Raw genomic sequence first — 51,724 nt, 5'->3', positions numbered from 1 at the left:
ATCGCACCAATCGCAATGGACGAAGGTCTACGTTTCGCGATCCGTGAAGGTGGCCGTACAGTAGGTGCTGGTGTTGTAGCTAAGATCTTCGACTAATTCATAACGAATTAAACGAAATCTTGCACTGTTCTTCTTTTTGAAGAAAGCGCATCGAAAAGGGAAGCTTAGGCTTCCCTTTTTCATTTCTAGATTACATTTAGTTATAAGTGTTGAAATAAAAGACGTCACTTTTTCGATTTAAAAACAGAGTTTTACCGAATTTATTTCTTAACGCTTTTACTCACCCCTCTTAACCCTTTGATCTTTTCCTGCTGCGGTAAAATCGTTATAACCAAATATTCTGAGCGGACACCATAATGCGACTGGTAACAAGAACTATTCTTGTTTATATTGTTTGTCACAGATTAGTTTTATAGGTTTTTTGAGTATGTACGTTTGTCTTTGCCATGGTGTCTCCGACAAAAAAATTAGGAAGTTGGCGATAGATGAAGGCGTAACAGATATTAAAGGAATCAAAAAGTGCACGGCATTGGGCAGCCAATGTGGTAAGTGCATCAGACAGGCCAAGGAAATTTTAGCGGAAACTAGTTACACGGAATTTAAACAAGCCAGCTAATTGCTGTAAGTATGCAGTAATTATTTGCCTTACATTTTGACACCTTCTCATTTGCTTCTACATTTAAATGAAGCCAAAGAGGAGGGTTTTGTCATGAAAGGCGATCCAATCATCATTCAACATCTCAATAAAGTGCTCGGTAACGAGCTCGTCGCTATTAATCAGTATTTTCTTCACGCCCGAATGTATAAAGACTGGGGCTTAAAGCACCTAGCAGACAAGGAATATCACGAATCTATCGATGAGATGAAGCATGCCGATCATCTAATTGAGCGTATTTTGTTCCTTGAAGGCCTACCGAACCTACAAGATTTAGGTAAGTTGATGATTGGTGAAGATACCAAGGAAATGCTCGAGTGTGACTTAAAGCTTGAAATGGCGGCTATTCCAGATTTAAAAGATGCGATTGCCTACGCTGAAGACATTCGAGATTATGTGTCTCGAGATCTCTTCCAAGATATTCTTGAAGATGAAGAAGAACATGTTGATTGGCTAGAGACGCAACTTGGCTTGATTGAAATGTCTGGTATTGAGAATTATCTCCAAGCGCAATACGTGGACGAAGAGTAACGATACTTTCTGAGTTTGCATACTCCAATAATAGTAAGAAGAAAGAGCACCTGACTCGAAAATCAGGTGCTTAACCCCGTTATCTGGTCTAATCTCTTTTATTATCGGCTTTTTAAGGATATTGCTCGCAATCTTGCCTATGAAGTTTGATTTCTATCCGATAGAATTTATGCCCCCTTACCTAAAAATAAAAAAGAGAAACGTCCATGTCTGAAGACAACCACCAAGCAGCCACTCCAGAAGAAGAACATCGCCAAAAAGCATTGGATTACCATGCTTATCCAACTCCAGGAAAGATTGCTGTCGAACTGACAAAGCCTGCGGAAACGGCGGGTGATCTTGCCCTTGCTTACAGCCCTGGTGTTGCAGAGCCAGTGCGTGAAATCGCACAAAACCCGGATAACGTGTACAAGTACACTGCAAAAGGGAACATGGTTGCTGTTATTTCTAACGGTACCGCTATTCTAGGTCTAGGTAACCTAGGTCCACTTGCATCTAAGCCAGTGATGGAAGGTAAAGCGTTACTGTTTAAGCGTTTTGCAGGTCTTGATTCTATTGATATTGAAGTTAAGCACCGCACGATCGATGAATTTGTTGATACTGTTGCGAGCATTGCAGACACTTTTGGCGGTATCAACCTTGAAGATATTAAAGCACCAGACTGTTTTGAGATTGAAAAGCGTCTGATTGAACGTTGTGATGTACCAGTATTCCACGATGATCAACATGGTACTGCTATTGTAACGGCAGCGGGTATGCTGAATGCAATCGAACTTCAAGGTAAGAAACTTGAAGATTCAACAATTGTTTGTCTTGGCGCTGGCGCTGCCGCTGTAGCGTGTATGGAGCTTCTGATCAAATGCGGCGCAATGCGCGAAAAAATCTACATGCTAGATCGCAAAGGTGTGATTCACACTCGTCGTGATGATCTTAATGAATATAAGCAGCTATTTGCGAACAATACAGATAAGCGCACACTAGAAGACGTGATTGAAGGTGCAGATCTGTTCCTAGGTGTATCTGGTCCAAACCTATTGCCAGCGGAAGCGTTGAAGTTGATGGCAGATAAGCCAATCGTATTCGCATGTTCTAACCCGGATCCTGAAATCAAGCCGGAACTTGCTCACGCAGTTCGTGATGACTTGATCATGGGTACTGGCCGTAGTGATTATCCTAACCAAGTTAACAACGTATTGTGTTTCCCATTCATTTTCCGCGGTGCTCTTGATGTGCGTGCAAGTGAAATCAATGATGAAATGAAACTTGCAGCCGTTGAGGCGATTCGTGAGCTAGCAAAAGAGCCTGTACCTGAAGCCGTATTGAAGGCTGCAGGTGTTGATAAGCTAGAGTTTGGTGCGGACTATATTATTCCAAAACCAATGGATTCACGTTTGCTACCACGTGTTGCAAAAGCGGTTGCTCAGGCGGCGGTTAATTCAGGTGTAGCTCGTATCGAGATGCCTGAAAACTACATGGCAGAGTAATATATCTTTCAGATGTGATACATAAAAAATGGGACGCTATTGCGTCCCATTTTTTATGTCATTCATTTGGCTCGAGGCAAGAGTTATTACCTGAAACCTCTTATCAGGCTTTTTTATTCTTCGTCGAATGACTCAAATTCGATGCCCATTTCCGTCATCAGCGCTTTTACTTCTGTTGGAATATCATCAGGACGGTCTTTACGAAGGTCTTCATCTGTCGGAAGTGGCTGACCTGTGTACGCGTGCAAAAATGCCTCGCATAGCAATTCGCTATTGGTTGCATGGCGTAAGTTATTGATCTGACGGCGAGTACGCTCATCAGTTAGCACCTTTAAAACTTTTAGCGGGATAGAGACGGTAATTTTTTTTACTTGTTCGCTTTTTTTGCCGTGCTCTGCATATGGGCTAATGTATTCGCCATTCCAGTCAGCCATTGCACACCTTCATTTATGTAATCGGTTAAAAATAATTTAGGTGCTGATTTTAGCTGCATTTACCGCCATAAGCAAAGACATATAGACGTCTAGAAGTGTTGACGTCTCATTTTTTGACGAGTAAAGTGAACATAACAGCAAAGGAAGCGTGTTGATCACTTTATGTTACTCATTAGATATAGCGCATTCCTATTTAGAAGTCATTACCCGTGAAAGGATACACCCATGAGCACTCGCAAACCTGCGACCATTGCAGTACGCACTGGTATTGAATCAGACAGCCAATATCATGCTGTCGTTCCACCTATTTATCTTTCCACTAACTATGGTTTTCCTGCTTTTGGTGAAGTGCCCAAGTATGATTACACACGATCTGGTAATCCAAACCGCGGACTGTTGGAAAGTGCGCTATCTGAACTTGAGTCTGGAAAAGGAGCGGTTGTTACTAACTGCGGTACGTCGGCATTAAATTTATGGGTTTCCGCTTTTCTCGGCCCAGATGATCTCATTATTGCTCCTCACGATTGTTATGGCGGCACCTATCGTCTTTTTAATACCCGAGCTAGCAAAGGCGATTTTAAGGTTCAGTTTGTCGATCAATCAGACGAACAGGCTTTAGATGCTGCATTGGCACAAAAACCAAAACTCATTTTGCTAGAAACTCCGTCAAACCCTCTGGTTCGCGTAGTGGATATTGCAGCTACCTGTGAAAAAGCGAAACAAGTCGGCGCGTTAGTTGCGGTGGACAATACCTTTTTGACACCCGTGTACCAAAAACCTTTAGAGCTAGGTGCGGATTTTGTTATCCACTCCACAACAAAGTACATCAACGGTCATTCGGACGTAATTGGTGGGGTAATCATCACCAACACAGAAGCGCATGCAGAAGAGCTTGCATGGTGGGGCAATTGTATTGGTGCAACGGGCACACCTTTCGATAGTTACATGACACTGCGAGGTATTCGTACGCTTGGTGCTCGTATGAAAGTTCATGAAGAGAGCTCACAGCAGGTACTGGCTTACCTACAGAAACAAGCGTTAGTTAAAACTATCTATCATCCAAGCCTGCCGGAACATCCAGGTCATGACATCGCTAAAAAGCAGCAAACGGGCTTTGGCTCTATGTTGAGTTTTGAGTTTGCTGGTTCGTTTGAGCAGTTAAAGGTGTTTGTGAAAGAGCTCCAACTGTTTTCATTAGCTGAATCATTAGGTGGTGTAGAAAGTTTGATTTGCCACCCGGCATCCATGACGCACCGTGCAATGGGTGAGGAGGCGCTGGCGGAGGCTGGGGTCTCTCATCAACTATTGCGTTTGTCTGTCGGTTTGGAAGATGCACAAGACCTCATCACAGATTTAGAACAAGCGTTCGCTAAAGCTACCCAGTAATAGGAGACGATAACAATGACTGTACAACGTCAGCTGCATAAGTTTGGTGGCAGTAGCTTAGCAAACCCAGAATGCTACTTACGCGTTGTGGGTATTCTCAAGGAGTATTCGACAGAAAATGATCTTGTGGTCGTATCTGCTGCAGGAAAAACCACTAACCGCTTGATTGAGTTTTTGGAAGGGTTAAGTAAAGATGGCCGAATTGCGCATGAAGCGCTTCAAAGCTTGAGACAGTTCCAAACTGAGCTAATAGAAAGCTTGTTGGAGAGTGAAGCAAAAGAAGAGCTGTTAGCTTTATTACATGATGAGTTCAGTACTCTCTCGGAGCTAACTGCACCACTCACTAATGCGCAAAAAGCTGCGGTACTGGGACACGGAGAAGTATGGTCTGCTCGCCTATTGGCCGCGTTATTATCTCAACGTTCTATCCCTGCGGTTGCACAAGATGCACGAGCGTTTTTACGTGCAGAAGCGGGAACTCAACCAGAGGTTGATCGCGCTCGTTCATACCCTTTAATTAAAGAGATCCTCGCGCAGCATAACCATAAACGTGTGGTAATTACTGGCTTTATGGCTCAGAACGAGGCAGGAGAAACCATCCTACTTGGTCGTAACGGCTCTGACTATTCTGCAACGGTCATAGGCGCGCTTGCTGAAGTCAGTACTGTCACGATTTGGAGTGATGTTGCTGGTGTCTATAGTGCCGATCCACGTTTGGTGTCTGACGCTTGTTTATTACCGTTACTTCGATTGGATGAAGCCAGTGAACTTGCTCGCTTAGCTGCCCCAGTGCTACACAGTCGTACGCTTCAGCCTGTGGCGCAAAGTACCATGGACCTTAATCTCAAGTGTAGCTATCTGCCAGAGTCGGGTTCTACTCGTATTGAGCGTGTATTGGCATCTGGTCGTGGCGCTAAAATTATTACTTCACTGGATGATGTTTTATTGGTGCAGTTGTCTTTCATGCATGGGCACGACTTCGAAAAAACACAGAGTGATGTATTACAAGCGTTGCAGCGCGCGCAATTAGAGCCATTGGCATTTGAAGCTCAATCCGATCAGCATACGCTACGCTTGGCTTACACCGCAGAAATCGCCGGTGGTGCATTGAAACACTTGCAAGAGCTTGCGGTAGAGGCAGAAATTAAGCTAAAAGAAGGTTACTCGCTCTTAGCTGCGGTAGGTGCAGGCGTTACGAAAAACGCCAATCATTGCTTTGGCTTTTATCAGAAGCTAAAGCACTCTCCGGTAGAATTTATCTCTGAAACAGACTCAGGGCTGAGCCTAGTCGCTGTTTTGCGCCGTACTGATACCGAGGCGTTGGTTCAAACGATTCATAGCCAGTTGTTCCAAGCGCAAAAACGCGTGGCAGTGGCTTTATGTGGCAAGGGTAATATTGGTTCTAGTTGGTTAAATTTATTTGCGACGCAAAAAAGTGAGCTCGAAAAACGTCATGGTATGAGCTTTGATCTTGTCGCGGTTGTGGATAGCCAAACCTATTGGTTCGATGAGCAAGGTATTGAGGCGGTGAGTGTTGCTGAACGATTTGATGATGAAAGCATAGCAAACAATGGGGATTGGCTGGCACGTTTGGGAGCGCTTAAAAGCTACGATGAAGCCGTCGTGCTTGATGTTACCGCGAGTAAAGATTTGGCTCAGCGCTACGTAGAAATCGCACAGCAAGGCATTCATTTGATTTCCGCCAACAAAGTGGCCGGTTCCGCAGATAGTCAGTACTACCATCAGGTTCAAGATGCATTCGCTAAAATTGGTCGTCATTGGCTATACAACGCAACGGTTGGTGCTGGGTTACCGATAAACCATACCGTGCGAGATCTTCGTGAAAGTGGGGATGAAATCGTCGCTCTATCGGGTATTTTCTCGGGGACGCTATCATGGCTGTTCCAACAGTTTGATGGTTCTGTGCCATTTAATGATTTAGTCGATCTTGCTTGGCAGCAAGGGTTAACCGAACCTGACCCTCGTTCTGATTTAGATGGCTCCGATGTAATGCGTAAGTTAGTCATCTTGGCTCGAGAATCGGGCCTAGATATAGAACCAGACAGCGTTAAAGTTGAGTCTTTGGTGCCAGAAGAATTAAGAGAACTGAGCTTAGATGATTTCTTCGATAATGGAGCGTTGTTGAGTGAAATACTTCAAGAGCGTCTGACAAAAGCACAGAGAAACGATCAAGTGCTTCGCTATGTGGCGCGTTTAGAAAAAAATGGTAAAGCAACGGTGGGAGTCGAAGCGTTATCTCGTGAGCACGCGCTCGCCAACTTATTGCCATGCGATAACATTTTTGCCATAGAGAGCAAGTGGTACAAAGATAACCCTCTGGTCATTCGAGGACCAGGCGCAGGCAGAGAAGTGACAGCCGGCGCTATTCAATCCGACCTCAACCGATTGGCTGGTTTATTTTAAAGTTGCGATTGACCTAAAAACCCTGGAATTAATCCAGGGTTTTTTATTCCCCTATCAGTGCCATACTGAAGTCATAACCCGTGCAAAATGGCGAGATGATGCTCAAGTAGAAACTTGAACTATCTTCATTATTAACTTGAGAAAAATTCATAATTACAAGGTTGACATTAAATCGTATTCAATACATTCTGTAGACATATAGACGTCTAAACGTCGATTTTAAGGATTTGTTTTCGTGGCGGAGTGCCGCAGGGAGAGTAAGATGGGATATACGCACGCAGGCCATATCGACGCCTTGAACCAGAATATTGCTGAGTTATCAGATAACATCAATGTATCGTTTGAGTTTTTTCCGCCAAGCAGCGCTAAGATGGAAGAAACACTTTGGAATTCAGTGCACCGTCTTAAAACGCTTCAACCTAAATTTGTTTCTGTGACTTACGGTGCGAACTCCGGCGAGCGTGACAGAACACACTCCATCATTAAAGAAATTAAAGCAACAACCGGATTGGTTGCCGCTCCCCATCTCACTTGTATTGATGCGACTCGTGAAGAGTTGATTAATATTGCCGATGATTATTGGAACAATGGTATTGAAAATATCGTCGCTCTGCGTGGTGATATTCCTCCAGGTGGCGGTGCGCCTGATATGTATGCCTCGGATTTGGTTGAGCTGCTGAAATCACGCCACGATTTCGATATCTCCGTTGCAGCATTCCCTGAGGTTCACCCTGAAGCTAAAAGCGCACAGTCTGACTTATTGAACCTAAAACGTAAGGTAGATGCAGGTGCAAACCGTGCTATTACTCAGTTCTTTTTTGACGTTGAGTCTTACCTGCGATTCCGTGACCGTTGTGTAGCGGCAGGAATTGACGTAGAAATTGTGCCAGGAATTTTGCCTGTATCGAACTTTAAGCAAGCGTCTCGCTTTGCGGCACAGAACAACGTGAAAGTACCAGGATGGATGAGCAAACAATTCGATGGCTTGGATGATGATCCGGTGACTCGCCAGCTTGTAGGAGCTAGCCAAGCTATTGATATGGTGCGTGTACTGAGTCGTGAAGGAGTTAAGGATTTTCACTTCTACACACTAAACCGTGCAGAGATGACTTACGCGTTATGCCATACGTTGGGTGTTCGTCCTCGCGCAGTAGTCGGTGCGTAAATCTGGTTTCAAAAAGATAAAAGGCTTGCCAAGTGGCAAGCCTTTTTCGTTTTATCAAAGCAAAAGGAGTTTAACCAATCACTTCAAGTTCAGTTAGAACTTCTTCTGCCCAAGTGATCCAAGTTTCACGTAACAGAAGGTTACGGCGAAGCGTTAGACGTTCTAGGCGAGCTTGTTTATCTAAAGTTGACGGCGTTGCGTAGTAAGCCGCTTCAATTTCTTTGTAGTGAGAAACCAGTTTGCGAGACTCTTCAACTAGCTCGGCGAGTTGGTCACGGAATGGAGCCGCAGGTTGAACGGCACATGCCATCAATTTCGCTGAAAACTCATCACGAACTGTTGGGTGTGCAGTTGGTTGATCAAACCACTCTCCTAAAGCGCTGCGACCAGCGTCTGTAATGGAGTAAACCTTGCGGTCTGGTTTGCCTTCTTGGGGTTCTAATACGCAAGTAACCAGTTCTTTCTCAGCCATTTTGTTGAGTTCACGGTACACCTGTTGGTGGCTTGCTTTCCAGAAGTAACCGATGCTAGCAGAGAATTCTTTAGTGATATCGTAACCGGTTGCGTCGCGAGTGCTAAGAACAGTTAAGATTACGTGTGGTAATGACATGTCTTCAATCCAAATGGTCAATAAACTTGTAAACAAGCTACTTATACTTTCAGCTGCGCTCTTACTGGCACTTGAGTTTTTTAATGTATAAGTAGCACCAACAATGTTGGTCCTGTCACCTTAAAGCCGTTTATCACCTAGAGAGATGGGGAGTCCCATCAAGGCTGGAGCAGGTATGATTGGATTTATGAGCTCTCAGCAGGCAAGTAGTATATAAATAATAAGCATGAAGTGGAATAGTAGGACAAAATTACCCTAAAAAACTAACATAATAATCAATAGTGTTAACTTGTGGTTTTTTGTTCTTTTATTTTGGTATTTTTTGGGTCTATTATGGTTTATTTGACTGCTTTTGTTTTGGTGAGATTATCCTGTGATAAAAAAAAGCTGAGCATTTGCCCAGCTTTTTATTAAAAATGAAATGATTAGCCTGTGTTACGCATACCAGCAGCAATACCAGCAATCGTCACCATCAACGCTTCTTCCAAGTTTGCAGAAGCTTCTTCGGTTTGACGCGTGCGGTATAGTAGCTCTGCTTGTAGCATATTCAATGGCTCAACGTAGATATTGCGTAAGCGAATCGACTCGAGTCCCCAAGGGTCATGCTGCATCAAGTTTTCGTTGTTCTCTACATTCAGTACCGCTTTGATGTCTTCTTGAAGCTGAGCACGAAGTTTTTCACCGAGTGGACGGAGCGACTCATCCACCAATCGCTCATCGTAGTAGCGAGAGATATCAATATTACACTTCGAGTACACCATCTCTAGCATGCCGAGACGAGTAGAGAAAAACGGCCATTCGCGGCACATCTCTTCGAGCAATGCTTGGTGGCCTTTATCGATCGAGTATTGAATCGCTTCACCTGCGCCTAGCCATGCAGGAAGTACCAAACGGTTTTGACTCCATGAGAAGATCCACGGGATTGCACGTAAGCTCTCTACTCCGCCCTTAGGGTTTCGTTTTGCAGGACGAGAACCAAGTGGCAACTTGCCGAGTTCGAGTTCTGGTGTTGCTTGGCGGAAGTAAGGCACGAAATCTGGCTCGCCACGAACCACATTTCGGTAAGACTCACAGCTTACTTCTGATAGCACTTCCATCAAGTCGCGCCATTCTTGTTTTGGCTCTGGTGGCGGTAACAAGTTGGCTTCCAGAATCGCACTTGCATATAGGTTAAAGCTGTTTACTGCGACATCTGGGAGTCCCAGTTTAAAGCGGATCATCTCGCCTTGCTCTGTTACACGTAAACCGCCTTTCAAGCTTTTTGGTGGTTGCGACAAAAGCGCAGCATGCGCAGGCGCACCACCGCGACCGACTGTGCCCCCACGACCATGGAATAGAGTTAGCTCAACGCCTTCTTCTTCAGCCACTTTAACTAACGATTCCATCGCATGATACTGAGCCCAACCAGCAGACATAACACCTGCATCTTTCGCTGAGTCAGAGTAACCAATCATGACCATCTGGTGGTTTTGGATAAAACCACGGTAAAGGTCAATCCCCATAAGCTGCTTAATGACCGATTCTGCGTTGTTCAAATCGTCTAGCGTTTCGAACAGAGGACACACATCCATGCGGTAAGGGCAACCTGCTTCTTGTAGCAGTAGATGAACGGCTAGTACGTCAGAGGCGGTACGTGCCATTGAAATAACGTAAGCGCCAAACGCTTCACGCGGTTGTGCTGCAACAATCTTGCAGGTATCCAAAACCTCTTTGACGGGTTCAGACGGTTCCCAATCACGAGGGAGAAGCGGACGTTTAGATGCCAGCTCGTTAGTTAGAAAAGCAATCTTATCTTGCTCACTCCATTGTTCGTAATCACCAATACCTAAGTAGCGAGTTAGTTCAGACAAGACGTCTGAGTGACGCGTGCTCTCTTGGCGGATATCAAGACGTACAAGATGGATACCAAATGCTTTTACGCGGCGTAGTGTATCCAGTAGTGAGCCGTTGGCTATTACACCCATGCCACATTCGTTTAGTGACTGGTAGCAGGCATACAGCGGTTCCCAAAGTTGCTCGACTTTTTGCAGTGGGGCTTTAACGGCCAGTTTTTGACCGTGGATCTTAGCATCGAGAATATCTTTGGTTTCATTGAGCAGAGTGCGTAATTGCTTCAGGATCGCACGGTATGGTTCGTGCTGATCTTCGCCAGCAAGTTCACGGACTTGATCGTTTGAAACTGTCATAGACAGCTCGCTGATCAACTCGTTGATGTCATTGAGATAAAGATCGGCGGCTTTCCAACGAGACAATAGTAAGACTTCACGCGTAACGTTGTGAGTAACAAACGGGTTACCGTCACGGTCACCGCCCATCCAAGAGGAGAAGTGCACTGGGCGAGCATCAATGGGTAAACCTTCTCCAAGGTAAGATTTTAGACGGTCATTCATCTCACGTAGGAAGTCCGGTACTGCTTCCCATAGAGAGTTTTCAACGACCGCAAAGCCCCACTTTGCTTCATCCAACGGAGTAGGGCGTTGTTGTCGAATCACGTCTGAATGCCAGCCTTGGGCAATCAGTTGCTCTAGGCGGCGTTCGGTTTTTCTGCGCTCTTTAGAAGAAAGATCGCTTAGCTCCAACTTTGATAAGCACTCGTTTATCTTGACCAGTTTGTTGATCATCGTACGGCGCGTAATTTCTGTTGGGTGAGCCGTCAATACCAATTCAATATTCAGATCACGAACCGCTTGAGCAGTGTCCAGTTTGCTCACATCGTTTTGTACCAGTTTAGAAAACAGCGAGTTAATCGCGTCTGGTTCGCAAATGTGCTCTTCACAATGGCGTGAAATCGTGTGGTATTGCTCAGCGATATTGGTGAGGTTTAGAAATTGGTTAAACGCGCGAGTAACGGGCGTTAGCTGCTCATCAGGTAGATGTTTGATTTCTTCGATCAAGCTGTCCCTGTCTGCTTGATTCCCTGCTTGAGCTGATTTGGATAATTTACGAATGGTTTCCACTTTCTCGAAGATTTCTTCGCCATGGGCATCGCGAATGGTGTTACCCAATAAGTGGCCTAACATGCGCACATTACTTTTGAGTGCGGCGTATTTCTCGTTCATTGTCGTCCTGCCTCGTAAAAAAACTACATCCATTGTCCTTGTTAAGACTCCAATCTAGCGAAAAGCACCAGTTATAGTCAAATAAAGCAGACTAAGTTTGCAATTATTCCGCTGTCTCCTGATTTAGAGCAAATTTACGGCAGCCATAGAGTAAGAAGTGAAAATTAATTACAAAATAACAAGTTAAATAAGTGTTAAGACTAGCGCTAAATTGTGAAGATAAAAAGATGCAGCTCAATCGAGCTGCACAGACTTTCGAGCTTAAACGCGTATTAACAGCAGTACTTGACCATCGCCTTTGAAAGCACATCAATTGTGGGGTCGATAAAGTCGAAGGATAGAAACTCATCCGGTTGATGGGCTTGGTCGATTGACCCAGGGCCGAGCACCAAGGTTGGACACAACTGCTGTAGAAATGGTGCTTCAGTACAGTAGTTCACGGTTTCTGAACTAGTTTGGCAAATCTCTTCAACACCACCAATAAATGGGTGGTCATGCTGGCATTCGTAACCCGGAATAGGCTCATGCAATGGAATAATCTCCAGTCTCCCAGGCCATTTCGCTTCGACTTCTTTTAATGCTCCGCGCAACATGTTCTCTAAACCATCAAGGCTAATGCCGGGAAGAGGACGCACGTCGTAATGCAGCTCACAGCAACCACAAATACGGTTAGCGCTGTCACCACCGTGAATGTGTCCAAGATTTAGGGTAGGGCTTGGAATGGCAAAACCCGGATGGTGATATTCTTTAATCAATTTGTCACGCAGTTGCATCATGGCGAACATGACTTCATGCATGATCTCAATAGCGTTAACGCCAAGCGCTGGGTCCGATGAGTGACCGGACTTGCCTGTTACGCGAATGGCATTTGCCACATGCCCTTTATGACCTCGAATTGGTACAAGGCTGGTGGGTTCACCAATGATGCAGTAATCCGGCTTAAATGGGGCGTTTGCTGTGAAATGTCGCGCGCCCAACATGGTGGTCTCTTCGTCACAAGTGGCTAATACGTAGAGTGGTTTGCTCTGCTTGCTCCAATCGACTTTCTTCACTGCTTCATAAATAAAGGCGAAAAAGCCTTTCATGTCTGCTGTGCCTAAACCGTAGAAGCGGTTGTCTTTTTCCGTCAGTTTATGCGGATCGAAATTCCATCGCCCTTGATCGAATGGCACGGTATCACTATGGCCAGCAAGTAAAAGGCCACCTTCACCCTCACCCATACGTGCGATCATATTGTGCTTGCCTGGCTCGACTTCGATCACTTCAACGCTAAAACCCAGATCTTTAAACCAAGATGCGAGTTTTTCGATGACTTTTGCATTGCCCTGATCCCAGCTCGGATCCGTGGAGCTGATAGAAGAGGTGCTGATGAGTCCTTCATAGACCTCTAGAAAAGTTGGTAATTGCATGGATTCTTCAAATCTCCTGTTGACAGACAGACCACAAAAATGTAAAACACATATTAAATCATATTTAATGAATAAAAAATCAAAATAAAGCAAAAATTAAATATGAATAGTCATTTGAGCCTTTAAGTATATGGATGTTACACAATGCTAAAAACCACGATTATTGGAGCCAGCGGTTACACCGGCGCAGAGTTAGCGTTAATGGTTAATAAACACCCACAACTCACGCTATCAGGTTTATACGTTTCCGCCAACAGTGTTGATGCGGGAAAGAGCATCGCGCAGCTGCACGGTAAGCTAGCGGGCATCATTGATATGCCAGTTTTACCACTAACGGATCCACTGCAAATCGCTCAAGAATCGGACGTGGTGTTTTTGGCAACGGCTCACGAAGTCAGCCATGATTTAGCCCCAACTTTCTTGGAGGCAGGCTGTCAGGTATTCGATTTATCGGGTGCATTCCGTGTGAAAAGTGAAGGCTTTTACGACACTTTTTATGGCTTCGAACATCAACATAACAACTGGCTAGATAAAGCAGCATACGGCTTAGCAGAGTGGAACCAAGAATCAATAAAAACCACTCCTTTGATTGCAGTAGCAGGTTGCTACCCAACCGCTTCACAGCTTGCAATCAAACCTTTATTAGAACATGCGTTGCTCGATACCAACCAATGGCCAGTGATCAACGCAACCAGTGGTGTATCAGGTGCAGGGCGTAAAGCCTCCATGGTTAACAGCTTCTGTGAAGTGAGCTTGCAACCTTATGGTGTATTTAACCATCGTCACCAGCCAGAGATTGCTCAGCACTTGGGTTGCGATGTGATTTTTACTCCGCACCTCGGCAACTTTAAACGCGGCATTCTTGCCACTATCACCATGAAGCTTGCGCAAGGTGTGACAGAAGCACAAGTGGCACAGGCGTTTGAACAAGCTTATCAAGGCAAGCCTGCGGTGCGTCTTAAAGGCGACGGTATTCCACGTATTCAGGATGTCGAAAATACCCATTTCTGTGATATCGGCTGGAAGGTACAAGGCGAACACATCATTGTGATTTCAGCTATCGACAACCTACTTAAAGGTGCATCGAGTCAAGCGATGCAATGTCTCAATATTCATTACGGTTACCCAGAACTGACAGCGTTGCTGTAGTCGTTGAAAGAGGGAAATGCGATGACGCAAACCAATCAAGCTCCTTTAGTCATTAAGCTAGGTGGTGCAGCTCTATCATGCACTCAAACCTTAAGCCAACTTTTTGGTGCCATTGCGGCTTACCAAAAATCGGCACAGCGACAAATCGCCATCGTTCATGGCGGTGGCTACCTAGTTGATGAGTTGATGGCAAAGCTTCAGCTTGAAACCGTAAAGAAAAACGGTTTACGCGTAACGCCTTACGATCAAATTCCTGTGATTGCAGGCGCGCTTGCAGGCACTGCGAATAAGTTACTTCAAGGTCAAGCGATTGCGGACGGTCTTAACGCTGTGGGCCTTAGCCTTGCGGATGGTGGTTTGTGTCTTGTTGAAGAACTTGACCCAGAACTCGGCGCGGTAGGCAAAGCATCACCGGGTGACTCAGCACTATTACAAGCGGTGCTAAACACAGGTGCACTGCCGATCATCAGTTCAATTGGTTTAACTAAAGATGGCCAGATGATGAATGTGAATGCTGATCAAGCAGCAGTCGCGGTTGCGGGCGCATTAGATGCGGAGTTAGTCCTGTTATCAGACGTGAGTGGTGTACTAGATGGAAAAGGCCATTTGATCAAAACCCTGTCAGAGCAGCAAGCTAACTCGTTGATCGATGGACATGTGATCACCGATGGCATGATCGTCAAAGTTAAAGCCGCTTTGGAGGCCGCCAATGATCTTGGCCGTCCAATTGAAGTCGCGACCTGGCGTTACCCAGAAAAATTAGCACAGTTATTCGCTGGTGAAAGTATTGGTACTCAATTCTTGCCTCAATAAGCATCAGCAAAAGAATTCAATATTAGGAAGTCGTAGTTGGCACTGACCGCCGAGCGCAGCGCCAGTTAAGTTTGGAGAAAAAACATGAGCAAAGTGAACGTAAATAAAGTGGTAGTCGCATACTCAGGCGGTCTAGATACTTCAGTAATTATCCCGTGGCTAAAAGAGAACTACGACTGTGAAGTAGTGGCTTTCGTTGCCGATGTTGGTCAAGGTGCCGAAGAGCTAGAAGGCATTGAAGCGAAAGCAAAAGCCTCTGGTGCTTCTGAGTGCTACATCGCTGACTTGAAAGAAGAAATGGTCGCAGACTACATTTACCCAACGCTAAAAACTGGCGCGTACTACGAAGGTAAGTACCTGCTAGGTACATCAATGGCGCGTCCAATCATTGCCAAAGCGCAGGTTGAAGTGGCACGTAAAGTGGGCGCGGACGCTCTGTGTCATGGCTGTACAGGTAAAGGTAACGACCAAGTACGTTTCGAAGGCGCATTCGCAGCACTAGCACCGGACTTACAAGTGATTGCACCTTGGCGTGAGTGGGACCTAGTGAGTCGTGAAGAGTGTTTGGATTACCTCGCTGAGCGTAATATTCCTTGCTCTGCGTCTCTTACTAAGATCTATTCACGTGATGCAAACGCATGGCACATTTCGACGGAAGGCGGCGTTTTAGAAGATACGTGGAACGCACCAAACGAAGACTGCTGGGTGTGGACTGTCGACCCAGAGCAAGCGCCAAATGAAGCGGAATACGTCACGCTGAAAGTAGAAAAAGGTGAAGTGGTCGAAGTTGATGGTGAAGCGATGACACCATACAACGCACTGGTTTACCTAAACGAGAAGGGCGCTAAGCACGGTGTTGGCCGTATCGATATCGTGGAAAACCGTCTTGTTGGGATGAAGTCTCGTGGTTGTTATGAAACACCGGGAGGCACCATCATGATGGAAGCGCTGCGTGCTGTAGAGCAGCTTGTGCTAGACAAATCATCATTCGAATTCCGTGAGGAGCTAGGTCTAAAAGCGTCTCACCTTGTATACGATGGCCGTTGGTTTACGCCACTATGTAAATCGATCCTTGCCGCTTCAGAAGAGCTAGCGCAAGACGTTAACGGTGAAGTGGTTGTTAAGCTCTACAAAGGTCAAGCGACAGTGACGCAAAAACGTTCTGACAACAGCTTGTATTCAGAAGAGTTCGCGACTTTTGGTGAAGATGAAGTTTACGACCAAAGCCATGCAGGTGGGTTCATCCGTCTTTACTCGCTATCAAGCCGTATTCGTGCATTGAACAGCCAGAAGAAATAATCCCTTAACATCCATTTTGGATTGAATAAAGACCCGCCATTTATAGGCGGGTCTTTTGGTTTCTAAAAGCGGGTACCTAAATTTGTCTTGAATATATATGTAAAAATATTGAATTTATACTTTATTTTTTATCGAAATTGCCGTAACGTTGACCCATAAGAAAAAGTGAGCAAATGACCATCAAATTGGTTACTACTCATTCGAGAACGTTAGAGTAAGCAATAGTCATCAGGAGAGACGCAATGGCATTATGGGGCGGAAGATTTACCCAAGCGGCAGACACCAGATTTAAAGAGTTCAATGATTCGTTGCGTTTTGACTACCGATTGGCTGAGCAAGACATCGTAGGTTCAATCGCATGGTCTAAAGCTCTGCTTTCTGTTGATGTGCTATCGGCAGAAGAACAGCAAAAACTGGAACTTGCTTTAAATGAGCTGAAGTTAGAAGTGATGGAAGACCCTCACCAAATTCTTCGCTCTGATGCAGAAGATATCCACTCTTGGGTTGAGCAGCAGCTAATCAGTAAAGTGGGAGATTTAGGTAAAAAACTCCACACTGGGCGTTCTCGTAATGACCAAGTCGCCACAGACTTGAAACTTTGGTGTCGTCAGCAAGGTCAGCAATTATTGATTGCTTTAGATCGCCTACAAGCACAAATGGTCCATGTTGCTAAACAGCACCAAGGCACCGTATTGCCAGGCTATACTCATCTTCAGCGTGCTCAACCTGTAACCTTTGCTCACTGGTGCTTGGCTTATGTTGAAATGTTCGAGCGTGACTACTCTCGTCTGAATGATGCCTTACAGCGTCTCGACACTTGTCCACTTGGCTCGGGTGCGTTAGCGGGAACGGCTTATCCGATTGATCGCGAACAATTAGCACATAATCTCGGTTTCCACCGTGCTACGCGTAATTCACTCGATTCGGTTTCAGATCGTGATCATGTGATGGAACTGATGTCGGTGGCGTCGATTTCTATGCTTCACCTTTCTCGTCTTGCAGAAGATATGATCTTCTACAATTCAGGCGAGTCAAACTTCATTGAGTTAGCGGATACGGTGACATCTGGTTCGTCATTAATGCCACAGAAGAAAAACCCAGATGCACTTGAGTTGATCCGTGGTAAGACAGGGCGTGTCTATGGCGCATTATCGAGCATGATGATGACAGTTAAAGCCTTGCCATTGGCGTACAACAAAGACATGCAGGAAGATAAAGAAGGGTTGTTTGACGCTTTAGATACATGGAACGACTGCATGGAAATGGCAGCTCTGTGTTTTGACGGTATTAAAGTGAATGGCGAGCGCACACTAGAAGCGGCGAAACAAGGTTACGCAAACTCGACTGAGTTGGCTGATTACCTAGTGGCGAAAGGCATCCCATTCCGTGAAGCTCACCACATCGTCGGTGTCGCGGTCGTTGGTGCTATTGCTAAAGGCTGTGCGCTGGAAGAATTGTCTCTGCAAGAGCTAAAAGCCTTCTCTGAGGTGATTGAAGATGATGTGTATGACATTCTGACTATCGATTCGTGTTTGGAAAAGCGTTGTGCTTTGGGGGGTGTTTCGCCTCACCAGGTCGCTTACGCGGTAGAACAAGCGGATAAGCGCCTGAGCCAGCGTGACAGCTCGGCGGTGAAAGTGCGTCCTGCACGTTTGACGGACATTGAAACGTTGGAAGGTATGGTTGCTTACTGGGCGAACCTTGGTGAGAATCTTCCGCGCTCTCGTAATGAGCTCGTGAGAGATATTGGCTCTTTCGCGGTGGCTGAGCATCATGGTGAAGTGACGGGTTGCGCTTCTCTATATGTGTATGACTCAGGGTTGGCTGAAATACGCTCTCTTGGTATCGAAGCGGGCTGGCAAGGCCAAGGGCAGGGCAGTGCGATTGTGAACTATTTGGTTGAGAAAGCGCGCCAGATGGCGATCAAGAAAGTCTTTGTTCTAACGCGAACGCCTGAGTTCTTTATGAAGCAAAGCTTTTTACCGACATCGAAGTCATTACTGCCGGAGAAAGTTCTGAAAGATTGCGATCAGTGCCCACGTCAACATGCATGTGATGAGGTAGCGCTTGAGATCAATTTAATGGAGCAAGTGATCCAAAAAACGCATGTGGCATGAACTGAAGTTGTGGAGTGATTTTATTAGCATTCAATGACATAGTCATTTTCCTGTTTACTTACATCAGTATTCGCTAAAAAAATCGAAAAAATTTGGAACCTTTGAGAGGAAGCCCGGTCTATTAAAGTACCACTGCTTTTTCTTAGAAGAATCTAAGAGAGCCCCAGAACTGACATTGGTTTTGGGGCTTTTTTCTATCTGTCACTTTTCTCTTTTTTATTCGCCTTTTTTTGTCCCCGTCGACGCTGCCAAGGCAAGATGACAAAACGCATCCATAAGTGTAAAAACAACAAAACGTTGAAAGCGAAGCCGGCAAAGATCAAAGCGATCGACTCGATGCTTTGTGGATCATCTTTGAGCGTAAACCACCATACAATCCAACACAGTACAGAAAGTACCGTCAATTGATCCAAGCATCGTTGGCAACGTCCAAGTTTTTTCCAAAACCAATGTTCTTCGCAGCGGCGACAAGTCATAGTGTTTTCCAAACCATTAGTGTTGCTTCAGATTATATATCTAACTAAATGGTGGAAAGCGTTTCTTACACGGGCTTAGATCGCCATGACACAACCAAAAATGGAAAGTTAGCTTTGTAAAAGCTTTGTGGCACGTAATTGATGTATGGTGCGCTGTCAGTCTTTAACAGGAAATATAATGATGTCGACAGAGTTGAAACTTGCGCTGAGTATCGCTGGTGGGTTCTTTATGATCGGTGTTGTCGCGATTTGTATGGTCAGCCGCTATGCAATGATGGCAGCGTAAGAGAGATTTCATTGCGCCGAAGTAGTAAAGCAAAGCCTCGTTGATGACGAGGCTTTGCTTTATATTTAGATAGAAGCCTGAAAGCGTTAGCAGCCAGGGCCGCAGTCAAGACAATGTTTCACCATTTCTGGCCCTAAGTGTAGTTTTGCATTCAAATCACGTAGAGCGGTGCGGACGCCTTCTTCAATCACTGGGTGATAGAAGGGCATATCTAACATCTCAGAAATCGTCATCCTATTTTGGTGCGCCCATGCTAAAAGGTGAGCAAGATGCTCTGCATTCGGGCCCATCATTTCTGCACCTAAAAAACGTCCAGTGCCTTGCTCTCCGTAGACATGCAGAATGCCTTTATTACGAAGCATGACGCGCGAACGTCCTTGATTTTCAAACGAGACTTCACCGGTTGCGAAACATCCACATGTGCCTAGACGTGTTTCTAGTTGTTTATATGTTTCGCCAACCATAGCAATTTGAGGGTCGGAGAACACGGCTGAAATTGGTGAGCGACGCAGACCCGCACGAATATCTGGGAAACGGCCTGCGTTGTCTCCAGCAATACGGCCTTGGTCAGCGGCTTCGTGCAGCAGTGGAATTTGGTTACTTGCATCACCTGCGATGAAGATGCTCTCTACCGAAGTTTGCAATGTATAGTGATCCGCCGTTGGTACGCCACGTTCATCGAGCGCCACATTGGTGTTCTCGATCGTCAGCTTATCTACGTTTGGACGACGACCCGTTGCAGCCAATACGTAATCGACAACGAAAGTTTCTAATTCGCCATCATGGTTGATGAATTGGATTTCGACCTTGTCTTCGCCGTCATTGTCTGACGAAGCAATGCGTTTCATGCTTTCGACTTTTACATCTGCATCAAGGTAGAACTCTTCCTTAAAGGCTTTATCTGCATACGCCATCACCTCTGGGTCTGTCAGTGGGCCCACTTGTCCTCCAATGCCAAAGAGCTTCACGTTTACTCCTAGGCGGTGTAAAGCCTGACCCAATTCAAGGCCGATGACTCCTGGGCCAAATACTGCCACGGACTCTGGTAAGTCATCCCAGTCAAATACATCATCGTTAATCACTAGGCGATCACCCAGTTCATTCCAAGCTGCCGGATATGCTGGACGAGATCCTGTCGCAATAACAATGCGCTGTGCGGTGACCTGAGTATGATCATCTATGATGAGAGTGTGGTCATCGGCAAACTTCGCGTAGCCCGATAGTTTGTCTTCAGCGGGAATATCATCGACACTTTCAAGCACAAAGCCAACAAAACGATCGCGTTCGCGCTTTACACGATCCATAACTTCTCGTCCGTTAATTCGTACTTCACCTTGCGGGTGTATCCCAAATCCAGGTGCTTTTTCGATTTGATGAACACTTTCTGCTGCCGCAATTAACAGCTTAGACGGCATGCATCCGACACGAGCACAGGTTGTTCCGTAGGGACCGCCCTCAATCATTACCACGCTGTTGGTATGAGCTTTTGCTGCTCGATAAGCACCAAGACCAGCCGTCCCGCCACCAATAACCGCTACGTCGACATTAACTTGTTTCATCGTGAACTCTCGCTTTTGTTTTAAGCCAAGCTAGCTACATTGAGCTTGGAGAGTGAATTGGATAGTTGAATCTGGATAAGTAGTCACCTTATTGGTAGATGACTACTTATCTAGACTAGTAGAAGAAGTGGTTTAGGGTTGGCCTCCGAGCCAAAAGGCACCGGAGACCGAGGGTGTAGGCTATGGACAGCTTAGCCTAGATACGCTTCTAGCTCTTCGCTACCGCCGATGTGCTTGCCACCGATAAAGACTTGTGGAACAGTCGTGCGACCAGATATAGCTCGTAGACTAACTGTTGTTGCGTCTTTACCCAGAATCACTTCTTCATATTGAAGACCGTGGTCAATCAGATTTTGTTTCGCTTTCATACAGAAAGGGCAGCCTGGTTTAGTGAACACAGTGATGGATTCTTGCGTTTTGTAGTCAGGCGCTATGTAGTTCAGCATCGTATCTGCGTCTGACACCTTGAATGGGTCGCCTGGTTCGTTTGGCTCAATGAACATTTTTTCCACTACGCCATCTTTTACTAGCATACTGTAACGCCATGAACGTTTGCCAAAGCCGATGTCGTTTTTATCCACTAACATACCCATGCCATCGGTGAATTCACCATTACCATCCGGGATGAAGGTAATGTTTTCTGCTTCTTGGTCTTGTTTCCATGCATTCATCACGAACGTATCATTGACCGAGACACAAATAATCTCATCCACTCCGTGCTCTTTAAATACAGGGAACAATTCGTTGTAACGAGGTAGATGGCTTGATGAACAGGTTGGAGTAAATGCACCCGGTAAGCTAAATACGATAACGGTCTTACCTTTAAATAGCTCATCGGTCGTTACATTCACCCAAGAGTCACCTTGACGAACTGGAAAAGTAACTTGAGGGACTTGTTGACCTTCTTTAGATACAAACATAATGATTTCCTTTAACTATTTTAAATTATGCGTATAGAGCTTAGCGTTTTTCGTCGCTCTGTTTCGTTTTGTTGAGCCCATTATTGTAAAAATCCTTTGATAGCTCTAATCGTTTGGTGTTATGGTTTTGATAGGTATTAGCTATTGTTAAAGAAGCGAAGCGTGAATTATGAATATTCGAGATTTTGAGTACTTAGTTGCACTTGCGGAACATAAGCACTTTCGCAAAGCGGCAGAGGCATGTTTTGTTAGTCAGCCAACACTGAGTGGGCAAATTCGTAAACTAGAGGATGAACTCGGGACCACGCTTTTAGAGCGAAGCAGCCGACGTGTTTTGTTTACCGATTCAGGGTTACAGCTGGTGGAGCAGGCTAAACGCATCTTAAGTGAAGTGAAAACCTTCAGAGATATGGCAAGCGGTCAAAGCGGAGCCATGACTGGACCGATGCATATTGGTTTCATCCCGACGGTTGGGCCTTATCTATTACCCAAAATTCTGCCGCAGATAAAAGAAGCATTTCCTGAGCTGGAGCTATTTCTGCACGAAGCTCAGACACATCAATTAGTGCGTCAATTGGAAGAAGGTAAACTAGATTGCTTAGTTTTAGCTTCGGTTGATGAAACTGCGCCATTTAAAGAGATCGAAGTGTATCAAGAGCCATTAAGTGTCGCAGTGCCATGTGACCACGAGTGGGCCTCTCTCGACCATGTTGATATGTTGGAGCTGAATGGTAAAACCGTTTTAGCGTTGGGAGACGGCCACTGTCTGCGAGATCAAGCGTTAGGTTTTTGTTTTGCCGCTGGTGCAAAAGACGATGAGCGTTTTAAAGCCACCAGCTTGGAGACGTTACGCAACATGGTTGCTGCCGGTGCGGGGATTACGTTATTGCCTCAGCTTTCTATCCCTAATGAGAAGCAAAAAGATGGCGTATGCTACGTACCAGCTGTTAACCCAACCCCCTCGCGTAATATCGTGCTCGTATACCGTCCGGGCTCACCATTACGAGCTAGGTTTGAAGCTTTAGCAGCGAAGATTAAAGAGGTGTTGGCTTCTTATCCATCATTGAATGCTGCAGCATAAAAAGCAGAAATAAAAAGGGAGAGCTTGATGCTCTCCCTTGTGCTTTTGTGATTTAGAACAGTTCTTCTGCGCCAGAACCTGAAGAATAAATACTATCTTCTAAACGGTCGCCAGCGTATTCGGTAGGCTCCGTGCCTTTTTCAAAGTATTCGAACATTGATGTGCTATCTACCTTGTGCGTTAGCATACCGCTGTTGCGATCAATACGAACTCGAATAATATCCTCTGGAATATTTTTACCTTGCTCCGGCGTCCCTTCTAGCGCAACACGCATGAAGTCAATCCAAGCAGGCTCTGCGGTTTTCGCACCCGACTCGGCACCAGAAATTTGGCCTTGCCCTAGGTTGCTGTTAACAGTGGTGCGGCCAAGTGCACGTGAGTGATCATCAAAGCCAACCCAAGCTATCGCAACGACACCAGGTCCATAGCCATTGTACCAAGCATCCTTGGAATCATTCGTTGTACCCGTTTTACCCCCGATATCACGACGACCAAGTTTTTGCGCGCGCCAGCCTGTACCATTCCAACCTGTGCCTTCACGCCAGTTACCGCCACCCCAAATGTTGCTGTACATCATCTCACGCATTAAGAATGCATTCTGTTCAGAGATAACTTGCGGTGCATATTGAGGTTCATCATTTTCAAGGGCATTGTCTGTTGCAAGGCCGTCAATTGCGACGTCTTGTTCGCCAAATTCATCAGCGTAGCGATTTTCTGGCTGCTCGCTCATTTGTGGACAATCCTTATGACAAACACTCTTTGGATTGGCTTTAAACAGTACTTCACCGAATGCATCTTCCACGCGTTCTACATAGAATGGTTCAACGTAATAACCACCGTTCGCAAACACAGAGTAACCTTGTGCCACTTTCATTGGTGTTAAGCTGCCAGCTCCGAGTGCGATGGTCTCTGAGCGCGGTACTTGGTTAATATCAAAACCGAAACGAGTAAGGTACTGACGTGTCTCCTCGAGGCCAACTTCACGGAGTGTACGTACTGCCATGACGTTTTTTGATTGAGCTAAGCCGAGGCGAAGACGCGTTGGACCACCATAAGTCGGTGGTGAGTTTTTTGGTCGCCAAGCTGAACCAGAACCTGCATCCCACTTGTTGATCGGCGCATCGTTAATCAAAGTGGCTAGAGTCAGCCCTTTGTCAATTGCTGCCGAGTAGATGAAAGGCTTGATACTTGAACCAACCTGACGCACTGACATGGTTGCACGGTTAAACTTGCTGTGAACAAAGTTGAAACCACCAACCAGCGACAATATCGCGCCATTTTCTGGGTTCATCGCAACAAACGCGGTGTTTGCTGTCGGCACTTGGCTCAGTTTCCAGCTCAGTGTTGTGTTGTCATCTTCATCGGTTTCACTTACTTCGCGAACCCAAACTTGTTGACCTGTCGCTAGCACATCATGCGCTGACTTTGGTGTTGAGCCTTGGCGGTTATCAGTAATGTACTTACGCGCCCAGTGCATTCCAGTCCAAGGGATGGTTTGCTCTTCATGGTTCTTAACCCATACTTGTGCCGTCTTATCATCGACTTTCGTCACAACCGCAGGGTAAAGGTCACCATAAGTTGGCTGTTTCTTCAGGTGCTTTTCTATTTGCTCATTGTCCCAGGCCGCTTCCCTTTCTTTCCAAAGCACACTTTCTGCACCACGGTAGCCATGACGTTCATCGTATGACAAGAGGTTATTTACCGCAGACGTATTTGCAGCATCTTGCAGTTTAGAATCCACAGTCATGTAGATATTCAAGCCAGAGGTATAAGCTTCTTCTTCACCGTATTCTTTTACTGCCCATGCACGAGCCAACTCTGCTACGTAAGGTGCGGAAAGCTCAATCTCAGCGCTATGATAACGCGCCACAATAGGCTCATTGCGTGCTTCGTCATACTGCTCTTGTGTAATGTATTTCTCATCAAGCATTCGCATTAATACAACGTTACGGCGTTTTGTTGCGCGCTCAAGAGAGTAAATTGGGTTCATGGTTGATGGCGCTTTTGGCATACCAGCGAGTGTTGCAATCTCACTTAACGTCAATTCATCAAGGCTCTTGCCAAAATACACTTGAGCGGCAGCACCAAAGCCATATGAGCGGTAACCAAGGAAGATTTTATTGACATAAAGCTCCATGATTTCTTGCTTACTTAAAAGCTGCTCAATATGGATAGCAATAAAAATCTCTTTAATCTTACGCATGATCTTCTTCTCATTAGATAAGAAGAAGTTACGAGCTAGCTGTTGCGTAATCGTACTTGCACCCTGTTTAGCCGAGCCTGAAACCGCAACAACAACCGCTGCACGAGTGATGCCGATAGGGTCGATACCAGGATGCTCATAGAAACGACTATCTTCGGTTGCGATGAGCGCGTGAATTAAGTCTTGAGGAATTTCGTCATAAGTAACAGGAATACGACGCTTTTCACCGAACTGTGCGATCAGCTTCCCGTCTTGACTAAACACCTTCATAGGTGTTTGTAATTCAACGTCTTTTAGAGTTGCAACATCTGGCAATTCAGGCTTCACGTACTGATAGAAGCCAAATATTGTGGTGACTCCAAGAATTATGCAAATCAATGTTAAAAATAATAAACGCTTTATGAACTTCACCGGAGAATCCCTGATTGGTTGAGGCTGTGTAACGGCAAACCCTTGTACTCTTAGGTCAAAAATTTAGCACATAAGAGATATTAACTCTTATTTGGATGCTAATAACAACCTTTGCACGAAGAAATTTCGGAGCGAGAGTAAGAGATGGATAAGCTAATCGTTACCGGCATCGATATAGGCCATAACAGCCTCAAAGCCGTAGTACTTAAACCCACAGGCAACAATTACGCTCTGTTGGGTTACAAAGAAATATTACTAAAGGAAGGTATTGTCGCTGAAAATAACACCATAAATCATCAAGAAATTGTAAAGACCCTCAAGCAGATAAAAAAAGAACTGCCTTTTGGTGCTAAAAAAGTTGCGATCTCAGTTCCTGATAACTCGGTAATTAGCAAGAAACTGCAAATAGAACAAAATCTTGAAGAGAGTGAAGTTGAGTTTGCAGTGATACAAGCCTTTTCTCATCAATCGCCATTCCCTGTCGAAGAGCTGAGTTTAGACTTCGTTCGTCTTCGCGCTGAGGGCGGGCAGAGTGGCAGTGATAGCTATCAAGTGTTTGCGACAAGAAAAGATGTGGTAGAAGGCCGAGTCGATGCATTACAAAAGTCCGGACTAAAACCTGTTTTAGTGGACGTGCATTCGCAAAGCCTTGGTCATATCTGGAAGCTCACCGCCGATCGCTTTCCTGACAAAAACAAATACTGCTTACTCGATATTGGCACCTTATCGAGCTCCTTCACCATGTTTACCGAACAAGGTGAACTGTTTCACAAAGAGTTTGCTTACGGCACACGCGGAGCAAACAGCGCTTCTCCAGTCGATTTTCTGTCCGATGATGCTCAGGAGAAAACAGAGCTGTTTAACCGTCAAATCGTAGAGCGAGTAAAGCGCCAGATGCAGCTCTATACCTCAATCAATGGCTCACAAAACATCAAGGGTATCTGGTTATCAGGGGAAGGGGCTTCCACTCCCATGCTCGCAGAGGAGTTGTCTCAACAATTGTCGTTAGAGTGTGAATTGCTAAATCCGCTAGGGCTATTTGAGATGAAGGTGTCTAAGCGTAAGCGTCGTGCTGTGGATTGGCAGCATTTCTCAACAGCAGCCGGACTGGCCGTTCGTGGCATTCATTGGCTAGGAGGCGCCCGTGCTTTATCGCATTAATTTACTTCCTTGGCGAGAGAATCAAAGAGAAGAGCACCGACGTCGTTTCATCAGTTTGGTCGCATTAGGCATGTTGGTCGCTGTTGGCATCCAGTGGGGTATTGGAAAGTTTTTTGAGTACCAACAAGATCAACAACAGGAGCGGCTCGATTACCTCACTCACTACATTGCCGAACTCGACCAGCGTATTGAAGCAATGAAAATTGCAGAGCAAGAGCACAGCAAAATCCTCGAACGTCTAAAGGTCGTTGAAGGTTTACAAAACGGACGAAACAAAACGACCGAGTTCATGAACTTAATGCCTGCCGTTATCCCTGAAGGTGTATATGTTGACAAGATCAAAATGAATGATCTGGAAATTGAGATCTCTGGGATCTCAGATAGCACTCCAAAACTTGCCACGATGCTGGACAACATGGAGCGCTCGGCCAAGTTGAACGACGTAGAAATGCATTCCATCGTTCACGGCAAAGCCCGTTTTGGGAAAGAGTTTCAAACATTCAAAGTGTCTTTCATGTTCAAAGTAACGGAGAAGAAATTGGAGGCTCAACGTGGTTGATTGGCAGGATCTCGAAATAGATGAAATGGCCGAGTGGCCATTGTTGCCCCAAATTGTGGTAATCGCGCTTCTGATCATGGTGATTCAAGGCTTAGGTTATTGGTTTTACCTTAAACCGAAAGAAGAACAGTTGAATCACTTGATCCAGCAGGAGCAGACACTCAAGGTGGCATTGAAGATCAAAGCGAACAAAGTGGCAGCGTTGCCTCAGCTTCAATCTCAATTGGATGAACTTACCACTCGTTACGAGTTATTACTGCAACAACTGCCTGCGCAAAAAGAGCTGGCTACAATGCTCGCTTCAGTGAATGAGCTTGGCATCGACAATAAGCTGACTTTCACCCGAATCGACTGGGGCGAAAAACAATCAGAGCACTTCCTTTATCGTCTTCCTTTAAACATAGAGTTAACGGGCGACTTTCATGACATCGGCCATTTTTCTCAGGCAATAGCGACGCTACCTCGAATCATCACGTTTAAAGATGTGACTTGGCAACGTGTCAGCCAAGAGAGCGAAACCCTGCACTTTCGGGTGCGTGCTAATACCTATCAGTTTAAGCCGGAGGAGACGAAAAATGACAAGTAAGTCTTTGTTGCTGGTACTGATGGGTTCTCTATTGATGGGCTGCCAGGCGAATGATGAATCATTGACGGATTTTATTCGAGGAGTGGAAACACAGGCGCGTCGAGAGGTCGAGAAGCTTAAGCCCGCAGACAAGTATGTTGCAGTCACGTACGCACCGGAAGTACAGCGTGCACCCTTTGAATTACCCAAAGAAGCCACCATCGCGACTCAGCCAGTTGCAAGAAAAGATTGTTGGCAACCGCCCTCAAGAAGGCGAACTGGCAAATTAGAAAAATTCCCATTAAGCCAATTACGTTTGAAAGGGGTCATGGGCATGGATAACACGGTTTCTGGCCTCGTTCAGGCTCCCAATGGCACCGTCTATAAAGTTAAGCCGGGTCAATACCTCGGACGCAATAATGGCAAAGTGACCCATGTCAGCCACTCCTATTTGTTGATTAATGAAACGTTGCCCGACGGCTTAGGATGTTGGCAAAAACGTAAAGTTAAGTTGGCTTTGAGATAGCCCCATTTATTTTTGATATTGAGTAATGAAAATGAGACAAGGATTAACACGTACACCAAGGATACTTACTGGGCTCTTCTCCTTATGGTTGTTTGTATTTTTAGCCCCTTTAGCGGCAGCTGAAGAAGTTTCGTCCAATGCCCTAAAAAGTATCGACTTTCGAACTAATAAAGATAAAGACGCCGTGATTGTCGTAGAATTGGCGTCACCGGCTGCGATTGTAGATATCAAGCGTGTACAGGAAGGGTTAAGTATCGATTTGCTTAACACTTCAGTAAAAGACGAGCAATTGTATCTCCTAGACGTGAAAGATTTTTCGACTGTGGTTGAGAGCGTAGAAGTGTTTCGCGACACCTCGACGACGCGCTTGGTTGCGCACATCAATGAAGAATACATGCATGATTACCGTTTAACGGGGCGTTTTTTGGAAATCAAAGTAGCGAAGATCAAACACAATGAGAAAGCCCCAGATAAAAGCATTTTAGAAAGAGAAGGTAAGCTTATTTCGATTAACTTCCAAGATATTCCTGTGCGAAATGTCTTGCAGCTTATTGCTGATTACAACCAATTTAATTTGGTTGTCTCCGACTCTGTCGAAGGCAACCTCACGCTTCGTCTTGATGGTGTCCCTTGGCAGCAAGTGCTGGATATTATTTTGCAAGTTAAGGGGTTAGATAAGCGTGTTGATGGCAACGTGATTTTAGTTGCTCCGACTGATGAGCTGGACTTGCGTGAGAAGCAGCAGTTAGAAAAACAAAAACTGACGGAAGAAATGGGAGAGCTTTCATCTGAAATCATCAAAGTTAATTTTGCTAAAGCATCAGACATTGCGGAGATGATCAATGGTGAAGGAAATATCAGCATGCTGTCAGAGCGCGGCAGTATGACCATTGATGAGCGAACTAACTCGTTATTGATTAGAGAGTTACCTGAAAACATCGAGGTGATTCGAGAAATTATTGAGTCTTTGGATATTCCAGTTAAACAGGTTCAAATTGAGGCGCGTATTGTGACCATCAATGAAGGTAACATGGACGAGCTAGGTATTCGTTGGGGTTTTACGTCTATTAATGGCAGTAATACAGTGGGCGGTTCTATTGAGAACAACCTTGCCACGATCGGTCTCTATAATGGAGAAGGGGGTGATGACGGTGGTGACGGTGATGGAGTAGGGATCGATGACTTCCTAAATGTAAACTTAGCTGCAACCAGTCCGAATGCCACCAGCATTGCTTTTCAGGTCGCAAAGTTAGGTTCAGACACCTTGTTGGATCTTGAGCTTTCTGCTCTGCAACAAGAGTCTAAAGCTGAGATTATCTCGAGCCCACGTTTGATCACTACCAATAAGAAACCTGCCTATATCGAACAAGGTACAGAGATTCCTTACCTAGAGTCATCATCAAGTGGTGCAACGACGGTGACGTTCAAAAAGGCGGTATTAAGTTTGAAGGTAACCCCGCAAATCACACCGGATAACCGCTTAGTATTGGATTTAAGTGTCACGCAAGATAGACCAGGACAAGTCGTGAAGACAGGCACTGGTGAAGCTGTTGCGATTGATACTCAACGTATCGGGACGCAAGTGTTAGTGAATAACGGTGAAACGGTCGTTCTTGGTGGTATTTTTCAGCACAGCATTACTAACTCGGTGGACAAAGTGCCTTTGTTGGGCGATCTTCCGCTATTAGGTGCGCTTTTTCGTCGAAGTTATGAAAATGTTGGTAAAAGTGAGCTGTTAATTTTCGTCACGCCTAAGGTGGTGATTCAGTAGTTCTGTCTCGGGAAAAACTGATTAAATCAAAAATAAAGTTGCAATAGTGGCACCATGCTTGGATAATTTCGGGTCTTATCACGAATTATCTGTGAGGAACTGGTGCCACAAGCCTTGTAGAACAGCAGTTTAGCTGTGTTTTCTTGTGGCGATCTTATTGAATCAATGTTGTAAATTACTGCTAAACATGGCTGAGAAACGTAATATTTTCCTTGTTGGCCCAATGGGCGCCGGCAAAAGTACAATTGGTAGACATCTAGCACAGCAACTGCATATGGAGTTTGTTGACTCCGATACAGTGATCGAAGAACGCACTGGTGCAGACATCTCTTGGGTTTTTGATGTAGAAGGTGAAGAAGGCTTCCGCAAGCGTGAAGAAGCGGTACTTGAAGACCTAACACAAGAGCAAGGCATCGTGCTTGCGACTGGCGGTGGCTCTGTTAAGAGCAAAGAAAACCGCAATCGTCTTTCGGCACGTGGTGTTGTTGTTTACTTAGAAACGACGATTGAAAAGCAACTTGCGCGTACAAACCGCGACAAGAAGCGTCCTTTACTTCAAACGGATAACCCTCGCGAAGTACTGGAGCAATTAGCTGAAGAACGTAATCCTTTATATGAAGAAGTAGCGGATTACACTGTTCGCACTGACGATCAAAGTGCAAAAGTGGTAGCCAACCAGATCGTAAAAATGCTAGAAGAGAGATAAGTCTTTATCTTTTTTTTAATTGGAGCAAACCGATGGAACGGATTACGGTCAACCTAGCTGAGCGTAGCTACCCAATCTCTATTGGCGCCGGGTTATTTGAGGACCCGGCGTACCTCTCTCAAGTTCTCTCAAACAAAAATGCAAAACAAAAAGTTGTTGTGATCAGTAATGTCACAGTGGCGCCTTTGTATGCAGACAAAATTTTAAAGCAACTCGAGCAGCTCGGTTGTAGTGCATCCTTGTTAGAATTGCCTGACGGTGAACAGTACAAAAACTTGGATGTATTTAATCAAGTAATGAACTTCTTACTGGAAGGGAGTTATGCTCGTGATGTTGTGATCATCGCGTTAGGTGGTGGTGTTATTGGCGACCTTGTGGGTTTTGCGTCTGCCTGTTACCAGCGTGGGGTCGACTTTATTCAAATACCGACCACATTACTATCCCAAGTGGACTCTTCGGTTGGTGGAAAAACCGCGGTTAACCATCCGTTGGGTAAGAACATGATAGGTGCGTTTTACCAACCTAAAGCCGTGATCATTGATACCAACTGCCTGTCGACGTTGCCTGAACGTGAGTTCGCTGCGGGTATCGCCGAAGTCATTAAGTACGGCATTATTTACGATGCAGATTTTTTTGTATGGTTAGAAGACAATCTTGAGCGCTTGTATGCGTTGGATGAAGAAGCACTAACTTATGCGATCGCGCGTTGCTGTGAAATAAAAGCGGAAGTGGTGGCTCAGGATGAGAAAGAGTCGGGCATCCGTGCTTTGCTTAACTTAGGTCACACCTTTGGTCATGCGATTGAAGCGGAACTTGGCTATGGCAATTGGCTGCATGGTGAAGCGGTATCTTCCGGCACTGTTATGGCGGCCAAAACGTCGCATCTACGTGGTCTGATCTCGGAAGAGCAATTTGAGCGTATTGTTGCGATTTTGCGTCGTGCAAAACTGCCTGTGCATACTCCAGACAGTATGAATTTCGATGACTTCATCAAGCACATGATGCGAGATAAGAAAGTCCTCTCTGGTCAATTACGATTGGTTTTGCCTACAGGCATTGGCACTGCCGAGGTAATTGCTGATACGACACAAGACGTACTCAAACAGGCAATAGACTTCGGTCGCGATATTTAACCTTGTAATGGCGCCTTTGGGCGTCATTCTTGTAGTGTATTAAGGTTATTAGATGAGTGTTGCTCACGTACTGGAATTAGATTCTCAAATCGAGTTGCTTGATAGATTAGGTCTACTGACTAACTTTGGTTCCAATCTCATTGCGATTAATGGTCATGATGGGTACGGGAAATCTTGGTTAGCGCAGCGATACCTTGAAGTGGGTGCCAGTAACAAGAATCAATGTTTGTTACTTTGTCATTCTAATCAAGACGGTGTGCAGCATCGCGTCCTTATTTTGAGTCAACTGGTTTCAGACGCATTGTTTAATCAGCAAGAGCCTTTACTTGATAGCCTTGAAAGGCTTTTAGGTGATGAGGCGTGTGACATTGCAATTGTTGTAGATGATGCGCATTTATTGAGTGAGACACTTATCTCTGAGCTTTGGATGCTGGTCTTAGAGGCGCACCATAAGCCAAATTGGACCATCAATGTCTTACTGTTTACACAGTCTGGACGTTTAGACGGTTTGCTAGCACGTCTCAGTTATGGACAAGAGATAAAGCCTGTTGAGCTTGATATTGATATGTTGTCCGAAGTGGAAGCTCGTCGTTTCTTTGAGTCACTTGTTGCGCGCTACGTCGATGATGAGTCTGAGAAACGGGTTCGAGATGCATTTAAAAAAGTCGACCCAGTACCGGGTGACATCATGGCGTTAGGAGAGATGAAAGTGGAAAAAAGGATCATTATCCGCTCGATTGTCGGTTCACCCCTGAATATTGCGTTGGTGGTATTAGTCTTACTGTTGCTTGCTGCTGGTGGCTATTGGTGGATGCTTAGTCAACCAAGTCCTGATGATAAAGCGCAGCAAATTGCTGGCAGTTTAGAGCAAACGGCTATTCCAACTTTTGAAGAGTCAGGAGTCAGTGCAGCGCAGTCTTCACTGCAACCTGTAACCGATGGCTCTAGCAGTCTTGATAAGTCTGGTGCGGTTGATGATTCTGATTCATTACCGCCAGCTGTGACAGAAGAAGTAGCGAGCGTAGGCAGTGATGACAATCAACAAAGAGTGGTGATTGAGTCGAATGTGGTCGATGCATTGCTTGAAGGTAAAGCTGATTCAGCAGACACAAAAGCGATTGATGATGTCGTAGGTACTGAGAAGACAGAAACCGCCGATGAAACTAGCTCCCCTTTGATTAAAGTCGTAAAACCGAATCAAGATATGACGCAAGCACCTGCTCAGTCAGAAGAGGGTGAGGCAAACCAACCTGTTGTGAAATTTTCATTTGCTCGTGAAGAACTAAAAGCGCTATCGCCAAGAGCGTATACTTTACAACTCGCGGCTATGACCTCAATGGAAGATGTACAATCCTTTCTCAATGAGCATCAACTGAATAATCAAGTGCGAATTTATCCTACCGTTCGTAATGACACCGAGTGGTATATCATCACATATCAAGATTATCCGACAATTCAAATGGCTCGTGATGCCGTCGCAAGCTTGCCAGATTCGGTTAAGTCGGTGAGTCCTTGGGCAAAATCACTCCGTCAGGTTCACCGTGAAATTGAACGAGTGAAATAAACCTGAGCTTCCCTGAAAAATATGTTACATTCCGCAGCCTTAATTTTTGGTCGATAGATAGAGCAGTAGATGAAAAAGCAACGAGCCTTTCTTAAATGGGCAGGAGGAAAATACGGACTGGTTGAAGACATCCAACGTCATTTGCCGCCGGCTCGAAAGCTAGTTGAACCTTTTGTTGGTGCGGGCTCAGTGTTTCTGAATACCGATTATGACCATTATCTACTTGCAGATATCAATCCAGATTTGATCAATCTGTACAACCTGCTGAAAGAACGCCCTGAAGAGTATATCTCTGAAGCGAAGCGTTGGTTTGTCGCTGAGAACAACCGCAAAGAAGCCTACCTACACATTCGCGCTGAATTTAATAAAACCGATGACGTGATGTACCGCTCTTTAGCGTTTTTGTATATGAACCGCTTTGGTTTTAATGGCCTATGCCGTTACAACAAAAAAGGTGGCTTCAATGTACCGTTTGGCTCTTACAAAAAGCCGTATTTCCCTGAGGCGGAATTGGAGTTTTTTGCAGAAAAAGCCAAAAAAGCTACGTTCGTTTGTGAAGGTTATCCTGAAACATTTCGTCGTGCGCGCAAAGGGAGCGTCGTGTATTGCGATCCACCTTATGCGCCGCTTTCAAATACGGCAAATTTCACCTCATACGCAGGTAATGGTTTCACGTTGGACGACCAAGCTGCATTAGCCGACATTGCTGAAAGAACAGCGACTGAACGTGGCATTCCTGTGTTGATTTCTAACCACGACACTACCTTGACACGTCGGTTGTATCACGGTGCGGATCTTAATGTGGTAAAAGTAAAGCGTACCATTAGCCGTAATGGTAATGGTCGTAATAAAGTTGATGAGCTACTTGCGCTTTTTCATGCCCCAGACATGGATAAATCAAGCTCTTAATTCTCACACTATTATATCTAAATAGTGGATCTCCCCACTGGCTTCGGTAGAATTGCGCGCAGATTGTTTGCTCATTACTACTGAGGTCAGGTATGAAAGATTTTCTTATTGCTCCATCCATTTTATCGGCAGATTTTGCTCGTCTCGGTGAAGATGTAGAAAAAGTACTCGCAGCGGGTGCGGATGTGGTGCATTTCGACGTTATGGATAACCACTATGTACCAAACCTGACTTTTGGTGCGCCTGTGTGTAAAGCACTACGCGATTATGGCATCACAGCGCCAATCGATGTTCACCTAATGGTGAAACCCGTTGACCGTATTATTCCTGATTTCGCAAAAGCGGGTGCGTCGATGATTACGTTCCATGTAGAAGCTTCTGATCATGTAGACCGTACACTGCAGTTAATTAAAGAGCACGGCTGTCAGGCTGGTGTGGTACTAAACCCAGCAACGCCACTTGCAAGTCTTGAATTTATTATGGATAAAGTCGACATGATTCTACTGATGTCGGTAAACCCTGGTTTTGGTGGTCAATCATTCATTCCTCATACACTAGATAAACTGCGTGCCGTTCGTAAGATGATTGACGAGTCTGGTCGTGATATCCGCTTAGAAATTGATGGCGGTGTGAAGGTTGACAACATTCGTGAAATTGCAGAAGCGGGCGCAGACATGTTTGTTGCAGGCTCGGCGATTTTCGGTGAGCCAGATTACAAACAAGTGATCGATCAAATGCGCGCTGAACTGGCTGAAGTTAAATAAGCACCGATAAGCCAGCGCAATAACACGCTGATTTTAAAGGCTGCCAGCTTGTTGGCAGCCTTTGTGTTTTCTAGTATTAGAAGAAATTAAATATCCACTGCGCTGAGCAAATAATCACTTGCCTATTTTACGCCCTTTCTGTACTATTCGTGCTCCTTAAACTCAGTCAATTATCTTTAGTTCCTTGCTTCCTCTGGACGACTGAGCCATTTGTGGAAGCTGAATAATCCGTAAGGAGCAACCAATGCGTCATTACGAAATCGTATTCATGGTGCACCCAGATCAAAGCGAGCAAGTTGCTGGCATGATCGAGCGTTACACTGGTTCAATCACTGAAGCTGGCGGTAAAATCCACCGTCTAGAAGACTGGGGCCGTCGTCAACTGGCTTACCCAATCAACAAGCTTCACAAAGCTCACTACGTTCTTATGAACGTTGAAGCTGACCAAGCTGTAATTGATGAGCTAGAAACTGCTTTCCGTTTCAACGATGCAGTTCTACGTAACATGATCATGCGTACTAAAGCAGCGATCACTGAGCAATCTATCATGCTTAAGCAAAAAGAAGAGCGTGCTCCACGTCGTGAAGAGCGTTCTGAAGCTAAGCCTGAAGCTAAGTCAGAAGCTGCTGAGTAAGTTTTCTTATGGCCAATCGAATGGAGCTGAGCGGCACCATTGCCAAACCGCCCATTCGTAGTAAAAGCCCTGGTGGCATTGAACACTGTCGGTTTTGGCTGGAGCATCGCTCTACTATTATCGAAGCTGACTTACCTCGACAAGTTTATTGTCGTATGCCGGTAGTCGTCAGCGGGCTTGGGTCACAAGCACTAACTCAGAATTTAGTTCAAGGCAGTAACATTAAGGTAAGTGGTTTTGTCACTTATCAAACCGGCCGAAATGGCGTGGGAAAATTAGTGTTACACGCCGACAACATTACTCAAATTTAAGATCAGGAGATAGCCCATGGCTCGTTTCTTCCGTCGTCGTAAATTCTGCCGTTTCACTGCAGAAGGCGTACAAGAGATTGATTACAAAGACGTAGCAACTCTTAAAAACTACATCACTGAAGCTGGTAAAATCGTACCTAGCCGTATCACTGGTACAAGCGCTAAGTACCAGCGTCAACTAGCACGTGCTATCAAGCGTTCACGCTACCTAGCTCTACTACCGTACACTGACAAGCATCAGTAATCGGTTCATTTTATTAAGAAAGAGGATTAAGCAATGCAAGTTATTCTACTTGATAAAATTGGTAACCTAGGTGGTCTTGGCGATACTGCAAACGTTAAATCTGGCTACGCTCGTAACTTCCTTATCCCACAAGGTAAAGCAGTTATGGCAACTAAAGCTAACGTTGAAATGTTTGAAGCTCGTCGTGCTGAACTAGAAGCTAAAGTTGCTGAGCAACTAGCTGCTGCAGAAGCTCGCGCAGAGAAAGTTAACGCTCTAGAAGCGGTAGTTATCGCTTCTAAAGCTGGTGACGAAGGCAAACTATTCGGTTCTATCGGTACTCGTGACATCGCTGACGCTATCACAGCAGCAGGCGTTGAAGTTGCTAAGAGCGAAGTTCGCCTTCCTGAAGGTGCTCTACGTAACACTGGTGAGTTCGAGATCAGCGTTCAACTTCACTCTGAAGTTTTCGCGACAGTTAACCTACAAGTTGTTGCTGCTGAGTAATTCAGTATCAAGACGAAATACTAAAAAGCACCTCCTTGGAGGTGCTTTTTTTATTTCTAAAACTGAGAGAAAAAGGGTTAAAAAGCGAAAAGTAAATTAACGGAAAATACGCTGTCCGCTTTGCTTAAGCCTTCAGGCACTTTATCGTGATACTGACGAGAGTGTGCCAGTTTCAGTGCGATATCTTCAGTAATATCATTGGTTACACTGAGTTCACTATCAGTACGTGTGTTACTTCTACCTGTTACCAACGTAATATCAGCTGCGAAACTTAAATTATCCAACGCATGCCAAGTTGTGTTGATATTTCCTCGAAAAATGCCTTCTCTAACGATATCGGGAAAGACAATATCGTCATCATCTATTTCGTCTAAGTTTGGCTCTTGATAGCGAAAACCAGGGCCTACTTCTACCTCTAAAATGAAGTTCTCAGTGTAGGAGAACTGGTAACCCAAACCACCTGACAACGTATAGTCTTTAAAATAAGCACTGTAGCGAGAATCCACTCCTTTAAAGCTGCCATACAAATACGTCTTAGGGCCTAACTTGTAGTCACTCTGTAGGGAATAGGTGGATGAGCGTTTGTCTTCTTCACCGTCTTTGTACAAGTTGTAGTACTTCCATTCACCATTAGAACGGTGTCGACCTGACGTATATTCAGCACTCAAACGAGCATTCAGGGAACGAGAGTCCGTGTTACCTGTATGAGCTTGATAGCCGAACTCCACCTCGGTTTTTAGTGGGTCGGGTAAATCAATATTTTGCTCTGGCTGTACTGATTCGTCAGCATACGATGCACTAGCGCACAGTAGGCTAAAGCTAAGTAACCAGTATCGGGACACATCAACCTCGAACGTAATCAAAAAGGAGGGGCATGATACTGATACAGATATTTGGTTGGGTCAATGGTAGGTTAATTTTTATTAGAGCTAGGCGGAAGAACCAGGCTATTACCCGGATGGTTCACATGATGATTTCTTAACAAGTAATTGTCGCTTCGGGGAAGCATCTCAGCTAGGTTAAGGTTATAATCGTGGGTCAATAGTAGTTATCGAGCAAAGTCATGGCGGAAAACAGAAATCGCAAACCTTCAGACAGTCAGGTCGACGCAATCAAAGTGCCACCTCACTCACTAGAAGCCGAGCAATCAGTAATTGGTGGTCTTTTACTGGATAATGAACGTTGGGACACCGTTGCCGAACGTGTTGTGAGCAGTGATTTCTATAGTCGTCCACACCGCCTGATTTTTGAAGGTGTAAAAACCATTCTTGAAGCGGGTAAACCTCTCGATCTTATTACTTTATCGGAATATCTAGAGCGTCACGAGTTGTTAGAAGATGTAGGCGGTTTTGCTTACCTTGCTGACTTGGCGAAGAATACGCCAAGTGCAGCTAACATCAATGCGTATGCTGATATTGTCGCTGAGCGCGCGATTGTTCGTGGCCTTATTGGTGTCGCGAATGAAATTGCGGACGCGGGCTATGACCCTCAAGGTCGCAGTTCTGAAGATTTAATAGACATGGCGGAGAGTAAAGTTTTTGCTATCGCCGAGTCTCGAACTAGTGAAAACGAAGGACCACAAAACGTCGACAACATCCTCGAAAAGACGTTAGAACGTATCGAGTTGTTGTATAAAACGCCACAAGATGGTGTTACCGGGGTCGATACCGGTTTCACAGATCTCAATAAGAAAACCGCAGGTTTGCAAGGCTCTGATTTGGTGATTGTCGCTGCGCGTCCATCGATGGGTAAAACGACCTTTGCGATGAACTTGTGTGAAAATGCAGCCATGCAACAAGAAAAGCCCGTACTTATTTTCTCGTTAGAGATGCCAGCTGAACAGTTGATGATGCGTATGTTGGCCTCTTTGTCTCGTGTTGACCAAACCAAGATCCGTACGGGTCAGCTAGATGACGAAGATTGGGCGCGTATTTCTTCTACTATGGGTATCCTGATGCAGAAGAAAAATATGTACATTGATGATAGCTCTGGACTAACTCCGACCGAAGTGCGTTCGCGCGCTCGCCGTATCGCTCGTGAACATGGCGGTCTATCGATGATCATGGTCGACTACCTTCAGTTGATGCGCGTGCCTTCGTTAACCGATAACCGTACTCTTGAGATTGCTGAGATCTCTCGCTCTCTTAAGGCGCTGGCAAAAGAGCTAAATGTGCCTGTTGTGGCACTGTCGCAGCTAAACCGTTCCCTAGAGCAACGTGCGGATAAACGACCAGTAAACTCGGACTTGCGTGAATCCGGTTCCATCGAGCAGGATGCCGACTTGATCATGTTCATCTACCGTGATGAGGTTTATCACCCAGATAGTCCGTACAAAGGTACGGCCGAAATCATTATTGGTAAACAGCGTAATGGTCCTATCGGCTCTGTTCGCCTCACTTTCCAAGGTCAACATTCGCGTTTCGACAACTACGCGGGTCCTGCATTCGATATTGATGATGAGTAATCCCATGAGCTATATGAAAGCGGCCAAGGCGTGCATTGATTTGTCTGCGTTGCAGCACAACTTACAGCGCGTAAAAGCTCAAGCGCCACAAAGTAAAGTGATGGCTGTCGTCAAGGCCAATGGTTATGGTCACGGATTACGTCATGTCGCAAAACATGCTAACCATGCGGATGCGTTTGGTGTGGCTCGTATTGAAGAAGCATTGCAACTGCGCGCTTGTGGAGTAGTAAAGCCGATTCTATTGCTAGAAGGTTTTTACTCTCCTGGTGACTTACCTGTTCTTGTGACGAACAACATCCAAACTGTGGTGCACTGTGAAGAGCAGCTTATCGCCTTGGAGCAAGCAGACCTTGAAACTCCGGTTGTCGTGTGGCTGAAGATTGACAGTGGCATGCACCGCCTTGGGGTTCGTCCTGAACAATATGACGAGTTTGTAACGCGGCTGAAGGAGTGTCCAAATGTAGCGAAACCGTTGCGTTACATGAGCCACTTTGGCTGTGCAGATGAGCTGGATAGCGATATTACCCCACAACAGATTGAGCTGTTTAAATCGTTGACTTCTGGTTGCCAAGGGGAACGTTCACTGGCGGCATCTGCGGGGTTATTGGCATGGCCTCAAAGCCATTTAGATTGGGTTCGTCCGGGTATTATCATGTATGGTGTGTCGCCATTCGATGACAAAACGGCGCAAGATCTTGGGTATCAGCCTGTCATGACACTTAAATCCCACCTTATTGCGGTACGTGAAGTGAAGAAGGGTGAAAGTGTTGGCTACGGTGGTATTTGGACCAGTGAGCGAGATACAAAAGTTGGTGTCATTGCTGTAGGGTATGGCGACGGTTACCCAAGAAGTGCTCCAAACGGTACGCCGGTGTGGGTTAATGGCCGTAAAGTACCTATTGCAGGTCGAGTTTCCATGGATATGCTGACGGTCGATTTGGGACCAGACGCAACGGATAAAGTCAGCGACGAAGCGATTCTTTGGGGGAAAGAGCTCCCAGTAGAAGAAGTAGCGGGTCACATTGGTACGATTGCGTATGAACTCGTGACTAAGCTAACGCCTCGCGTCGAGATGGAATACTCCAAATAAACAACGAAAGGCTAACCCAAGGTTAGCCTTTGTTTTATCTACTCACCGTTAATCGTAGCAATAACGCGGCGGCCGCCACCAAAGTCTCGATGCTCACCCAAGTAAATACCTTGCCATGTTCCTAAAGCTAATCGACCATTTTGGATTGGTACCGTCACACTACTGCCAAGCAGTGATGCTTTAATATGTGCCGGCATGTCGTCGTCACCTTCATAGGTGTGCTGATAATAAGGAGCACGCTCTGGCACAAACTTATTGAAGTGCGCTTCCATGTCCATACGCACGGTTGGATCAGCATTCTCATTTAAGGTCAAACTGGCGGAGGTGTGCTGAATAAATAAGTGTAATAAACCTACTGAAAGTTCGTTTATTTGTGGTAATTGTTGTTCAATTTCATCAGTTATCAGGTGAAAACCGCGGCTTCTCGCTTTTAATTGCAGTGTTTTTTGTGCCCACATACGTGTTCCTTTGGAAATTTATAAATTGGCGTCTATCCTATTCCAATTAGAGCCTGTCATTAGTAAATGATATGATTCTTGTCATCGTAAATGAATGTTCAATTTCAGGGCAGGGAACGTGACCTAACTCAATGTGAGTGTAAAAGCTCTCGGTCATAATTGGCGCCTGAAAAAAAATTACAAAGACTTGTTTTGTGGCAATTTGCCCAAACATCTAATTTATATTCTATTTGCTAAATCGGGGATTCCACAGTTTTCGCTAGACTGTAAGGAATGGAACCTACTGTAACATCGGGATAAAGACCATGTTGAAAAATATCAATCCAACGCAAACACAAGCTTGGAAAGCGCTAACGGCGCATTTCGAATCTGCACAAGATATGGATCTTAAAGAGCTGTTTGCTCAAGACGCAGCGCGTTTCGACAAATACTCTGCACGTTTCGGCTCAGACATCCTAGTCGATTACTCAAAGAACCTCATCAATGAGGAAACTCTGAAGCACCTGTTTGCTCTTGCGAAAGAGACCGAGCTGAAATCTGCAATTGAAGCGATGTTCAGTGGTGAAGCGATCAACCAAACAGAAGGTCGCGCTGTTCTTCACACTGCACTACGTAACCGCGCTAATACTCCAGTTATGGTAGATGGCGAAGACGTAATGCCAGCAGTGAACGCGGTTCTAGAAAAAATGAAATCATTCACTGAGCGCGTTATCGGCGGTGAATGGAAAGGTTACACAGGCAAAGCAATTACCGATATTGTGAACATCGGTATCGGCGGTTCTGACCTTGGCCCTTACATGGTGACGGAAGCTCTAGCGCCATACAAAAATCATCTAAACCTTCACTTCGTATCTAACGTTGATGGTACACACATCGTTGAAACGTTGAAGAAAGTTAACCCAGAAACGACGTTATTCTTGATCGCGTCTAAGACGTTTACAACACAAGAAACCATGACTAACGCGCACACTGCTCGTGATTGGTTCCTAGAATCGGCGGGTGATCAGGCTCATGTGGCTAAGCACTTTGCTGCGCTTTCAACAAACGCGACAGCCGTGTCTGAATTTGGTATCGATACAGCGAACATGTTTGAATTCTGGGACTGGGTTGGTGGCCGTTACTCACTATGGTCTGCGATCGGTCTATCAATTGCACTAGCAGTAGGTTTCGACAACTTCGTTGAGCTGCTTGATGGCGCTCACGAGATGGACAAGCACTTTGTATCAACAGATCTAGAAAGCAACATCCCTGTGATCCTTGCGCTTATCGGTATTTGGTACAACAACTTCCACGGTGCGGAATCAGAAGCTATTCTGCCTTACGATCAGTACATGCACCGTTTCGCGGCGTACTTCCAGCAAGGTAACATGGAATCAAACGGTAAATACGTTGACCGTGACGGCAATGCTGTAACTTACCAAACTGGCCCAATCATTTGGGGTGAACCAGGTACCAACGGTCAGCACGCGTTCTACCAGCTAATTCACCAAGGTACTAAGCTTATCCCATGTGACTTCATTGCACCTGCAATTAGCCACAACCCAGCTAGCGATCATCACCAAAAACTGATGTCTAACTTCTTCGCGCAAACTGAAGCTCTAGCGTTTGGTAAAAATGAAGAAACCGTGAAAGAAGAGTTGGTGAAAGTAGGTAAGAATGCTGAAGAAGTGGCAGCGATTGCGCCATTCAAAGTGTTTGAAGGTAACCGTCCAACAAACTCTATTCTAGTGAAGCAAATCACGCCTCGTACGCTAGGTAACTTGATCGCAATGTACGAACACAAAATTTTCGTACAAGGTGTTATCTGGAATATCTTCAGCTTTGACCAGTGGGGCGTGGAGCTAGGTAAACAACTGGCTAACCAAATCCTACCTGAGCTTGCAGACGAGTCTCAAATCAGCTCGCATGACAGCTCAACAAACGGTCTAATCAACGCATTTAAAGCGTTCAAAGCTTAATGTTTGAATAGATAAAGAAAAGGTCAGCAAATGCTGACCTTTTTATTGCCTGAGGCAAAAACAAAATAGGTTGGCCAGTGCCAACCTATTTTTTCTCTTTTATTCGAAGCAAATTTCGATAAAGGCATTTCCCCATTGGGAAGAGAAAGGCATGATAATAATTGAGCCTTCACACTTGTGGCGAATCGTATGACCTCGGCCCGAAACCACAACCGGTGTTGCCATATCAAAGTCAAAACCACTTTCCGCCAGAATGCGTTTCGCACCACCAGTAACCATGTTGGTGATCTCACCCACCATATCGGTCACTTCTTCATTGAGCCCATTTGGACGTTCACCAAGCATGTTCTGCATGATTTCTAGGGCGAGTGCTTCATCAAAGGTGATCGACATTGAACCACGAGTTTGTGGGCCTACCATACCAATCAGACCAGAAACGTCACCTCGTGCGATCTCATCTTTTTTGATTCGCGGTTTTTGTGGCTTCAGCTCAAGAGAAGCCATAGTTTTTAGCACGTTCATTAAAGAAGCTAAAAACGGGTTTACAAATTCAGCGCGCATAACGTTCTTCTATACTTTTTCTTTCGTCTCGGAGGAACAGGCCTGGCATTCACCATGAGTTTCAATAACTTGGTTGGTCAGTTTGAATCCATGCTTCTCGGCGTTTTCGGCTAACAAGGATATCAGCGTCTCATCTTCGAGTTCAACGACATCACCACATTTATCGCAAATTAGTAATTGGAAAAAGTGCTGCTGAGTATTGAAAGAACAACAAGTAATAAAGCTATTTGTCGATTCCACTCGGTGGATGAAGCCTTGCTCTAGGAGAAAATCTAATGCTCGATAAACAGTGGGCGGCTTAGCCTGAGGCTCACTCTCTTTTAGTTGCTCCAATAGCTCATACGCACTTGAGGCGCGGCGATTAGAACAAATGAGTTCAAATACGCGTCGGCGTTGCGGAGTCAGTCGTACTCCACGCTCTGCGCAGATACTTTCAATTTGTTCAATGATTGTTGGGTTCAAACCTTTCACCATAACTATCGGACGTGCTCTATGATAAATCATTTCTATACGAAGTTCGTTTAGAAATGCTTCATTTTACCCACTATCAGAACGAAAATCATGAATTAAAGCAAGTCGGTGGTGGTGTGAAGGCGGAATAATCATCACAGAATGAATCAACGAATGACAGATTCGTATTACTTCTGCGTATTCCTAAGCACTTGGCTAGTCAGCCAACCAAATCATTCTCGCTGAAACTAGCACCCAGAGGTGCTTGGGTATACAATACCCGACTTATTTTTTGAGCGTACTGCTGCGCTCGACCTTGGCAACATAAAAACGGGTGTTTATATCATGACTCATTCTTGCAGGCTCTCCGTAGCACCAATGTTAGATTGGACTGATCGTCATTGTCGCTACTTCCATCGCTTAATGACCAAAGAAACCCTGTTGTACACTGAAATGGTGACGACAGGTGCGATCATTCATGGAAAAGGAGATTTCCTGGCTTATAACGAAGAAGAGCATCCGTTAGCCCTTCAACTTGGTGGTTCAAACCCAGCAGATTTGGCTACGTGTGCCAAGCTAGCGCAAGAGCGTGGCTACGATGAGATTAACCTAAATGTGGGGTGTCCATCTGACCGCGTACAAAACGGTCGCTTCGGTGCTTGCCTAATGGCTGAACCGCAGTTAGTTGCGGATTGTGTCGCAGCAATGAAAGACGTGGTCGATATCCCTGTAACAGTCAAGACTCGCATTGGTATTGATGATCAAGACTCTTACGAGTTCCTAACGGATTTCGTTTCTATTGTTTCAGAAAAGGGTGGCTGTGAGCAGTTCACTATCCATGCTCGTAAAGCTTGGTTAAGTGGTTTAAGCCCAAAAGAAAACCGCGAGATCCCACCATTGGATTACCCACGCGCTTACCAATTGAAGCAAGACTTCTCACACCTAACGATTGCGATTAACGGTGGCGTGAAATCATTAGAAGAAGCAAAAGCACATCTTCAGCATCTTGACGGTGTGATGATTGGTCGTGAAGCATACCAAAGCCCATATCTACTGGCATCGGTAGACCAAGAGTTGTTTGGCTCTAATGCTCCAGTGAAGAAACGCAGCGAAATTGTTGAAGAGATGTACCCATACATTGAAGCGCAATTAGCGAAAGGTGCGTACCTTGGTCACATTACCCGTCACATGTTAGGTTTGTTCCAAAGCATGCCCGGTGCTCGTCAATGGCGTCGTCATATCAGTGAAAATGCGCACAAACCAGGTTCTGGTCTAGAAGTATTGCAAGACGCGCTAGCTAAGATTCCAAAAGAATTGAATGTGTAAAATTCGCCAGTGAATGGCTAAAATTACCAACTAAAGAATGATAAAGCCAGAGTGCAGAAATGCCTCTGGCTTTGTTTTTTTATTAAAAATCATAATCTTAACTTCGTTTCTGTAAGTTGGTATGGAAACTGCTCTGTTTATTGAAAACAAATGGAGAAGTGATTATGTTGGAGCTAATCTTTATTTTAGTCTTTGCGGCGACCTTGTTGGTTACGGGTATCACAATGATGACCGTATTCGCAGCAACTGGTATTGCGTTAGTTGTGATGTTTTTACTGGGAATGGTTGGAGCGGTACTCAAACTATTACCATGGTTAATCGTGATTGCATTGGGTATTTGGTTCTTCAAGAATTACGTTGCTCAGCCCCGCTATAAATAATGAGTAACATCATTTAGTTGATGGAGAGGCGTGAGAATATGGTATATTTCCTCTCACGTCCTCTACGTGAATATCAGCTATCTCGGAGTAAATACTACATGACAAATAAAGCGAACATCGCTTTAACGGCATTATCGTTGGCAGTATCTTTTCCTGTTTTTGCAGAGTACTCTGTATCGACAAAAGTCGGCGCAGAGGTATGGGCTGCCGACACTAAAGTTAATGAAGTGAGACGAGATAGCAGTACCACAGGCACTTTTTTTGCGGCGATTGAACATGATGTTAAATACGTCCCTAATGCGCGCCTTCGTTACTCAAGTGTTGATGCGGATTACATGGGGTTCGATAAGCTCGATTTAACCTTGTATTACCACGTTCTAGAGCATGATTTATTGCACTTTGATGCGGGTCTTACGTTCAGTAATTTAAGTGACACTAAATATATTGATGCTGGCTCAAGCAGGCGTGTAGAAGAATTTGATGAGCTGATTTGGGCTTGGTATGGCTACGCAGAAATTCAAGTTCCGGATACAAACTTTGATGTGATTGGTGAGATAAACTTTGGTGACAACAAAGGTATCAAAAGCACCGATTTCATGGCAGGTGTTCAATACAATGTACCGCTCGAAAAAGCTCGACTGGCTTTTCGTGGAGGTTACCGTGTGATTGATTTAGAGTCCGATAAATTCATGTCGGATCTAGGGAAAGAGTTTATTTTTGCTAACGGCTTCTTTGTGAGTGCGGAATACGCGTTCTAAATTCAGCCATGTTAGATATTCGATTTACTTAAAACGTCGCTTTATAAGCGGCGTTTTTTTATATCACTTCATTATATCTAATCGAAATTTCTCCCTATTTGGCTGACTTAGACCATGCTTACCTAGGAGCAATGTGAAAGTTAAAGCAGGGATAGCGATGACAATAAATGAACTAAGACATCTATTCCGTGAAAATCAGCTTATCGAAGCGATTATTGAGCCTGCAATCCAAGAGGGTGGTTGGGTTGTAGAGTTCAGACATGCGCGCGGTGGTTTTGTTTTTCTAACGGACAGTCACGGCGAAGAATGTCTTTATGAAGATTTGGATACTGCGTCAAAATCGGCAATGGCAGTAGGCTTTCAACAAGTCCGCATTGAAGATCGATGAGCAAAAAGTAAGCCGTTCTTACTTCCAAAAAGTTATAAAACATTCACTTCTATTCTTTCTTGTTATTAAGGAGAGTGGGTACTCTATCGTCACGCAATGAATAGGGATGTCGTGATAATGTCTTTTCAAAAGAATGAGTATTCTCACAAGAATGTGTCTGAAGATAATAATGGGCAAGGAGGAAATCCTCCAATCACAAGCCCTCTGAATGACCAACAAATTAGCTCACTCCAACAAACTGTCTCTGAGTTGTCTTCACAGCAACTTGCTTGGGTCAGTGGGTATTTTTGGGGATTAGCTCAAAATCAACCAAACACAGCGGTAACGCCAATTGCACAAGCAACGGCAGCCGTATCAGCGAAGCCAGCAGGTAAGTTGAGTATTATTTTTGCTTCCCAAACGGGCAATGCTAAAGGTGTTGCTGAAGCTCTGGAACAGGAAGCAAAAGCAGAAGGAATTGCAGTCGAACTTTTTGATGCAAGCGATTACAAAGGTAAAAACTTAGCCAAAGAAACGCATGTCATTATTGTGGCATCGACTAACGGCGAAGGCGAAGCGCCAGACAATGCCATTGAGCTACATGAGTTTTTGCAATCGAAGAAGGCTCCTAAGCTGCCAAACCTGCAATATGGTGTTATTGCATTGGGAGATTCTAGCTACGAGTTCTTCTGTCAGACCGGTAAAGACTTCGACACTTACCTATCAAAGCTAGGCGCGACTCCATTTATCGAGCGTCTTGATTGCGATGTGGATTATGAAGCCCCCGCAACTGAATGGCGTAAGAATGCGTTAGACAAGGTAAAAGATACACTTTCTTCTGGCTCTGAAGCGGATGTGGTTCAACTTCCAGTGGGTCAAGCTGCGACTGCGCACTCTCCTTACAATAAACAAAATCCGTACACTGCGACGTTACTGACCAGTCAAAAAATCACGGGCCGTGACTCTGGAAAAGACGTTCGTCATATAGAAATCGACTTAGAAGGCTCGGGCTTAACGTATCAGCCAGGTGATGCACTAGGTGTGTGGTTTGAAAATAGCTCGGAACTTGCAAATGCCATTCTTGGTAAGGTCGGTTTGTCTGGGGTTGAGACTGTTGACGTTGATGGTGAAAGCTTGTCAATCCACAGTGCTCTCGTGAGTAAATATGAAATCACAACATCTAACCCGCAGCTCATCACAAAGTTTGCCGAGTTATCCGGTAGCAAGAAGCTACAAAAGTTAGTTGAAGATAAAGATAAGCTTCGCGAGTACTCTGCAAATACTCAAATCGTTGATGTACTGGCAGAAAAGAAAACCAAGTTAACCGCAGATGAGTTGATTGGTTTGCTTCGTCGTCTTACTCCACGCCTTTACTCTATTGCATCAAGCCAAGAAGAGGTCGATGAAGAAGTACACCTAACGGTTGCTTTGGTTGAGTACGAACAAAACGACGAAAAACGATATGGTGGTGCGTCTAGTTTCTTAGCACAGCGTCTCGAAGAGGGAGATGAAGTTAAAGTATTTGTTGAGCATAACAACAACTTTAAACTGCCGGAAGATGATAGTACTCCAATTATCATGGTTGGTCCTGGCACAGGGATCGCACCATTCCGTAGCTTTATTCAGGAACGTGAAAACCGCGATGCTGAAGGCAAAAACTGGTTGTTCTTTGGTGATCGCACGTTCACTCAAGACTTCTTGTACCAAGTGGAATGGCAAAAGTATCTCAAGTCAGGAGTACTAAGCCGATTGGATGTTGCCTTTAGTCGTGACCAAGTAGAAAAGGTTTACGTACAACATCGCATCTTAGAAAACGCAGCTCAAGTGTGGCAGTGGATCCAAGAAGGCGCTTATATCTATGTCTGCGGTGATGCAACGCGTATGGCAAAAGATGTGCACGACGCATTGGTTATCGTTGCTGAACAAGAAGGCAAGATGCCGCGTGACGATGCAGAACAATTTATTAATGACCTACGTAAAGCGAAACGTTATCAGAGGGATGTGTACTAATGACTTTTTCTACGGACAATAATAAGCAGGTTGTATTAGGTGAAGAGTTAGGGCCGCTATCTGATAACGAGCGCCTGAAGCGAGAAAGCAACTTATTACGTGGCACCATTGAGCAAGATTTACAGGACCGTATTACTGGTGGCTTTACTGCCGACAACTTCCAGTTAATTCGTTTCCACGGTATGTATCAACAAGACGATCGTGATATCCGTAATGAACGCACAAAGCAAAAACTGGAACCATTACATAATGTGATGCTTCGTGCTCGTATGCCTGGAGGCATCATCACGCCAACGCAATGGTTAGCGATCGACAAGTTCGCAACGGAGCACTCTTTATATGGAAGTATTCGTCTGACGACTCGCCAAACGTTCCAGTTTCATGGGGTATTAAAACCCAATATTAAGTTGATGCATCAAACGCTCAACAGTATTGGCATTGATTCGATTGCAACCGCGGGTGATGTAAACCGTAACGTGTTGTGTACCACTAACCCAGTGGAGTCAGAGTTACACCAAGAAGCTTACGAATGGGCGAAGAAGATCAGTGAGCATCTATTACCAAAGACGCGCGCTTATGCAGAGATTTGGCTAGACGGTGAAAAAGTAGAAAGCACGGAAGAAGACGAACCGATTCTAGGCAAGAACTACTTACCACGTAAGTTTAAAACTACAGTGGTTATCCCACCGCAAAATGACGTAGATGTACACGCTAACGATCTCAACTTCGTAGCGATTGCAGATAACGGTAAGCTGGTAGGCTTTAACGTCCTGGTCGGCGGCGGCTTAGCGATGACGCATGGCGATACATCAACTTATCCGCGCCGCGCTGACGACTTTGGCTTTATTCCGCTGGACAAGACACTTGATGTTGCCGCAGCTGTAGTAACAACTCAGCGCGACTGGGGTAACCGTTCAAACCGTAAGAACGCAAAAACCAAATACACATTGGATCGTGTAGGTAGCGATGTCTTTAAAGCGGAAGTCGAGAAACGTGCTGGTGTTAAGTTTGAGCAAAGCCGTCCATATGAATTCACAGAACGTGGTGACCGTATTGGCTGGGTAGAAGGAATTGATGGTAAATATCATCTAGCGCTTTTCATCGAAAACGGTCGCTTATTAGACTTTCCAGGTAAACCACTTAAGACGGGTGTTGCTGAAATTGCCAAAATCCACAAAGGCGATTTCCGCATGACAGCAAACCAAAACCTAATTGTTGCGGGTGTACCTAAAAACGAAAAAGCGAAGATTGAAAAGATCGCTCGTGAACATGGCTTAATGGACGACGGCGTAAGTGAACAGCGTAAGAACTCAATGGCTTGTGTTGCTTTTCCAACTTGTCCGCTAGCGATGGCAGAAGCTGAACGTTTCCTTCCTCAGTTTGTTACTGATGTGGAGGGGATTCTGGAGAAGCACAACCTACCAGAAAATGACAACATCATTTTGCGTGTAACTGGGTGTCCAAATGGCTGTGGTCGCGCAATGTTGGCTGAAATTGGTCTAGTTGGCAAAGCGCCGGGTCGTTACAACTTGCACCTAGGTGGTAACCGTGCCGGTACTCGAGTACCAAAAATGTATAAAGAGAACATCACGGATAAGCAAATCTTAGAAGAGATTGATCTGCTGGTGGCTCGATGGTCGAAAGAGCGTGAAGAAGGCGAAGCCTTTGGCGATTTCACTATTCGTGCTGGCATTATCCAAGAAGTGCTCGTATCAAAGAGGGACTTTCATGCTTGATTCTGTAGCATCCAAGCTGGAGCTCACAGAGTTACTGACATTAACAAAGACGGAGCAAATCCTCCGTCTTGCTCAAATTAATGTCGAGCTCGAAAAGCTTTCAGCACAAGAGAGAGTAGCGTGGGCTTTAGATAATCTAGAAGGCGAGTTCGCGGTTTCTTCTAGTTTTGGTATTCAAGCCGCGGTTATGCTTCATTTAGTTACTCGCGCCAAAGCGGACATCCCCGTCATTCTAACCGATACTGGTTACCTGTTTGCTGAGACGTACCGATTTATCGATGAGCTGACAGATGCTCTCAACCTAAATTTAAAAGTTTATCGAGCCAAAGAAAGTGCGAATTGGCAAGAAGCTCGATATGGAAAATTATGGGAGCAGGGTGTAGAGGGAATTGAAAAATACAACAAGCTCAATAAAGTTGAACCGATGCGTCGAGCGTTAAAAGAGCTTAATGTTGGAACGTGGTTCTCTGGATTGCGTCGAGAGCAAAGTAAATCTCGTGCAGGTTTACCGATTCTATCAATTCAGAACGGTGTGTTTAAATTTCTACCAGTAATTGATTGGACTAATAAAGACGTTCATTACTACTTAGAACAACACGGCCTTAAATACCACCCATTATGGGATGAAGGTTACCTTTCAGTTGGTGATACACATACCACTCGTAAATGGGAGCCGGGAATGTCAGAGGAAGAAACTCGATTCTTTGGCTTAAAGCGAGAATGTGGCCTACACGAAGATGATGGCTCTGAACAAGATGGGTCTGGCATATAGCCATAATGCTCTTTAAATAGAGTTTAGGTTAAGTTTAATAAAGATAGCTGCAATAAAGCAGCTTTCTTTATTTATGGTACTTGAAAAATACGTCTCAAAGAACAACTCTGTGGATAAGTTGTGTGAGAGTTTGGGGTAAAGTTGAATAAATAAAGGTTTGATCGAAAACTCATCGTTTAACCATTATTTTTGCAATTTTTGAAAAATAACACTTGCCAATGTGAGCGCGATCTCTATAATGCCTCCCCGTCGACAGGGCAAGGGCTCACAAGGGTTTAAGCGAAGTTGATAAGGCTGAAAAGAAAAACGAAATAATTTGAAGAAAGTGTTTGACACAATAAATTATATCGCTAGAATGGCCGCCTCTTCCGAAGTGATGTCAATCACAAAGAAGAGTTGCTCTTTAACAATATAGACCTATCAATCTGTGTGGGCACTCGTTGATGATAATCCAATTCGATACTTCGGTATCAAATTAGGTTTCAATGATACGAAGTGACCATTGAATCTTCGGATTCAGCACAGTCAATTCAAACATTACTTATGTAATGTTCAGTATTCATTGAGCCGAACAAAATCTTAAATTGAAG

General features: G+C 45.0%; 47 protein-coding genes and 1 pseudogene. 36 read left to right on the top strand and 12 right to left on the bottom strand.

Features of this window, described 5'->3' with window-relative positions:
• From R7Q48_RS21905 to R7Q48_RS21890, 4 genes and pseudogenes are all read left to right on the top strand, one after another.
• Nucleotides 1-96, top strand: a pseudogene (locus R7Q48_RS21905) (elongation factor Tu); the annotation flags it as partial.
• A 331-nt stretch (nucleotides 97-427) separates the two neighbouring features.
• Nucleotides 428-616, top strand: a complete 189-nt coding sequence (locus R7Q48_RS21900; protein WP_005381360.1) for a (2Fe-2S)-binding protein — start codon at nucleotides 428-430, stop codon at nucleotides 614-616.
• 93 nt (nucleotides 617-709) lie between these two features.
• Nucleotides 710-1,186, top strand: coding sequence for a bacterioferritin (bfr, locus tag R7Q48_RS21895; RefSeq protein WP_005381359.1), 477 nt, complete (start codon nucleotides 710-712; stop codon nucleotides 1,184-1,186).
• Nucleotides 1,187-1,392: 206 nt separating this feature from the next.
• Nucleotides 1,393-2,670, top strand: coding sequence for a malic enzyme-like NAD(P)-binding protein (locus tag R7Q48_RS21890; protein ID WP_005381358.1), 1,278 nt, complete (start codon nucleotides 1,393-1,395; stop codon nucleotides 2,668-2,670).
• A 113-nt stretch (nucleotides 2,671-2,783) separates the two neighbouring features.
• Here R7Q48_RS21890 and metJ read toward each other — a convergent pair whose 3' ends face one another.
• Nucleotides 2,784-3,104, bottom strand: a complete 321-nt coding sequence (gene metJ / locus R7Q48_RS21885) for a met regulon transcriptional regulator MetJ (protein WP_005381353.1) — start codon at nucleotides 3,102-3,104, stop codon at nucleotides 2,784-2,786.
• A 225-nt stretch (nucleotides 3,105-3,329) separates the two neighbouring features.
• Between metJ and R7Q48_RS21880 the strand changes: the two genes are divergently transcribed.
• From R7Q48_RS21880 to metF, 3 genes are all read left to right on the top strand, one after another.
• Complete coding sequence (locus R7Q48_RS21880; RefSeq protein ID WP_017821741.1) at nucleotides 3,330-4,490, top strand: O-succinylhomoserine (thiol)-lyase; 1,161 nt, start codon at nucleotides 3,330-3,332, stop codon at nucleotides 4,488-4,490.
• A 15-nt stretch (nucleotides 4,491-4,505) separates the two neighbouring features.
• Nucleotides 4,506-6,914 carry a bifunctional aspartate kinase/homoserine dehydrogenase II gene (locus R7Q48_RS21875; protein ID WP_149191983.1) on the top strand — a complete coding sequence of 803 codons (2,409 nt, stop codon included), beginning with the start codon at nucleotides 4,506-4,508 and terminating at the stop codon, nucleotides 6,912-6,914.
• 262 nt (nucleotides 6,915-7,176) lie between these two features.
• Nucleotides 7,177-8,079, top strand: coding sequence for a methylenetetrahydrofolate reductase (gene metF, locus R7Q48_RS21870; RefSeq protein ID WP_005381345.1), 903 nt, complete (start codon nucleotides 7,177-7,179; stop codon nucleotides 8,077-8,079).
• Between the two features lie 70 nt (nucleotides 8,080-8,149).
• On the opposite strand, the gene R7Q48_RS21865 is transcribed toward metF, so the two are convergent.
• The 3 genes from R7Q48_RS21865 to argE all read right to left on the bottom strand — a co-directional run bounded on the left by R7Q48_RS21865 (nucleotide 8,150) and on the right by argE (nucleotide 13,157).
• Nucleotides 8,150-8,689, bottom strand: coding sequence for a PadR family transcriptional regulator (locus R7Q48_RS21865; RefSeq protein ID WP_005382791.1), 540 nt, complete (start codon nucleotides 8,687-8,689; stop codon nucleotides 8,150-8,152).
• Between the two features lie 425 nt (nucleotides 8,690-9,114).
• A complete protein-coding gene (ppc, locus tag R7Q48_RS21860) occupies nucleotides 9,115-11,748 on the bottom strand; it encodes a phosphoenolpyruvate carboxylase (RefSeq protein WP_005381336.1) in 2,634 nt (877 codons plus the stop codon).
• A gap of 272 nt (nucleotides 11,749-12,020) precedes the next feature.
• Nucleotides 12,021-13,157: an acetylornithine deacetylase gene (gene argE, locus R7Q48_RS21855; RefSeq protein ID WP_005381335.1), complete on the bottom strand. Its 1,137-nt coding sequence runs from the start codon at nucleotides 13,155-13,157 to the stop codon at nucleotides 12,021-12,023.
• A 144-nt stretch (nucleotides 13,158-13,301) separates the two neighbouring features.
• On the opposite strand from argE, the gene argC reads away from it, so the two are divergent.
• The 4 genes from argC (at nucleotide 13,302) to argH (ending at nucleotide 18,535) form a co-directional block, all read left to right on the top strand.
• Nucleotides 13,302-14,306 carry an N-acetyl-gamma-glutamyl-phosphate reductase gene (gene argC / locus R7Q48_RS21850; RefSeq protein WP_256903374.1) on the top strand — a complete coding sequence of 335 codons (1,005 nt, stop codon included), beginning with the start codon at nucleotides 13,302-13,304 and terminating at the stop codon, nucleotides 14,304-14,306.
• Between the two features lie 21 nt (nucleotides 14,307-14,327).
• Entirely contained in the window at nucleotides 14,328-15,119 is a 792-nt protein-coding gene (gene argB / locus R7Q48_RS21845) for an acetylglutamate kinase (protein WP_005381333.1), read from the top strand.
• Between the two features lie 84 nt (nucleotides 15,120-15,203).
• The gene (locus R7Q48_RS21840; RefSeq protein WP_017821738.1) at nucleotides 15,204-16,418 is read left to right on the top strand and encodes an argininosuccinate synthase; all 1,215 of its coding nucleotides are present in this window, start codon (nucleotides 15,204-15,206) and stop codon (nucleotides 16,416-16,418) included.
• A gap of 242 nt (nucleotides 16,419-16,660) precedes the next feature.
• Complete coding sequence (gene argH, locus R7Q48_RS21835) at nucleotides 16,661-18,535, top strand: argininosuccinate lyase (RefSeq protein ID WP_017633526.1); 1,875 nt, start codon at nucleotides 16,661-16,663, stop codon at nucleotides 18,533-18,535.
• 194 nt (nucleotides 18,536-18,729) lie between these two features.
• Here argH and R7Q48_RS21830 read toward each other — a convergent pair whose 3' ends face one another.
• The 3 genes from R7Q48_RS21830 to R7Q48_RS21820 all read right to left on the bottom strand — a co-directional run bounded on the left by R7Q48_RS21830 (nucleotide 18,730) and on the right by R7Q48_RS21820 (nucleotide 21,776).
• Entirely contained in the window at nucleotides 18,730-19,011 is a 282-nt protein-coding gene (locus tag R7Q48_RS21830; protein ID WP_017633527.1) for a DUF3624 domain-containing protein, read from the bottom strand.
• Nucleotides 19,012-19,383: 372 nt separating this feature from the next.
• Nucleotides 19,384-20,856 (bottom strand): dihydrolipoyl dehydrogenase, encoded by a 1,473-nt coding sequence (locus tag R7Q48_RS21825; protein WP_005382783.1) that lies wholly within the window; start codon nucleotides 20,854-20,856, stop codon nucleotides 19,384-19,386.
• 191 nt (nucleotides 20,857-21,047) lie between these two features.
• Entirely contained in the window at nucleotides 21,048-21,776 is a 729-nt protein-coding gene (locus R7Q48_RS21820) for a redoxin family protein (RefSeq protein ID WP_005382781.1), read from the bottom strand.
• A 169-nt stretch (nucleotides 21,777-21,945) separates the two neighbouring features.
• On the opposite strand from R7Q48_RS21820, the gene oxyR reads away from it, so the two are divergent.
• Entirely contained in the window at nucleotides 21,946-22,857 is a 912-nt protein-coding gene (gene oxyR, locus R7Q48_RS21815) for a DNA-binding transcriptional regulator OxyR (protein WP_005381326.1), read from the top strand.
• A gap of 52 nt (nucleotides 22,858-22,909) precedes the next feature.
• Here oxyR and R7Q48_RS21810 read toward each other — a convergent pair whose 3' ends face one another.
• Nucleotides 22,910-25,471 carry a penicillin-binding protein 1A gene (locus R7Q48_RS21810; protein ID WP_206958471.1) on the bottom strand — a complete coding sequence of 854 codons (2,562 nt, stop codon included), beginning with the start codon at nucleotides 25,469-25,471 and terminating at the stop codon, nucleotides 22,910-22,912.
• 144 nt (nucleotides 25,472-25,615) lie between these two features.
• Here R7Q48_RS21810 and pilM point away from each other — a divergent pair, with 144 nt between their 5' ends.
• From pilM to rplI, 14 genes are all read left to right on the top strand, one after another.
• Nucleotides 25,616-26,632 (top strand): type IV pilus biogenesis protein PilM, encoded by a 1,017-nt coding sequence (pilM, locus tag R7Q48_RS21805; protein ID WP_005381324.1) that lies wholly within the window; start codon nucleotides 25,616-25,618, stop codon nucleotides 26,630-26,632.
• The gene (locus R7Q48_RS21800; protein WP_005381323.1) at nucleotides 26,616-27,191 is read left to right on the top strand and encodes a PilN domain-containing protein; all 576 of its coding nucleotides are present in this window, start codon (nucleotides 26,616-26,618) and stop codon (nucleotides 27,189-27,191) included. Before pilM ends, R7Q48_RS21800 begins: the two co-directional genes overlap by 17 nt.
• On the top strand, nucleotides 27,184-27,777 hold the full coding sequence (locus R7Q48_RS21795) for a type 4a pilus biogenesis protein PilO (RefSeq protein ID WP_053350733.1): 594 nt from the start codon (nucleotides 27,184-27,186) through the stop codon (nucleotides 27,775-27,777). The genes R7Q48_RS21800 and R7Q48_RS21795 overlap by 8 nt, the downstream gene beginning before the upstream one ends.
• Entirely contained in the window at nucleotides 27,767-28,282 is a 516-nt protein-coding gene (locus tag R7Q48_RS21790; protein ID WP_005382766.1) for a pilus assembly protein PilP, read from the top strand. Before R7Q48_RS21795 ends, R7Q48_RS21790 begins: the two co-directional genes overlap by 11 nt.
• A 25-nt stretch (nucleotides 28,283-28,307) precedes the next feature.
• Complete coding sequence (locus R7Q48_RS21785; protein ID WP_206958469.1) at nucleotides 28,308-30,053, top strand: type IV pilus secretin PilQ; 1,746 nt, start codon at nucleotides 28,308-28,310, stop codon at nucleotides 30,051-30,053.
• Nucleotides 30,054-30,240: 187 nt separating this feature from the next.
• Nucleotides 30,241-30,759, top strand: coding sequence for a shikimate kinase AroK (gene aroK / locus R7Q48_RS21780; RefSeq protein ID WP_005381319.1), 519 nt, complete (start codon nucleotides 30,241-30,243; stop codon nucleotides 30,757-30,759).
• Between the two features lie 32 nt (nucleotides 30,760-30,791).
• Nucleotides 30,792-31,892 (top strand): 3-dehydroquinate synthase, encoded by a 1,101-nt coding sequence (gene aroB / locus R7Q48_RS21775; RefSeq protein WP_005381318.1) that lies wholly within the window; start codon nucleotides 30,792-30,794, stop codon nucleotides 31,890-31,892.
• A 52-nt stretch (nucleotides 31,893-31,944) separates the two neighbouring features.
• Nucleotides 31,945-33,456: an SPOR domain-containing protein gene (locus tag R7Q48_RS21770; RefSeq protein ID WP_206958467.1), complete on the top strand. Its 1,512-nt coding sequence runs from the start codon at nucleotides 31,945-31,947 to the stop codon at nucleotides 33,454-33,456.
• A gap of 69 nt (nucleotides 33,457-33,525) precedes the next feature.
• Nucleotides 33,526-34,365 carry a Dam family site-specific DNA-(adenine-N6)-methyltransferase gene (locus tag R7Q48_RS21765; protein ID WP_005382762.1) on the top strand — a complete coding sequence of 280 codons (840 nt, stop codon included), beginning with the start codon at nucleotides 33,526-33,528 and terminating at the stop codon, nucleotides 34,363-34,365.
• A gap of 92 nt (nucleotides 34,366-34,457) precedes the next feature.
• Complete coding sequence (rpe, locus tag R7Q48_RS21760; RefSeq protein ID WP_005381300.1) at nucleotides 34,458-35,129, top strand: ribulose-phosphate 3-epimerase; 672 nt, start codon at nucleotides 34,458-34,460, stop codon at nucleotides 35,127-35,129.
• 244 nt (nucleotides 35,130-35,373) lie between these two features.
• Complete coding sequence (gene rpsF / locus R7Q48_RS21755) at nucleotides 35,374-35,763, top strand: 30S ribosomal protein S6 (RefSeq protein ID WP_005381299.1); 390 nt, start codon at nucleotides 35,374-35,376, stop codon at nucleotides 35,761-35,763.
• A gap of 8 nt (nucleotides 35,764-35,771) precedes the next feature.
• A complete protein-coding gene (gene priB / locus R7Q48_RS21750; RefSeq protein ID WP_005381298.1) occupies nucleotides 35,772-36,074 on the top strand; it encodes a primosomal replication protein N in 303 nt (100 codons plus the stop codon).
• 16 nt (nucleotides 36,075-36,090) lie between these two features.
• Entirely contained in the window at nucleotides 36,091-36,318 is a 228-nt protein-coding gene (gene rpsR, locus R7Q48_RS21745; RefSeq protein WP_000090472.1) for a 30S ribosomal protein S18, read from the top strand.
• A gap of 33 nt (nucleotides 36,319-36,351) precedes the next feature.
• A complete protein-coding gene (gene rplI / locus R7Q48_RS21740; RefSeq protein ID WP_005382760.1) occupies nucleotides 36,352-36,804 on the top strand; it encodes a 50S ribosomal protein L9 in 453 nt (150 codons plus the stop codon).
• A gap of 77 nt (nucleotides 36,805-36,881) precedes the next feature.
• Here the strand turns inward: rplI and R7Q48_RS21735 are convergent, their stop codons facing one another.
• Nucleotides 36,882-37,646, bottom strand: a complete 765-nt coding sequence (locus tag R7Q48_RS21735) for a DUF481 domain-containing protein (RefSeq protein WP_115386331.1) — start codon at nucleotides 37,644-37,646, stop codon at nucleotides 36,882-36,884.
• A 221-nt stretch (nucleotides 37,647-37,867) separates the two neighbouring features.
• Between R7Q48_RS21735 and R7Q48_RS21730 the strand changes: the two genes are divergently transcribed.
• Nucleotides 37,868-39,268: a replicative DNA helicase gene (locus tag R7Q48_RS21730; protein WP_005382759.1), complete on the top strand. Its 1,401-nt coding sequence runs from the start codon at nucleotides 37,868-37,870 to the stop codon at nucleotides 39,266-39,268.
• A 13-nt stretch (nucleotides 39,269-39,281) separates the two neighbouring features.
• Nucleotides 39,282-40,358 carry an alanine racemase gene (alr, locus tag R7Q48_RS21725; RefSeq protein WP_031777284.1) on the top strand — a complete coding sequence of 359 codons (1,077 nt, stop codon included), beginning with the start codon at nucleotides 39,282-39,284 and terminating at the stop codon, nucleotides 40,356-40,358.
• Between the two features lie 38 nt (nucleotides 40,359-40,396).
• Here the strand turns inward: alr and R7Q48_RS21720 are convergent, their stop codons facing one another.
• Entirely contained in the window at nucleotides 40,397-40,816 is a 420-nt protein-coding gene (locus R7Q48_RS21720) for a secondary thiamine-phosphate synthase enzyme YjbQ (RefSeq protein WP_005381271.1), read from the bottom strand.
• A gap of 305 nt (nucleotides 40,817-41,121) precedes the next feature.
• Here R7Q48_RS21720 and pgi point away from each other — a divergent pair, with 305 nt between their 5' ends.
• Complete coding sequence (pgi, locus tag R7Q48_RS21715) at nucleotides 41,122-42,774, top strand: glucose-6-phosphate isomerase (RefSeq protein ID WP_005381270.1); 1,653 nt, start codon at nucleotides 41,122-41,124, stop codon at nucleotides 42,772-42,774.
• 99 nt (nucleotides 42,775-42,873) lie between these two features.
• Here pgi and R7Q48_RS21710 read toward each other — a convergent pair whose 3' ends face one another.
• Both R7Q48_RS21710 and zur read right to left on the bottom strand, forming a co-directional pair.
• Nucleotides 42,874-43,335, bottom strand: a complete 462-nt coding sequence (locus tag R7Q48_RS21710; protein ID WP_005381269.1) for a chemotaxis protein CheX — start codon at nucleotides 43,333-43,335, stop codon at nucleotides 42,874-42,876.
• Nucleotides 43,336-43,344: 9 nt separating this feature from the next.
• Nucleotides 43,345-43,809: a zinc uptake transcriptional repressor Zur gene (zur, locus tag R7Q48_RS21705; RefSeq protein WP_005381268.1), complete on the bottom strand. Its 465-nt coding sequence runs from the start codon at nucleotides 43,807-43,809 to the stop codon at nucleotides 43,345-43,347.
• A 321-nt stretch (nucleotides 43,810-44,130) separates the two neighbouring features.
• Between zur and dusA the strand changes: the two genes are divergently transcribed.
• The 7 genes from dusA to R7Q48_RS21670 all read left to right on the top strand — a co-directional run bounded on the left by dusA (nucleotide 44,131) and on the right by R7Q48_RS21670 (nucleotide 51,134).
• A complete protein-coding gene (dusA, locus tag R7Q48_RS21700) occupies nucleotides 44,131-45,111 on the top strand; it encodes a tRNA dihydrouridine(20/20a) synthase DusA (protein ID WP_017821727.1) in 981 nt (326 codons plus the stop codon).
• A gap of 164 nt (nucleotides 45,112-45,275) precedes the next feature.
• Nucleotides 45,276-45,491: an envelope stress response protein PspG gene (gene pspG / locus R7Q48_RS21695; RefSeq protein ID WP_005381266.1), complete on the top strand. Its 216-nt coding sequence runs from the start codon at nucleotides 45,276-45,278 to the stop codon at nucleotides 45,489-45,491.
• A gap of 98 nt (nucleotides 45,492-45,589) precedes the next feature.
• Nucleotides 45,590-46,249 carry a TIGR04219 family outer membrane beta-barrel protein gene (locus R7Q48_RS21690; RefSeq protein WP_256903377.1) on the top strand — a complete coding sequence of 220 codons (660 nt, stop codon included), beginning with the start codon at nucleotides 45,590-45,592 and terminating at the stop codon, nucleotides 46,247-46,249.
• Nucleotides 46,250-46,406: 157 nt separating this feature from the next.
• Nucleotides 46,407-46,637: a hypothetical protein gene (locus R7Q48_RS21685; protein ID WP_005381264.1), complete on the top strand. Its 231-nt coding sequence runs from the start codon at nucleotides 46,407-46,409 to the stop codon at nucleotides 46,635-46,637.
• Between the two features lie 117 nt (nucleotides 46,638-46,754).
• Complete coding sequence (locus R7Q48_RS21680) at nucleotides 46,755-48,626, top strand: assimilatory sulfite reductase (NADPH) flavoprotein subunit (protein WP_213880920.1); 1,872 nt, start codon at nucleotides 46,755-46,757, stop codon at nucleotides 48,624-48,626.
• Nucleotides 48,626-50,362, top strand: a complete 1,737-nt coding sequence (cysI, locus tag R7Q48_RS21675) for an assimilatory sulfite reductase (NADPH) hemoprotein subunit (RefSeq protein ID WP_005382750.1) — start codon at nucleotides 48,626-48,628, stop codon at nucleotides 50,360-50,362. The genes R7Q48_RS21680 and cysI overlap by 1 nt, the downstream gene beginning before the upstream one ends.
• Nucleotides 50,355-51,134 carry a phosphoadenylyl-sulfate reductase gene (locus R7Q48_RS21670; protein ID WP_005382748.1) on the top strand — a complete coding sequence of 260 codons (780 nt, stop codon included), beginning with the start codon at nucleotides 50,355-50,357 and terminating at the stop codon, nucleotides 51,132-51,134. Before cysI ends, R7Q48_RS21670 begins: the two co-directional genes overlap by 8 nt.
• Nucleotides 51,135-51,724 lie beyond the last annotated feature (590 nt).

The organism is Vibrio sp. 378 (genome assembly GCF_033339435.1).
Note: the sequence above shows the minus strand (reverse complement) of the source record. Positions and strands in the feature narration are given on the sequence as shown.

Coding starts and splice junctions, on each gene's coding strand:
- R7Q48_RS21900 (WP_005381360.1), top strand. CDS start 428: ATGTACGTTTGTCTTTGCCATGGTGTCTCCGACAAAAAAATTAGGAAG.
- bfr (WP_005381359.1), top strand. CDS start 710: ATGAAAGGCGATCCAATCATCATTCAACATCTCAATAAAGTGCTCGGT.
- R7Q48_RS21890 (WP_005381358.1), top strand. CDS start 1,393: ATGTCTGAAGACAACCACCAAGCAGCCACTCCAGAAGAAGAACATCGC.
- metJ (WP_005381353.1), bottom strand. CDS start 3,104: ATGGCTGACTGGAATGGCGAATACATTAGCCCATATGCAGAGCACGGC.
- R7Q48_RS21880 (WP_017821741.1), top strand. CDS start 3,330: ATGAGCACTCGCAAACCTGCGACCATTGCAGTACGCACTGGTATTGAA.
- R7Q48_RS21875 (WP_149191983.1), top strand. CDS start 4,506: ATGACTGTACAACGTCAGCTGCATAAGTTTGGTGGCAGTAGCTTAGCA.
- metF (WP_005381345.1), top strand. CDS start 7,177: ATGGGATATACGCACGCAGGCCATATCGACGCCTTGAACCAGAATATT.
- R7Q48_RS21865 (WP_005382791.1), bottom strand. CDS start 8,689: ATGTCATTACCACACGTAATCTTAACTGTTCTTAGCACTCGCGACGCA.
- ppc (WP_005381336.1), bottom strand. CDS start 11,748: ATGAACGAGAAATACGCCGCACTCAAAAGTAATGTGCGCATGTTAGGC.
- argE (WP_005381335.1), bottom strand. CDS start 13,157: ATGCAATTACCAACTTTTCTAGAGGTCTATGAAGGACTCATCAGCACC.
- argC (WP_256903374.1), top strand. CDS start 13,302: ATGCTAAAAACCACGATTATTGGAGCCAGCGGTTACACCGGCGCAGAG.
- argB (WP_005381333.1), top strand. CDS start 14,328: ATGACGCAAACCAATCAAGCTCCTTTAGTCATTAAGCTAGGTGGTGCA.
- R7Q48_RS21840 (WP_017821738.1), top strand. CDS start 15,204: ATGAGCAAAGTGAACGTAAATAAAGTGGTAGTCGCATACTCAGGCGGT.
- argH (WP_017633526.1), top strand. CDS start 16,661: ATGGCATTATGGGGCGGAAGATTTACCCAAGCGGCAGACACCAGATTT.
- R7Q48_RS21830 (WP_017633527.1), bottom strand. CDS start 19,011: ATGACTTGTCGCCGCTGCGAAGAACATTGGTTTTGGAAAAAACTTGGA.
- R7Q48_RS21825 (WP_005382783.1), bottom strand. CDS start 20,856: ATGAAACAAGTTAATGTCGACGTAGCGGTTATTGGTGGCGGGACGGCT.
- R7Q48_RS21820 (WP_005382781.1), bottom strand. CDS start 21,776: ATGTTTGTATCTAAAGAAGGTCAACAAGTCCCTCAAGTTACTTTTCCA.
- oxyR (WP_005381326.1), top strand. CDS start 21,946: ATGAATATTCGAGATTTTGAGTACTTAGTTGCACTTGCGGAACATAAG.
- pilM (WP_005381324.1), top strand. CDS start 25,616: ATGGATAAGCTAATCGTTACCGGCATCGATATAGGCCATAACAGCCTC.
- R7Q48_RS21790 (WP_005382766.1), top strand. CDS start 27,767: ATGACAAGTAAGTCTTTGTTGCTGGTACTGATGGGTTCTCTATTGATG.
- R7Q48_RS21785 (WP_206958469.1), top strand. CDS start 28,308: ATGAAAATGAGACAAGGATTAACACGTACACCAAGGATACTTACTGGG.
- aroK (WP_005381319.1), top strand. CDS start 30,241: ATGGCTGAGAAACGTAATATTTTCCTTGTTGGCCCAATGGGCGCCGGC.
- aroB (WP_005381318.1), top strand. CDS start 30,792: ATGGAACGGATTACGGTCAACCTAGCTGAGCGTAGCTACCCAATCTCT.
- R7Q48_RS21770 (WP_206958467.1), top strand. CDS start 31,945: ATGAGTGTTGCTCACGTACTGGAATTAGATTCTCAAATCGAGTTGCTT.
- R7Q48_RS21765 (WP_005382762.1), top strand. CDS start 33,526: ATGAAAAAGCAACGAGCCTTTCTTAAATGGGCAGGAGGAAAATACGGA.
- rpe (WP_005381300.1), top strand. CDS start 34,458: ATGAAAGATTTTCTTATTGCTCCATCCATTTTATCGGCAGATTTTGCT.
- rpsF (WP_005381299.1), top strand. CDS start 35,374: ATGCGTCATTACGAAATCGTATTCATGGTGCACCCAGATCAAAGCGAG.
- priB (WP_005381298.1), top strand. CDS start 35,772: ATGGCCAATCGAATGGAGCTGAGCGGCACCATTGCCAAACCGCCCATT.
- rpsR (WP_000090472.1), top strand. CDS start 36,091: ATGGCTCGTTTCTTCCGTCGTCGTAAATTCTGCCGTTTCACTGCAGAA.
- rplI (WP_005382760.1), top strand. CDS start 36,352: ATGCAAGTTATTCTACTTGATAAAATTGGTAACCTAGGTGGTCTTGGC.
- R7Q48_RS21730 (WP_005382759.1), top strand. CDS start 37,868: ATGGCGGAAAACAGAAATCGCAAACCTTCAGACAGTCAGGTCGACGCA.
- alr (WP_031777284.1), top strand. CDS start 39,282: ATGAAAGCGGCCAAGGCGTGCATTGATTTGTCTGCGTTGCAGCACAAC.
- R7Q48_RS21720 (WP_005381271.1), bottom strand. CDS start 40,816: ATGTGGGCACAAAAAACACTGCAATTAAAAGCGAGAAGCCGCGGTTTT.
- pgi (WP_005381270.1), top strand. CDS start 41,122: ATGTTGAAAAATATCAATCCAACGCAAACACAAGCTTGGAAAGCGCTA.
- R7Q48_RS21710 (WP_005381269.1), bottom strand. CDS start 43,335: ATGCGCGCTGAATTTGTAAACCCGTTTTTAGCTTCTTTAATGAACGTG.
- zur (WP_005381268.1), bottom strand. CDS start 43,809: ATGGTGAAAGGTTTGAACCCAACAATCATTGAACAAATTGAAAGTATC.
- dusA (WP_017821727.1), top strand. CDS start 44,131: ATGACTCATTCTTGCAGGCTCTCCGTAGCACCAATGTTAGATTGGACT.
- pspG (WP_005381266.1), top strand. CDS start 45,276: ATGTTGGAGCTAATCTTTATTTTAGTCTTTGCGGCGACCTTGTTGGTT.
- R7Q48_RS21690 (WP_256903377.1), top strand. CDS start 45,590: ATGACAAATAAAGCGAACATCGCTTTAACGGCATTATCGTTGGCAGTA.
- R7Q48_RS21685 (WP_005381264.1), top strand. CDS start 46,407: ATGACAATAAATGAACTAAGACATCTATTCCGTGAAAATCAGCTTATC.
- R7Q48_RS21680 (WP_213880920.1), top strand. CDS start 46,755: ATGTCTTTTCAAAAGAATGAGTATTCTCACAAGAATGTGTCTGAAGAT.
- cysI (WP_005382750.1), top strand. CDS start 48,626: ATGACTTTTTCTACGGACAATAATAAGCAGGTTGTATTAGGTGAAGAG.
- R7Q48_RS21670 (WP_005382748.1), top strand. CDS start 50,355: ATGCTTGATTCTGTAGCATCCAAGCTGGAGCTCACAGAGTTACTGACA.